At 67.3% G+C, this 56,915-nt stretch carries 48 protein-coding genes (1 of these 48 running past the window's edge); 18 read left to right on the top strand and 30 right to left on the bottom strand.

What is annotated here, in order from left to right; translation table 11 throughout:
• Positions 1-603: the start of a ribonucleoside-diphosphate reductase subunit alpha gene (locus EKL94_RS09730; protein ID WP_126928932.1), read on the bottom strand. It extends 1,800 nt beyond the left edge of the window; only the first 603 of its 2,403 coding nucleotides appear in the window; the start codon lies at positions 601-603; its stop codon lies beyond the left edge, outside the window.
• 530 nt (positions 604-1,133) lie between these two features.
• Here EKL94_RS09730 and EKL94_RS09725 point away from each other — a divergent pair.
• Positions 1,134-1,970 carry a DUF2884 family protein gene (locus tag EKL94_RS09725; protein WP_126928931.1) on the top strand — a complete coding sequence of 279 codons (837 nt, stop codon included), beginning with the start codon at positions 1,134-1,136 and terminating at the stop codon, positions 1,968-1,970.
• 93 nt (positions 1,971-2,063) lie between these two features.
• Here the strand turns inward: EKL94_RS09725 and zapE are convergent, their stop codons facing one another.
• Both zapE and EKL94_RS09715 read right to left on the bottom strand, forming a co-directional pair.
• The gene (zapE, locus tag EKL94_RS09720; RefSeq protein ID WP_126928930.1) at positions 2,064-3,164 is read right to left on the bottom strand and encodes a cell division protein ZapE; all 1,101 of its coding nucleotides are present in this window, start codon (positions 3,162-3,164) and stop codon (positions 2,064-2,066) included.
• Positions 3,161-3,832, bottom strand: a complete 672-nt coding sequence (locus EKL94_RS09715) for an alpha/beta hydrolase (protein ID WP_126928929.1) — start codon at positions 3,830-3,832, stop codon at positions 3,161-3,163. The genes zapE and EKL94_RS09715 overlap by 4 nt, the downstream gene beginning before the upstream one ends.
• Positions 3,833-3,875: 43 nt before the next feature.
• Between EKL94_RS09715 and EKL94_RS09710 the strand changes: the two genes are divergently transcribed.
• Positions 3,876-4,733, top strand: coding sequence for an EamA family transporter (locus tag EKL94_RS09710; protein WP_126928928.1), 858 nt, complete (start codon positions 3,876-3,878; stop codon positions 4,731-4,733).
• 380 nt (positions 4,734-5,113) lie between these two features.
• Here EKL94_RS09710 and EKL94_RS09705 read toward each other — a convergent pair whose 3' ends face one another.
• From EKL94_RS09705 to EKL94_RS09695, 3 genes are all read right to left on the bottom strand, one after another.
• On the bottom strand, positions 5,114-6,559 hold the full coding sequence (locus EKL94_RS09705; protein WP_126928927.1) for an ExeM/NucH family extracellular endonuclease: 1,446 nt from the start codon (positions 6,557-6,559) through the stop codon (positions 5,114-5,116).
• 137 nt (positions 6,560-6,696) lie between these two features.
• Positions 6,697-7,215, bottom strand: coding sequence for a c-type cytochrome (locus EKL94_RS09700; RefSeq protein WP_005407662.1), 519 nt, complete (start codon positions 7,213-7,215; stop codon positions 6,697-6,699).
• A gap of 205 nt (positions 7,216-7,420) precedes the next feature.
• Positions 7,421-8,029: a TetR/AcrR family transcriptional regulator gene (locus EKL94_RS09695; protein WP_126928926.1), complete on the bottom strand. Its 609-nt coding sequence runs from the start codon at positions 8,027-8,029 to the stop codon at positions 7,421-7,423.
• Positions 8,030-8,190: 161 nt separating this feature from the next.
• On the opposite strand from EKL94_RS09695, the gene EKL94_RS09690 reads away from it, so the two are divergent.
• From EKL94_RS09690 to EKL94_RS09680, 3 genes are read left to right on the top strand one after another with little or no spacing between them, the layout of a single operon-like run.
• Positions 8,191-9,354: an isovaleryl-CoA dehydrogenase gene (locus EKL94_RS09690; protein ID WP_126928925.1), complete on the top strand. Its 1,164-nt coding sequence runs from the start codon at positions 8,191-8,193 to the stop codon at positions 9,352-9,354.
• Positions 9,355-9,364: 10 nt separating this feature from the next.
• Complete coding sequence (locus EKL94_RS09685; protein ID WP_126928924.1) at positions 9,365-10,975, top strand: carboxyl transferase domain-containing protein; 1,611 nt, start codon at positions 9,365-9,367, stop codon at positions 10,973-10,975.
• A gap of 26 nt (positions 10,976-11,001) precedes the next feature.
• The gene (locus tag EKL94_RS09680) at positions 11,002-12,984 is read left to right on the top strand and encodes an acetyl-CoA carboxylase biotin carboxylase subunit (protein ID WP_126928923.1); all 1,983 of its coding nucleotides are present in this window, start codon (positions 11,002-11,004) and stop codon (positions 12,982-12,984) included.
• Between the two features lie 39 nt (positions 12,985-13,023).
• On the opposite strand, the gene EKL94_RS09675 is transcribed toward EKL94_RS09680, so the two are convergent.
• Positions 13,024-14,181, bottom strand: a complete 1,158-nt coding sequence (locus tag EKL94_RS09675) for a putative peptide maturation dehydrogenase (RefSeq protein WP_126928922.1) — start codon at positions 14,179-14,181, stop codon at positions 13,024-13,026.
• Between the two features lie 126 nt (positions 14,182-14,307).
• Between EKL94_RS09675 and EKL94_RS09670 the strand changes: the two genes are divergently transcribed.
• Positions 14,308-14,592: an NHLP-related RiPP peptide gene (locus EKL94_RS09670; RefSeq protein ID WP_126928921.1), complete on the top strand. Its 285-nt coding sequence runs from the start codon at positions 14,308-14,310 to the stop codon at positions 14,590-14,592.
• 10 nt (positions 14,593-14,602) lie between these two features.
• On the opposite strand, the gene EKL94_RS09665 is transcribed toward EKL94_RS09670, so the two are convergent.
• The 4 genes from EKL94_RS09665 to aceB all read right to left on the bottom strand — a co-directional run bounded on the left by EKL94_RS09665 (position 14,603) and on the right by aceB (position 21,551).
• On the bottom strand, positions 14,603-17,071 hold the full coding sequence (locus EKL94_RS09665; RefSeq protein WP_126928920.1) for a putative peptide modification system cyclase: 2,469 nt from the start codon (positions 17,069-17,071) through the stop codon (positions 14,603-14,605).
• Between the two features lie 16 nt (positions 17,072-17,087).
• A complete protein-coding gene (locus EKL94_RS09660) occupies positions 17,088-18,128 on the bottom strand; it encodes a GGDEF domain-containing protein (protein WP_126928919.1) in 1,041 nt (346 codons plus the stop codon).
• Positions 18,129-18,546: 418 nt separating this feature from the next.
• A complete protein-coding gene (gene aceA / locus EKL94_RS09655; protein WP_069118153.1) occupies positions 18,547-19,848 on the bottom strand; it encodes an isocitrate lyase in 1,302 nt (433 codons plus the stop codon).
• A gap of 65 nt (positions 19,849-19,913) precedes the next feature.
• On the bottom strand, positions 19,914-21,551 hold the full coding sequence (aceB, locus tag EKL94_RS09650) for a malate synthase A (protein WP_126928918.1): 1,638 nt from the start codon (positions 21,549-21,551) through the stop codon (positions 19,914-19,916).
• 110 nt (positions 21,552-21,661) lie between these two features.
• On the opposite strand from aceB, the gene EKL94_RS09645 reads away from it, so the two are divergent.
• Entirely contained in the window at positions 21,662-22,630 is a 969-nt protein-coding gene (locus tag EKL94_RS09645; protein WP_046427979.1) for a LysR family transcriptional regulator, read from the top strand.
• Between the two features lie 334 nt (positions 22,631-22,964).
• Here the strand turns inward: EKL94_RS09645 and EKL94_RS09640 are convergent, their stop codons facing one another.
• The gene (locus tag EKL94_RS09640; protein ID WP_126928917.1) at positions 22,965-23,360 is read right to left on the bottom strand and encodes an immunity protein TriTu family protein; all 396 of its coding nucleotides are present in this window, start codon (positions 23,358-23,360) and stop codon (positions 22,965-22,967) included.
• Between EKL94_RS09640 and EKL94_RS09635 the strand changes: the two genes are divergently transcribed.
• Positions 23,353-24,261 carry a LysR family transcriptional regulator gene (locus EKL94_RS09635; RefSeq protein ID WP_126928916.1) on the top strand — a complete coding sequence of 303 codons (909 nt, stop codon included), beginning with the start codon at positions 23,353-23,355 and terminating at the stop codon, positions 24,259-24,261. The genes EKL94_RS09640 and EKL94_RS09635 overlap by 8 nt on opposite strands.
• 117 nt (positions 24,262-24,378) lie before the next feature.
• On the opposite strand, the gene EKL94_RS09630 is transcribed toward EKL94_RS09635, so the two are convergent.
• Both EKL94_RS09630 and lepB read right to left on the bottom strand, forming a co-directional pair.
• Positions 24,379-25,635: an MFS transporter gene (locus EKL94_RS09630; RefSeq protein ID WP_126928915.1), complete on the bottom strand. Its 1,257-nt coding sequence runs from the start codon at positions 25,633-25,635 to the stop codon at positions 24,379-24,381.
• A 124-nt stretch (positions 25,636-25,759) separates the two neighbouring features.
• Positions 25,760-26,386 carry a signal peptidase I gene (gene lepB / locus EKL94_RS09625; protein WP_126928914.1) on the bottom strand — a complete coding sequence of 209 codons (627 nt, stop codon included), beginning with the start codon at positions 26,384-26,386 and terminating at the stop codon, positions 25,760-25,762.
• Between the two features lie 304 nt (positions 26,387-26,690).
• Between lepB and EKL94_RS09620 the strand changes: the two genes are divergently transcribed.
• Both EKL94_RS09620 and EKL94_RS09615 read left to right on the top strand, forming a co-directional pair.
• Positions 26,691-27,092 (top strand): hypothetical protein, encoded by a 402-nt coding sequence (locus EKL94_RS09620; RefSeq protein WP_126928913.1) that lies wholly within the window; start codon positions 26,691-26,693, stop codon positions 27,090-27,092.
• 3 nt (positions 27,093-27,095) lie between these two features.
• A complete protein-coding gene (locus EKL94_RS09615) occupies positions 27,096-27,542 on the top strand; it encodes a 3-dehydroquinate dehydratase (RefSeq protein ID WP_004153636.1) in 447 nt (148 codons plus the stop codon).
• A 393-nt stretch (positions 27,543-27,935) separates the two neighbouring features.
• Here the strand turns inward: EKL94_RS09615 and dcp are convergent, their stop codons facing one another.
• The 3 genes from dcp to arfB form a co-directional block, all read right to left on the bottom strand.
• Positions 27,936-30,092 carry a peptidyl-dipeptidase Dcp gene (dcp, locus tag EKL94_RS09605; protein WP_126928912.1) on the bottom strand — a complete coding sequence of 719 codons (2,157 nt, stop codon included), beginning with the start codon at positions 30,090-30,092 and terminating at the stop codon, positions 27,936-27,938.
• A gap of 111 nt (positions 30,093-30,203) precedes the next feature.
• Positions 30,204-30,764: a lysophospholipid acyltransferase family protein gene (locus tag EKL94_RS09600; protein ID WP_223276957.1), complete on the bottom strand. Its 561-nt coding sequence runs from the start codon at positions 30,762-30,764 to the stop codon at positions 30,204-30,206.
• Positions 30,765-30,810: 46 nt separating this feature from the next.
• Positions 30,811-31,242, bottom strand: coding sequence for an alternative ribosome rescue aminoacyl-tRNA hydrolase ArfB (gene arfB, locus EKL94_RS09595; protein WP_032130467.1), 432 nt, complete (start codon positions 31,240-31,242; stop codon positions 30,811-30,813).
• Between the two features lie 134 nt (positions 31,243-31,376).
• Here arfB and EKL94_RS09590 point away from each other — a divergent pair, with 134 nt between their 5' ends.
• A complete protein-coding gene (locus EKL94_RS09590; RefSeq protein ID WP_126928911.1) occupies positions 31,377-31,904 on the top strand; it encodes a DUF2059 domain-containing protein in 528 nt (175 codons plus the stop codon).
• 76 nt (positions 31,905-31,980) lie between these two features.
• Here EKL94_RS09590 and EKL94_RS09585 read toward each other — a convergent pair whose 3' ends face one another.
• The 4 genes from EKL94_RS09585 to EKL94_RS09570 form a co-directional block, all read right to left on the bottom strand.
• Positions 31,981-32,766: a pseudouridine synthase gene (locus EKL94_RS09585; RefSeq protein WP_312023656.1), complete on the bottom strand. Its 786-nt coding sequence runs from the start codon at positions 32,764-32,766 to the stop codon at positions 31,981-31,983.
• A gap of 67 nt (positions 32,767-32,833) precedes the next feature.
• Positions 32,834-33,412, bottom strand: a complete 579-nt coding sequence (locus EKL94_RS09580) for an O-methyltransferase (RefSeq protein WP_126928909.1) — start codon at positions 33,410-33,412, stop codon at positions 32,834-32,836.
• 5 nt (positions 33,413-33,417) lie between these two features.
• Positions 33,418-35,073 carry a ubiquinone biosynthesis regulatory protein kinase UbiB gene (ubiB, locus tag EKL94_RS09575; protein WP_126928908.1) on the bottom strand — a complete coding sequence of 552 codons (1,656 nt, stop codon included), beginning with the start codon at positions 35,071-35,073 and terminating at the stop codon, positions 33,418-33,420.
• Complete coding sequence (locus EKL94_RS09570; protein ID WP_126928907.1) at positions 35,070-35,705, bottom strand: ubiquinone biosynthesis accessory factor UbiJ; 636 nt, start codon at positions 35,703-35,705, stop codon at positions 35,070-35,072. The genes ubiB and EKL94_RS09570 overlap by 4 nt, the downstream gene beginning before the upstream one ends.
• A gap of 412 nt (positions 35,706-36,117) precedes the next feature.
• On the opposite strand from EKL94_RS09570, the gene ddlA reads away from it, so the two are divergent.
• Positions 36,118-37,212: a D-alanine--D-alanine ligase gene (gene ddlA, locus EKL94_RS09560; RefSeq protein WP_126928905.1), complete on the top strand. Its 1,095-nt coding sequence runs from the start codon at positions 36,118-36,120 to the stop codon at positions 37,210-37,212.
• Between the two features lie 118 nt (positions 37,213-37,330).
• On the opposite strand, the gene EKL94_RS09555 is transcribed toward ddlA, so the two are convergent.
• The 3 genes from EKL94_RS09555 to oleC form a co-directional block, all read right to left on the bottom strand.
• A complete protein-coding gene (locus EKL94_RS09555) occupies positions 37,331-37,486 on the bottom strand; it encodes a DUF1328 domain-containing protein (protein ID WP_004153593.1) in 156 nt (51 codons plus the stop codon).
• Between the two features lie 82 nt (positions 37,487-37,568).
• Complete coding sequence (gene oleD, locus EKL94_RS09550; protein WP_126928904.1) at positions 37,569-38,561, bottom strand: 2-alkyl-3-oxoalkanoate reductase; 993 nt, start codon at positions 38,559-38,561, stop codon at positions 37,569-37,571.
• Positions 38,558-40,216 carry an olefin beta-lactone synthetase gene (gene oleC, locus EKL94_RS09545; protein ID WP_126928903.1) on the bottom strand — a complete coding sequence of 553 codons (1,659 nt, stop codon included), beginning with the start codon at positions 40,214-40,216 and terminating at the stop codon, positions 38,558-38,560. Before oleC ends, oleD begins: the two co-directional genes overlap by 4 nt.
• A gap of 104 nt (positions 40,217-40,320) precedes the next feature.
• On the opposite strand from oleC, the gene EKL94_RS09540 reads away from it, so the two are divergent.
• Positions 40,321-40,752 carry a YkgJ family cysteine cluster protein gene (locus EKL94_RS09540; RefSeq protein ID WP_088023282.1) on the top strand — a complete coding sequence of 144 codons (432 nt, stop codon included), beginning with the start codon at positions 40,321-40,323 and terminating at the stop codon, positions 40,750-40,752.
• Positions 40,753-40,867: 115 nt separating this feature from the next.
• On the opposite strand, the gene EKL94_RS09535 is transcribed toward EKL94_RS09540, so the two are convergent.
• The 4 genes from EKL94_RS09535 to EKL94_RS09520 form a co-directional block, all read right to left on the bottom strand.
• Positions 40,868-41,758 (bottom strand): alpha/beta fold hydrolase, encoded by an 891-nt coding sequence (locus EKL94_RS09535; RefSeq protein ID WP_126928902.1) that lies wholly within the window; start codon positions 41,756-41,758, stop codon positions 40,868-40,870.
• A gap of 117 nt (positions 41,759-41,875) precedes the next feature.
• Complete coding sequence (locus tag EKL94_RS09530) at positions 41,876-42,892, bottom strand: 3-oxoacyl-ACP synthase III (protein ID WP_010487115.1); 1,017 nt, start codon at positions 42,890-42,892, stop codon at positions 41,876-41,878.
• A gap of 102 nt (positions 42,893-42,994) precedes the next feature.
• Entirely contained in the window at positions 42,995-43,312 is a 318-nt protein-coding gene (locus EKL94_RS09525; RefSeq protein ID WP_005407628.1) for a DUF4156 domain-containing protein, read from the bottom strand.
• A gap of 179 nt (positions 43,313-43,491) precedes the next feature.
• A complete protein-coding gene (locus tag EKL94_RS09520) occupies positions 43,492-46,341 on the bottom strand; it encodes a M16 family metallopeptidase (RefSeq protein ID WP_126928901.1) in 2,850 nt (949 codons plus the stop codon).
• Positions 46,342-46,756: 415 nt separating this feature from the next.
• On the opposite strand from EKL94_RS09520, the gene EKL94_RS09515 reads away from it, so the two are divergent.
• Together EKL94_RS09515 and EKL94_RS09510 are read left to right on the top strand one after the other, a co-directional pair.
• A complete protein-coding gene (locus EKL94_RS09515) occupies positions 46,757-47,233 on the top strand; it encodes an XAC0231 family protein (protein WP_126928900.1) in 477 nt (158 codons plus the stop codon).
• A gap of 69 nt (positions 47,234-47,302) precedes the next feature.
• Positions 47,303-47,782: a tRNA (cytidine(34)-2'-O)-methyltransferase gene (locus EKL94_RS09510; protein ID WP_126928899.1), complete on the top strand. Its 480-nt coding sequence runs from the start codon at positions 47,303-47,305 to the stop codon at positions 47,780-47,782.
• Positions 47,783-48,381: 599 nt separating this feature from the next.
• Here the strand turns inward: EKL94_RS09510 and EKL94_RS09505 are convergent.
• Complete coding sequence (locus EKL94_RS09505) at positions 48,382-49,545, bottom strand: acyl-CoA dehydrogenase family protein (protein WP_126928898.1); 1,164 nt, start codon at positions 49,543-49,545, stop codon at positions 48,382-48,384.
• 301 nt (positions 49,546-49,846) lie between these two features.
• Here EKL94_RS09505 and EKL94_RS09500 point away from each other — a divergent pair, with 301 nt between their 5' ends.
• Both EKL94_RS09500 and EKL94_RS09495 read left to right on the top strand, forming a co-directional pair.
• The gene (locus EKL94_RS09500) at positions 49,847-51,523 is read left to right on the top strand and encodes an electron transfer flavoprotein-ubiquinone oxidoreductase (RefSeq protein ID WP_126928897.1); all 1,677 of its coding nucleotides are present in this window, start codon (positions 49,847-49,849) and stop codon (positions 51,521-51,523) included.
• A gap of 65 nt (positions 51,524-51,588) precedes the next feature.
• On the top strand, positions 51,589-51,996 hold the full coding sequence (locus EKL94_RS09495) for a c-type cytochrome (RefSeq protein ID WP_126928896.1): 408 nt from the start codon (positions 51,589-51,591) through the stop codon (positions 51,994-51,996).
• Here the strand turns inward: EKL94_RS09495 and EKL94_RS09490 are convergent.
• Entirely contained in the window at positions 51,990-55,589 is a 3,600-nt protein-coding gene (locus tag EKL94_RS09490; protein ID WP_126928895.1) for an ATP-binding protein, read from the bottom strand. The genes EKL94_RS09495 and EKL94_RS09490 overlap by 7 nt on opposite strands.
• A gap of 74 nt (positions 55,590-55,663) precedes the next feature.
• Here EKL94_RS09490 and EKL94_RS09485 point away from each other — a divergent pair, with 74 nt between their 5' ends.
• On the top strand, positions 55,664-56,302 hold the full coding sequence (locus tag EKL94_RS09485) for a response regulator (protein WP_126928894.1): 639 nt from the start codon (positions 55,664-55,666) through the stop codon (positions 56,300-56,302).
• Positions 56,303-56,915 lie beyond the last annotated feature (613 nt).

Raw genomic sequence — 56,915 nt, 5'->3', positions numbered from 1 at the left:
GTCCTCGCTCAGCGCGCTGGCGATGCGCAGGAAGAACTGCTGCGGGGTCTCGATCACCTTGCGGGTGTGCGGGTGGCGCAGCAGGTAACGGTCGTACAGGGTACGCAGGCCGAAGTAATCGAAGTTCAGGTCCAGCGAGATGTCGATGGCATCGTTGAGCTTGCGTGCGTTGGTCTGCACGAAGTTCAGCAGGCGGTCGTTGATCAGGCCGACTTCATGGCCACGGCTGACCGACTGCGAGAAGGCGTAGATTTCCTGGCCCGAGACTTCCTTGGCGATGTAGTTGGCCAGCAGGCGCGCAGCCAGGCGGCCGTACTCGGGCTCTTCACCGATCAGCAGGGCGGCGGTGCGGATGGACAGTTCGTCCAGCTCGCGGGTGGTGGCGCCGTTGTACAGGCCGGAAATGGTGCGGGTGGCCACGCGCATCGGATCGACGGCGTGCAGGCCTTCGGAGGAACGCTGCACCGCGCGCACGATCTTGTTCAGGTCCACCAGTTCGGTCGTGCCATTGCGCTTGGTCACACTCATCGCGTTGGCCGTCGGCGGCGACGTCAACAGGAATTCGCTTTCCTTCTCGATGGTGGCGCTGGATTCGGTGGTCACGGCGTGTGTCCTCTTGGCGTGATTGGTGGGTGCTCGATGCATCGGGTGACGCAGCCCGGGACATGACAGCCCAGGATGGCAGGACGGCGTCGCAGGGGATGAGACCCTGCGCCTGCCACTGCCGTTGACGATCGCGGATGGGTACCCCGGGCACCCCCTGGAATTGGGGTTGCTGCGACCGACGGCCACAAGATAGTGGGGGTAATGGGGTCCGTCAACGCCAAATGTAGTGAAATTCGGCAATCCCTTGCGCCGCAAGGATCGTGCCATCGGCGCCCGGATCAGACGCTTCAGACCTGCCGGAACGGGCTGCGCAGTCAAGCCCGAAAGCCGTCATTGCGGTGGTACAACGCACCGCGAAAACGGAACAATGACAGCTTCACATGACAGTGATGAAACTGGCTAGGGACAACCCTGTGGATAGGTGGTGGGCAGCCGGTGGGAATCCGGTGGACGGGTGACTTCCGGCCGGTGACGCCCGCGCGCTGACGGCGGATGCTGGCCGCTCGCTCCCGGAAAAGGATGCTCCGATGCACCTGCGGTTGCCCGCGCTGGCCCTGCTGCCCGCCCTGTTCGTTGCCCCGGCGCTGGCCGCCGAGGGGCCGGACCTGCGTTCGGACCAGTGCGGCATCCATACCGACTATGACGTGCTGGTGGACAGCGGCGGCATCTGGCTGCGGCATGGCCCGCAGGCGCCGCATGAAGTGGTGTTCCACGACGGCGAGCTGAGCCTGGACGGCAGGATGGTCACGGTCAGCGCCGCCGACGCCGCCCGCCTGCGGCAGATGGAGGCCGGTGCCCGCCAGCTGATGCCGGCGGCCACCGCACTGGCCCACGAAGTCTCCGGGGTCACCTTCGATGCGCTGGACGCCGCCTTCGAGGCCATCACCGGCAAGTCCCGCAACCGCCAGATGCGTGCGATGCGCGGCGAGATGCAGGACTGGATCGACGCCAGCCTGGGCCGCGGCTACTGGGAACAGGAAGCCTTCGGCGACGGCTTCGACGCGCACATCGAGCAGATGGCCGAAACGATGGCCGGGTCGATGACCCGCAGCGTGCTGTGGCAGGTGTTCACCGGCCGCGCCGGGGCCATGGAGCGCCGCGCCGACCGCCTCGATGCGGAAGTCGACCGCCGCATGGAAGCGCGCAGCCATCAGCTGGAGGCCAAGGCAATGGCCCTGTGCCCGCTGGTGCGGTCACTGGCAGAGGCCCACGATGCGCTGGAAGTGCGCTACCAGGGCCAGCCGCTGCGGCTGCTGGAGCGCGGCGAGAGTGTGCGGGTGGAGCACGGGAACGGCTCGGGGCTGCATGTGTCGGCCGGGCCGGATGAGCGGCCGCGTGACGACGCCGTGGCACCTTCCCGATAGCGGCGCGGTGGATGCCGGCCAGCGGCCGGCACTACCGGGACGATAGCGTGGTGGTGCCGGCCGCTGGCCGGCATCGCACGCCCGCAGAACCCCTCACGCCCGGTGCGGGGTACCCAGGTATTCCGCGCTTTGCATCTCGATCAGGCGCGAGGCGGTGCGCTCGAACGCGCCCTGCAGGCGCTGGCCGGTGTACAGCTCGATCGGCGAGGTGCTGGCGGTGCAGACCAGGTTGACGTGGCGGTCGTACAGTTCGTCGATCAGGTTGACGAAGCGGCGCGCGGCATCTTCGTTCAGGCGATCGAACGCCGGAATGCCGCCCAGCAGCACCGTGTTGAACTCGTGCGCGATCTCGATGTAATCCGACGGGCCGCGCGGGCCCTCGCACAGCGCGGCGAAATCGAACCAGGCGATGCTCTTGCCGCGGCCACGGACCGGGATCTTGCGGCCCTCGATCTCGATGTTGCCGGTCTTGGCCGGCTGGCCGCCGCTCAGCTCGTTCCAGCGCGTGGCCAGCCATTCATCGCTGTCGGCAACCAGCGGTGCGCGGTACACCGGCGAGCGGGTGAGCGCGCGCATCCGGTAATCCTCGGTGCCCTCGGCGTACAGCTCGACGCAGAAGCGCTGCAGCAGGCCGATGGCCGGCAGGAAGCTTTCGCGCTGCAGGCCGTTGAGATACAGGTTCTCCACCGCGGTGTTGGAGGTGGTCACCAGGGTCACGCCCTCGGCGAACAGGCGCTCCAGCAGCCGTGCCAGCAGCATCGCATCGCCGATGTCGGTGACGAAGAACTCGTCCAGCACCAGCACGCGCAGGTTGCTGCGCCATTCCTGGGCGATCTTCGCCAGCGGGTCGCTCTGGCCCTGGTGCTCGCGCAGGCGCTCGTGGACGCTGCGCATGAAGCGGTGGAAATGGGTGCGGTACTTCTGCTTGATCGGCAGCCCGTCGTAGAACAGGTCGACCAGGAAGGTCTTGCCGCGGCCGACGCCGCCCCAGAAGTACAGGCCCTTGACCGGCTCGGGCTTCTTCCAGAACGAGGACAGGCGGTCCAACCAACCGTCCTCGGCACTGTCCAGCAGGCCCAGGTGGATGCGGTCCAGCTCGGCCAGCGCCGCATGCTGGGCCGGGTCGTTCTGCCAGTCGCCACGGGCAACCCCTTCCGCGTACCGCTGCGACGGGGTCAGCTCGGTTGCACTCATGCCGCCGCGCCCAGCCAGTGCTTGACGCCGTGGGTCAGCGCGCCGCGCAGGTCGATCAGCTTGCGGTGGAAGAAATGACTGGTCTCGGGCATGCGCACCAGCTCATGCGGGAAATCCAGCGTGTCCAGCCACTGGTAGACGGCCTGCGGGTCGACGATCTCGTCCTGCTCGCCCTGGATCACCAGCCAGCGGGCCGGCGGTGCAATGCCATCGAAATCCCAGCGACCGGCCGGCGGCGCGATCGAGATCAGCGCTTCCGGCTGCAGTTCGCCGGCGGCCTTCAGCGACACGAACGAACCGAAGCTGAAACCGCCCAGCCACAGGCGGTCGTCCGGACGCTGGCTGCGCACCCAGGCGGCGACGGCCTTCAGGTCATCCTGCTCGCCCACGCCGTGGTCGAACTCACCGGCCGAACCACCCACGCTGCGGAAGTTGAAGCGCACCGTGGCGATGCCCAGCTCGCGGAGGGTAGTGGCGGTCATGGTGACCACCTTGTTGTGCAGGGTGCCACCCTCGGTGGACAGCGGATGGCAGACGATGGCCACGATCGGCTGCACCGGCACATCGGCCTTGGGCAGGTCGACGACCACTTCCAGCGGGCCGGCCGGGCCGGCCAGTTCGAGGCAGGCGGTTTCGCCGGGGGCGACGGGGAACGAAGGCTTGTGCATGGCACCATGATACCGTCCCCTGCCCCTGCCCTGTGCCCGCCCCATGCTCTACCTGTCTTTGGCCGTGATCTGCAGCGTGCTGGTTTCGGTGTTGTTGAAGGTGGCCGGACGCCGCCAACTGGATGTTGCGCAGATGGTCACCTGGAACTATCTGGTGGCCGCAACGCTCACCGCCGTGGTACTGCAACCACCACTGGACGCACTGCGCGCGCCGCATGCGCCGTGGCTGTCATTGCTGGCGCTGGCGGTGGTGCTGCCGTCGATCTTCCTGGTGCTGGGCCGCGCGGTGGCGGTGGCCGGCATCGTCCGCAGCGACGTGGCGCAGCGGCTGTCGCTGCTGCTGTCATTGGCCGCCGCCTTCCTGTTCTTCGGCCAGACCGCCACGCCATGGAAGCTGGCCGGGCTTGGCCTGGGCCTGCTGGCGATGGTGGCCATCAGCCTGCGCCCGCGCGGCCCGGCGGTGGCGTCCTCACCCGGTGGCTGGGGCTGGCTGCTGGGCGTCTGGGCAGGGTTTGCCGTGGTCGACGTGCTGCTCAAGCAGGTGGCGCTGTCGGGCACGCCGTCGATGGCGGCAGTGCTGGCCAGCTTCAGCGTGGCCTTCGTGCTGATGCTGGCACTGCAGCTATGGCGGCACGCCAGTGGCCGCAGCCGGCTGGCCTGGCGCAACCTCGGCGCGGGTGCGCTGCTGGGCCTGCTCAATGGCGGCAACATCCTTTTCTATGTGCATGCGCATCAGTCGATGCCGGACAGCCCGGCCACCGTGTTCGCCGGCATGAACATCGGCGTGGTGGTGTTGGGCGCGCTGGTGGGCGTGTTCGCCTTCGGCGAGGCCACCACGAAGTGGAACCGTGCCGGCCTGGCGCTGGCGGTGCTGGCGATCGGATTGATCGCCTGGGGGTGAGGTATCGGTGGCGCCGGGCCATCCCCGGCATATCGTTTCCGCAACTCCGGAGATGAGTCACTTTCTTTGCGCGCACCACTTTGCAGGAGCAGCGTGGAACGGCGTAGCCGACCCGTAGGGTGGCGCACATGGATGTGCGCCATCAAGAAAGTAACCAAAGAAACGCTCCGCCAGCCGCGAGCCGGTGCTGTGCACCGGTACCCTGCGCTTCTCGATGAACCAGGGGACGGCGCCGAACTCGCTGCGCTCAGACATCGGCGCCTCTTCGCCCCTGATTCACCTGCGATGCTTGGCTCGCTTGAAGGCGGACTGGTAGATCAAAAGCAACGGCAGCATCCGTGCCGATCAAGGTCCCTCCCAGAGCAGATCCCCGCCGAACCTTATCTGTCGAAGCCCAGCAACAGCGGGTCGTGGTCGGAGCTGCGCCACGGGCCCTGCACGTTGCGGCCCTGGTAGCCGCTGGCGTCCTGTTCGTCGGCATTGCTGTGCCATTCGGCGGCCCCGCGCAGGCGCTTGGCCATGCCCGGGTTCAGCAGCGCGTGGTCGAGGCGGCCGGTATAGCCGTTGTAGACGTAGCTGTAGGGATGCTCGACCTTGGCGACCTTGAACGCGTCCTGCCAGCCCAGGTCATGCAGGGTGCGGATCGGGTCTTCCATCGCGTAGGCATTGAAATCACCCAGCAGCACGGCGTCCTTGGCACCGGTTCCGGTCGGGTCGGTCTGCAGCCAGGCGTGCAGCTGCTGCGCCGAGGTCACGCGGGTGGCGTTCCAGCAGCCCTGGTTGTCGTTGCGGTCGGCGTCGGCACCGCTCGCATCGCGACAGCCCTTCGACTTGAAATGGTTGGCGACCACCACGAACGGCGCGCCCTGCTTGCCCTGGAAAGCCTGTGCCAACGGCACGCGGCTGTGCTCGACGAACGGGCCGCCGGTCAGCGTGGCCGGCGCGCCCACCGGCTGCAGGCGTGAGCTGCGGTAGATGATGCCGACCCGGATCGGGTTGTCGCCGGGGCCGTTGCCGGCATCGACGAAGCGCCAGTCGCCCTGCGCGCCACGGTCGCGGTTGAGCGCATCGACCAGTTCGGCAATGGCCGACTGCGGACCGTAGCCGTCGTTCTCCAGTTCCATCAGCGCGGCGACGTCGGCGCCCAGCGCGTTGACCGTGGTGACCAGCTTGGCCACCTGCGCCTTGTGCTCGTCCAGCGTCCGCGCGCCGCGCAGGGTCGGGAAGCCACCGCCCTGGCCGTCACCATTGAAGAAGTTCTCCAGGTTGAAGGCCGCCACGTGCAGGCTGCCCGGCACCGTCGGCACCGCCGGACGCTTCAGCTCCGGCAGCTTCAGCGCGCCTTCGACCTGCAGCCGCGGACGACCCTGTGCGTCCACGCGCACGATGCCCTCCACATTGCGCAGCTGCATGCCGGTACGCAGCACCGGGTTGGCCGGCAGGTAGGCCACGCTGGCCGGGTCGCGGGCATCGCTGCCGTCGTCCAGCACCAGGCGGCGGCGCTGGTTGTCGGCCATCACCTGCTCGTAGCCGGCAGTACCCGGCGCGGCCACTTCGGTCGGCTGCCAGAGGCGGCCATCGAAGGCCACGGTGAGCTGGCCGAAGCGCTCCAGGCCGTCGGTACCGGCCAGGGTCAGCGGTGCGGCGATGCGCACGCGCTGGCCATCCAGCGCACGCCAGTCGGTCGGCGCAGCAGCCAGCACCACGGTGGCGCTGCTGCGCGCGGCGGAGGGCGACGCGACCGGTGCGGCCTGCGGCTGGGCCTGGGCAAAGGTGCCGGCCGGCAGCAGCAGGGACAGGGCGAGGGCGAGGGAACGGCGGCGCATCGACGGGCGACTCCATGGAAGAGGCGCACAGACTAACCCTGAAATGCGAAACCCCGCCTGCGCAGCGGGGGCATATGAGCGATCAGGCCTCGGTGGGCAAAGCCTGGGTAGTGCCGGCCGCTGGCCGGCACGACCGTCTACTTCAGGTTGCCCAGCATCCAGTCCACGGTGGCGTGGATCTGTTCCTCGGTCAGCGCCGGGTTGCCGCCCTTGGGCGGCATGATGCCGCCATCCGGGCCGGTATAGCCCTCGATGGCGTGCTTGTAGAGGGTGTCCTTGCCCTGTGCGATGCGCTTGTCCCAGTGCGAATGGTCCAGCGTCGGCGCCATGCCCACACCGGTGGTGTGGCAGGCGGTGCACAGGTTGTCGAAGATGACCTTGCCATCCTTGGTGCCGCCGTAGGCCACCTGCGAGGCGGCCTTGGCCAGCGCGGCGGCCTTGGCCGCAGCCTGCGCGGCGGCACCGGTGCTGCCGGCATAGACCGCGCCGGTGGGCGAAATGCGCTGTTCGGTGCGCTTGGCCGCAGTCGGCGACACCTCGGGTGGAATCCGGGTGTGGATGTAGGCGGCAAGGAGGATGAGGCCGAGGGTGATGGTCGCCAGCAGCGCGATCACCATGGAGAAGCGTTTCAGGAACTCCAGATCGTAATTCCGCACTCTTCGTTACCCCTGGCTGATAGTCGTTGGACCACGGCTGAGCGACTGCGTGATGGACCGAGTATAGAACGCGCTTTGCGTGCGACAACAGGCGTCACTGCTGGTGCGGCGCAACATGCCCACCCGGTAGTGCCGGCCGCTGGCCGGCATCGCCATCCCGCCGGATAGATCGTGCAGAAGCCGGCCAGCGGCCGGCTCTACCACGTTACCGGGCGCCGATCGCGCGCAGGCAGAAGCTGCAGATCGCATCCACCAGTGCGTCTTCGTCGCGGTGTGCTTCGCGGCTGGGCGCGGTGAGGCCGACCATGGCTTCGGTGAAGGCGCCGACCAGGCAGGCGGCGGCCACATGCGCGTCCTGCGCCGGCAGCTCACCGGCCGCCACGCCCTCCTCCACCAGCCGCAGGAACACGTCGCCGAAGGCGCGACGACCACGCATGCGCTCGGCTTCCACATCCGGGTCGACCGGTTCGACGATGAAGGCGTGCGCCAGCCCCGGCCCGGCCAGGGCGCGGCGGACGAAGGCGGTGATCGCCAGCCGCAGGCGCTCGCTGGCCACCTCCGGGCCACTGGCGATGCGCTCCATGATCGCGACCTCGTGGGCCACGGCGGCGTTGAGCACCTCCACGAACAGCTCGGCCTTGGACGGGAAGTGCCGGTAGATCAGGCCGGTGGACACCCCCGCCTGGGTCGCCACGGCGGTCACCGGGGCATTGCGCCAGCCGCCGGTGGCGACCAGCTCACGGGTGGCCAGCAGGATCCGTTCACGGGCCCCGGCCAGGCGTTCTTCCATCAGTGCAGAGCGTTTGTAGGCCATGTTTTGATTCTAGTTTCAATTTTTGAATTTGTATTCACTTCTTACCCGAACCCCGCTACGCTGGGGTCCAATCGCCCGTGCGGGCAGCGGTCCAGCAGACCGCCGCCCGCTCCCCCGCCGGGTGCGTCCATTTCCTGCCATCCCGCCGTGGAGCCACCACAATGCACGTGCCATCCCTGAACTTCGACCTTGGCGAAGACATCGACCTGCTGCGCCAGAGCGTGGCCCATTTTGCCGCCGCCGAGGTCGCACCGCTGGCCGCCGAGGCCGATGCCACCAATCAGTTCCCGCTGGCCCTGTGGCCGAAGCTGGGCGAACAGGGCCTGCTCGGCCTCACCGTGGAAGAAGAATACGGCGGCACCGGCATGGGCTACCTGGCCCACGTGGTGGCGATGGAAGAGATCTCGCGTGCTTCCGGCGGCATCGGCCTGTCCTACGGCGCGCACTCCAACCTGTGCGTGAACCAGCTGCGCAAGAACGGCAACGAAGAACAGAAGCAGCGCTTCCTGCCCGGCCTGTGCAACGGCAGCCTGATCGGCGCGCTGGCGATGAGCGAGCCGGGTGCGGGCTCGGACGTGGTGTCGATGAAGCTGCGCGCCGACAAGCGCGGTGACCGCTACGTGCTCAACGGCAACAAGATGTGGATCACCAACGGCCCGGACGCCGACGTGCTGGTCGTCTATGCCAAGACCGACATGGAGGCCGGCGCCAAGGGCATCACCGCGTTCCTGGTCGAGAAGGGCATGAAGGGCTTTTCCACCGCGCAGAAGCTGGACAAGCTGGGCATGCGTTCCTCGCCCACCTGCGAGCTGGTGTTCCAGGACTGCGAAGTACCGGAAGAAAACGTGCTGGGCCAGATCGGTGGCGGCGTGCGCGTGCTGATGTCCGGCCTGGACTACGAGCGCGTGGTGCTGTCCGGTGGTCCGCTGGGCCTGATGGCCGCGGCCATGGACGTGGTGATGCCCTACGTGCACGAGCGCCACCAGTTCGGTGAAGCGATCGGCAGCTTCCAGCTGATCCAGGGCAAGATCGCCGACATGTACGTGGGCCTGGGCGCCTGCCGCGCGTATGTCTATGCCGTGGCGCGTGCCTGCGACCAGGGCCGCACCACCCGCCAGGACGCCGCCGGTGCCATCCTGTACGCCGCCGAGAAGGCCACCTGGCTGACCGGCCAGGCGATCCAGATCCTGGGCGGCAACGGCTACATCAACGAGTACCCGACCGGCCGTTTGTGGCGCGACGCCAAGCTGTATGAAATCGGCGCCGGCACTTCGGAGATCCGCCGCATGCTGATCGGCCGCGAACTGTTCCAGCGCACCCTGTAAGGCCACCGCGATGACCGTCCTGAACAGCCAGCTGCAACCGGGCAGCGAAACCTTTGAAAGCAACCGCGCGGCCATGCAGGCCGTGGTTGACGACCTGCATGCCACCCTGGCGCGCACCGCGCTGGGTGGCAGCGAAGCCGCACGCGCCAAGCACACCGCACGCGGCAAGCTGCTGGTGCGTGACCGCATCGACGCCCTGCTCGACCCCGGCAGCGCTTTCCTGGAAATCGCGCCGCTGGCCGCGCACGGCATGTACGAAGACGCCGTGCCCGCCGCGGGCGTGGTGGCCGGCATCGGCCGGGTGAGCGGCGTGGAATGCGTGATCGTGGCCAACGATGCCACGGTCAAGGGCGGTACCTACTACCCGATGACGGTGAAGAAGCACCTGCGCGCGCAGGAGATCGCCGAGCAGAACCACCTGCCGTGCATCTACCTGGTCGATTCCGGTGGCGCGTTCCTGCCGCTGCAGGACGAAGTCTTCCCCGACCGCGACCATTTCGGCCGCATCTTCTACAACCAGGCCAACCTCTCGGCGCAGGGCATCCCACAGATCGCCTGCGTGATGGGCAGCTGCACCGCCGGTGGCGCTTATGTGCCGGCGATGAGCGATGAGACGGTGATCGTGCGCGAACAAGGCACCATTTTCCTGGGCGGCCCACCGCTGGTGAAGGCGGCCACCGGTGAAGTGGTCACCGCCGAGGAACTGGGCGGCGCCGATGTGCACACGCGCATCTCCGGCGTGGCCGACCACATGGCCGACAACGATCTGCAGGCACTGGCGCGGGTGCGCGCGATCATCGCCCAGCTCAACTGGCGCAAGCCGGAACCGGCGATGGCGGTGCAGGCAACGGAAGAGCCGCTGCTGCCGGCACACGAACTGTACGGGGTGATCCCGGCCGATACGCGCAAGCCCTACGACGTGCGCGAAGTGATCGCGCGGCTGGTGGACGGTTCGCGTTTCGATGAGTTCAAGCCGCGCTACGGCGCAACGCTGGTGACCGGCTTTGCCCATCTGAACGGCTACCCGATCGGCATCATCGCCAACAACGGCATCCTGTTCTCGGAGTCGGCGCTGAAGGGTGCGCACTTCATCGAGCTGTGCACCCAGCGCAACATCCCGCTGGTGTTCCTGCAGAACATCACCGGCTTCATGGTCGGCCGCAAGTACGAACAGGGCGGCATCGCCAAGGACGGTGCCAAGCTGGTGATGGCGGTGGCCTGCGCCAAGGTACCCAAGTTCACCGTGGTGATCGGCGGCTCGTTCGGTGCCGGCAACTACGGCATGTGCGGCCGCGCGTACTCGCCGAACTTCCTGTGGATGTGGCCGAACGCGCGCATCGGCGTGATGGGCGGCGAGCAGGCCGCCAGCGTGCTGGCCACGGTCAAGCGCGATGGCATCGAAGCCAAGGGCGGCCAGTGGCCGGCAGCGGAGGAAGATGCGTTCAAGGCACCGATCCGCGACCAGTTCGAGCAGCAGGGCCACCCGTACTACGCCAGCGCGCGCCTGTGGGATGACGGCGTGATCGATCCGGCCGATACCCGCCGGGTGCTGGCCCTGGCGCTGTCGGCCAGCCTCAACGCCGCCCCGCAGCAGACGCGCTTCGGCGTGTTCCGCATGTAACCCGTGCCATGACCGAGCCTGTTGCCATGTTCACCAAAGTCCTGATCGCCAACCGCGGCGAAATCGCCTGCCGCGTCATCACCACCTGCCGCCGCCTCGGCATCGCCACCGTGGCGGTGTATTCCGATGCCGACCGCAACGCACGCCACGTGCGGCTGGCCGACGAAGCCATCCACATTGGTCCGGCCGCTGCACGTGAGAGCTACCTGCGCGGCGATGCCCTGCTCGACGCCGCACGCCTGACCGGCGCGCAGGCGATCCACCCCGGTTACGGCTTCCTGTCCGAGAATGCCGACTTCGCCGATGCCTGCGCTGCGGCCGGCATCACCTTCATCGGGCCGCCGGCCAGCGCCATCCGCGCGATGGGCGACAAGAGCGCGGCCAAGGCGCTGATGGCCAAGGCCGGCGTACCCCTGACGCCGGGCTACCACGGCGACCAGCAGGCGCCGGACTTCCTGCGCACGCAGGCCGATGGCATCGGCTACCCGGTGCTGATCAAGGCCAGCGCCGGTGGCGGTGGCAAGGGCATGCGCAAGGTCGAGCGCAGCGAGGACTTCGTCGATGCGCTGGCCAGCTGCCAGCGCGAGGCAGCCTCGGCATTCGGCAATGACCACGTGCTGGTCGAGAAGTACGTCGAGCGCCCGCGCCATATCGAGATCCAGGTATTCGGCGACCGCCACGGTGAGGCGGTCTACCTGTTCGAGCGCGACTGCTCGGTGCAGCGCCGCCACCAGAAGGTGCTGGAAGAAGCACCCGCCCCGGGCATGAGTGCCGAGCGCCGCGCCGCGATGGGCCAGGCCGCTGTGGATGCAGCGCGTGCGGTGGGCTACGTCGGTGCCGGCACGGTGGAGTTCATCGCCGGGCCGGACGGCGATTTCTACTTCATGGAAATGAACACCCGCCTGCAGGTCGAGCACCCGGTGACCGAGTACATCACCGGCACCGACCTGGTGGAGTGGCAGCTGCGCGTAGCCTCGGGCCAGCCGCTGCCACTGCGCCAGGAGCAGCTGGCCATCCACGGCCACGCCATCGAAGCGCGCCTGTACGCCGAAGATGCCGACCGGGGCTTCCTGCCGTCCACCGGCACCCTGCGCCGCCTGCGCCTGCCGACCCCGTCGGCCCATGTGCGCGTGGATACCGGCGTGGAGGAAGGCGACAGCATCACCCCGTACTACGATCCGATGATTGCCAAGCTGATCGTCTGGGACGTGGACCGCGACGCCGCACTGCGCCGCATGAGCCAGGCACTGGCGGACTGCCAGGTGGTGGGCGTGACCACCAATGCCGGCTTCCTGCGTCGGCTGGTGAACACCGATTCGTTCGCGCACGCCAAGCTGGATACCGCGCTGATCGAACGCGAACAGGCGGCATTGAGTGCAGTGGGCGATACCGATGATGCCCTGTGGCAGCTGGCCGCCGTGGCCGCTGTTGCAAGCACTGCCGGTGCCAGCATCGACGCGCGCGACCCGCATTCGCCGTGGCAGGTCCAGGACGGCTGGCGCCTCGGCGCCTCGGCACCACGCGTGCTGCCGCTGCAGCAGGGCGAACGCACACACACGCTGAAAGTGTGGGCGCAGGCCGATGGCTGGCGCGTGCAGCGCGATGACGCCGCACCGGTGCAGCTAATCGGCACGGCCGATGCGCAGCATCTGACCGTGCAGCTGGACGAGCGCCGCTGGTCACTGCAGCTGCTGCGCGACGGCGACCAGCTGTATCTGTTCGGCGCCGATGGCCAGCACCGCTTCACCCTGCATGATCCGGTGGGCGAATCGGACCACGCCGTGGCCGATGCCGGCAGCCTGCTGGCGCCGATGCCGGGCAAGATCGTCGCGACGCTGGTCGCGGCCGGCACCGAGGTCAAGCGTGGCATGCCGCTGGTGGTGCTGGAAGCGATGAAGATGGAGCACACGTTGCAGGCACCGGCCGACGGCACGGTGAAGGGCTACCGCGCCAAGGCCGGCGACCAGGTGGGTGATGGCGCGGTGCTGGTGGACTTCGACGCGGCCTGATGAAATGACAGTGGCGCGCTGGCAACGGCGCGCCACGCCTCAACCCGGCCAGACCCGCTGCAATGGATCAAACTCGCTGGTGGTCTGGTCCGCTGCCCGCCACCCCAATCCACACATCATTACCGGACTGGCGTCGATGCCATCCAGGCCCAGCAGGGCTTCGATATCCACTTCATTGATGGCAGCGGTGACGTAGGCCGCCAGCCCAAGTTCGGTGGCAGACAACATCCACTGTTGTGACAGGTGGCCTGCATCCAGCAGCACTGCCCGATAGGCCTTGGGATGGTTGCGATACTTCCAGAAGCTTCGCGGGAACCGCGCAACCTGGATGATGTGCAGTGGCGCAGCCGCGAACCAGTCCTGTCCAGCCAGCAGCGTCAGCACGCTGCCGCGAAGACCGGTGCCATCCACCGGCAGCGGTCGCAGGGTGTGTTCCAGCGCGTGATAGTGATAGACACCTGCGGCAAGGCCATCGACGTCCACGGCGATGACATAGGTTTCCAGCGGATGCAGGCCTCCACCGGAAGGAACATGCTTCTTCAGAAAGGCCATGTCTTCGCCGGGCTCCACCACGGCGTGCGCCTTCACCGTCCGCTTGAACATCTGGGCGAGCATGCGCAACGGCAATGATCGTGCGGTATCGAAGTTGCGGCAGGTCGCGCGCCTCGCAAGGAGCAGGTCACGCGGCTCGTCTTCTGGCAGGGGCAGTACCAGCGGCTCGGTGGCAGGGGGCATCACGGCTGGTGGTGGAGGGCCGAATCTACGTCGCAGATCCTGCGCCGTGACAAGTTTCTCTTCGCGCATCTGCTGCGCGCTGTCGATACCGCTCCAGCGCCCCAGCCGATGGGCCAGCGCCGACAGCGGCCACCAGCTGGCATCACGTACACGCTGGTCTCGCTGGCGGTGCCCAGCGTGGGCCGCGTCGTCACTGATCAGCAGACCACTGTGCAGCAACCGGTCGAGATCGGCTTCGCCAATGTTGCTGTGCGCCGCGTCGACCCAGGCGTCGGGCACGATACGGCCCAACAGCGCCACGTCGCCAGCCTCCACCCTGAGCGGCGCATCAAGGTGCGCGGCCAGCGCGTACCACTGCATCGTGGTGCCCAGGCCGGCCTCTCCCTTGAGCAGCAGGTCAAGGTCCAGCGCCACTTCCGCACGGGGCTCGAACATCACGATGGAGCAACGTCTGATCTGCATGGAGGCATCGGTGTGGAGCGGGACGCGCAGGATGCCATGCATCGCCCCAGGGCGCGCTGAGGCTAAACTTTCCCTGCAACAGGCCGAAACAAGAGAACCCTACCTGCAACGGCCAGCGCGATCACCATGAGTACTTCCGACAAGACCCTGCTTACGGCTGCACAAGCCGCCCAGGTACTGTCGCTGCTGCAGAGCGATGACGGCTTCCGCAGTGCCTTCGCCGCTTCTCCCAGCCTTGCGCTGCAGGGTCTGGGCATTGCTCCCAATGCCGATGGCTCGATGTGCGCTCCAGTGAACGCGCTGGCCAGCAAGGAAGCCTTTGCCGCTACTGCCGAGGCTCTGAACCAGCACCTGCAGTCCTGTGGCGCCTTCGTCCTGCCGCACTTCTTCGAAGCCGGCGCCGACAGCTGATGCTGCGCCGTCAGTCCGCGCCCAGCCGTGCGCGGCTGTCACGGACATTGAGCGCCTGCAGGATGTAATTGCCGGAATCCTCGGCATAGGCACGACCGCGATGCGCGGCCAGCCAGCCTGCTTCTGCAGCGGCCGCCGCGGAATCTCCCGAGGCATGCCTTGCATCGCGCAGCGCCACGTGCAACTGGTACAACTCCGTGCCGTCGGCCCACGGCAGCAGCCGCTCGACGGCCGCGACCGCCTGCCCGGCATGCAATTCGCGGGTGGCTTCGATGATGTCCAGCAACTGGCGCGAGCGTGGGTCGCTCCTGAGGTCGATCGCGCGACGCGCCAAGCGCAGCTGGGGCGTCACGTCCACGCCTTCGCGCTGAGCCAGGCGAATCAGGCCCAGAACCATGAATTGCCGGGTGTGCAGATTGCCGCTGGGCTGCTGGCGCAGGTCGGCCAACGCCTCTCCAATCCGCTTGCGGCTCGCTGCGGGATCCGACCGCTTTCCTGCCATGCCGGCAATGCTGGCGCGCCAGGCCGACGCCAGCCGGCAAAGGGCCGGCTCATTGCACTGCGCCTGCAGTGATCGGGCAACCTCTTCGGCCTTGTCCAGCTCACCGAGATCGACCAGCACCGCTGCCTGCTGCATGCGGGCGCCGAAATCATCGGCCGTCACGCCCGCCAACTGGGCACGTGCAGCGCTCCAGTCTCCGAGTACGGCCATCGCCGTAGCCAGGTTGGCGCTGGTTCTCCAGCCTCCGACATCACCGGCCATGCGGAAATCCGCAACCGCACCGTTGGTGTTGCCCGCAGCCAGCTTCAACCGCCCTGAAAAATCCAGCGTGTGGCTGCGGGCCCACGCCTGCGGAACCCGCGCCGGCTGCACCACGGTCACCGCTTCGGCGTAGCGTCCCATTCCGGACAACGCCAGCGCCCGATTGACATACCCACCGTGGTAGTCGGGATACAGGTCGGTCAACAGCTTCCAGCGTCGGGCGATGTCAGCCTCCGGCAGATCGCTGGCCTGCCCTGCCCATCCGTCCAGGTACAGTGCATCGCGCGGCGTCAGTCGCGCCCGCAATGCCTGCGCACGCGCATGGGCATCCAGTGCCATGCGGCTTTCACCGCGCATCCAGTGGATGCGCATGATTGCCACATGGGCCATCGCAAATTCCGGGTCGACCTTCACCGCCTGCGCGAGAAAGCCCAGCGCCTCATCGGTCTGGCGCCGGTCCAGCGCCCTGATGCCTGCGGCGTAGGCACGCAGCGCGTCCAGGCTGGACGTCGCCACCTGCGGCAGATTCATTGAATGTCGATCAATCTCCATACCGCCTTCGCCAAGACGCTCACGCAGACGCCCCACCACTTGATCGGTGGATGCCAGAAGTGAGCCCAGGCCTTTGCCATCGACATGCACGGTGTAGACGGTGGCCGCAGTCGCCGGATCAATCACATCGACCGCCACCCGCAGGCGGCCATGCACCTCCAGGACCGAAGGCGCCAGCACCGCGCGTGCACCATCACGCTGGGCCACCTCGCTGGCAACCCCCCGGTCCAGCCCGGCCCCAGGCCTGATCAGCATGCGCTGCATGGTGTCGCGCACCTTCAGGTCACTCAGCACGTTCACATACCGCGACTGCTCCAGGCTGATGCGGAACGCCTGGTTGATCGACTCGCTCAGCAGAGGATCGCCAGTCAGGTTGCGCGCCTCCGCAATCACCACCCAGTCGCGTTCGGCAAAGGCGATGGCCGGTTGTGGACGAGTCAGCAACCACAAGCCCATTGCGCAGGCTGCCACCAGCGTTACCTGCGCCGCCATCGCCATCGGGCGACGCCAGAACGGGACATCCGGCCTGGCCTTGTCACTCGCACGCGGCCGTCGCAGCGCTGCCTTGCCGACCGCCGAGACGCCGATCACCTCCATCGGCTGCGCCACACCACGGAAGCGCCAGCGGCCGAATGACTTCCAGTACAACCGGTCGGCCGGCTCGCCAAGCTGGGAGGCTGCACGCCGGACCAGCGATTCGGCCGCTGCCGACAACAGCAGTTGGCCCGGTCGTGCCAGCTGCATGAGTCGCGCAGCCATCGGCTTGGCCAGACCCTCCACCTCTACGGCCTTGGACCCCAGCGCAACGGACTCCGCGCTGTTGTTCCACAGAATGACCTCACCCACGTGCAACCCGGCCCGCGCCTGCAGCCGGAGATCACGCGACTGCCCCAGCGGCTGCAGGCCGCGCTGGTAATCCAAGGCGAACCCGAGCGCATCAATCGGGCGCTCGAACAGCATGAACAATCCATCGGAACGGTCGATCAACTGGCCGTGCCAGCGCTGCTGCAGCGCCAGCACCAGTCGGTCGTGTTCCTGGAACAGTTCGGCGGCGGCGACATCGCCAATACGTTCAACCAGCAGCAGGGAGTCGCACAGATCCGTGAACAACAGCGCGCGCAGTTGCTGGTTGTGCGGCGTCGACGTTCCGTTGTCGCCATTCATCGCCCGACTCTCCCGATCAAGGTGTATCCGCTGCATCCACCCAGCGCAGGCAGTTGCCGCCATCGCGCTTGGCCTGGTACAGCGCACGATCCGCGCAGGCGTACCACTCGCTCCAGCCAGCCTCCGGCGCCAGCAGGCTGGCACCGATGCTGACCAGGCTGACATGCGGCGTGCCATGACTGCGTTCGAGCAGGCCATGCACCGCGCTGAGGATGAACTCGGCCGCGTGCTGCACGATCTCATGGTTGCCACGGCGCAGGATCAGGCAGAACTCGTCACCGCCGAGGCGGCAAGCCAGGTCCTGCTCACCGGCCATCGAGCGCAGGATGTTGCCCATGCTCTGCAGCACACGGTCGCCGGCCTGGTGGCCGTGACGATCATTGATCTGCTTGAAGCGGTCGCAGTCGATCAGCAGCAGGGCCTGCGGCAACCCGTCACCATCGGCGCGGCACTCCTGCAGGTACAGGGTCAGGCCACGGCGGTTGTGCAGCCCTGTCAGTTCATCGGTACGCACCAGCTCACGGGTGTGGGTCAGCTGATGGGTGGTGATGTACAGATTGTCCAGCGCGGTTTCCAGATCGTGGTTGCGCCGGCGCAGCTGGCTGATCAGGGCCTGTTCGTTGGTCAGCACGCGCATGATCGTGCGGCGCAGGAAGTAGGCGACCAGGCCGGGATCGGATTCCACCAGGCGATGGAAGTCGGCCGGGCCCAGCTCCAGTACTTCACAGTCGGCCAGCGCGCGTGCACTGGCGCTGCGCAGGTGATCGCCGACCAGCAGGCCAAGCTCACCGAAGAACTCATGCTGGCCGAGCGTCTTGATCACCAGGTCCTCGCCGAAGTCCAGTTCGATCTGGCCCTGGAGGATCACATACATCCGTTCGCCGCGATGGCCACGCTGGAACAACCACTGTCCGGCATGAAGCTTGCATGGACGGGCAAATCTGGCGAACAATGCAACCTCGGCAGCGGAAAGCAGCGCGTGCACGATCTCGGCCATCGCCACCCGGGCGATACCTGTCGTCACATCACTGTTCTCGGCCGCACCCCTGCCGGTCATTCCCTGCACCCGCCGCCAGCGTCCCCTGGTGAGCCGCGGAGCATAGCACCGCTTTAAAGTGTGCGCCCTATCTCATTTTGAGCCTTCTGCCGATCTTGATTGATGTGAAGATCGGTGGTGGCCCGTTCTGGTCACGGATGTCCGGGCAAAACCCCTGCTGGATCAATCCGATGCCGGGTTTCACAGGGTTTCGGCCAAGTTCCCGGGACCCGGGGTGCGCCTGATTGACGCTGGCTCCGCGCTGCACCCTTGCATCGATACAACAACGCCGGCAGGTCCCCCGACCGGCCGGCGTTGTCTGGCCCTTCCCTGGCCACCCTGATCGGATTCGCGACCCCGGTAGAGCCGGCCGCTGGCCGGCTTCCCCGTGGTGCCCGAAGGATCACGTGGGTGCCGGCCAGCGGCCGGCACTACCGCATCACGCAGCGCGTTCGCTGCGCCCGCCATGGAACTGTTCTTCCTCGGTCGAGCCGGTCAGCGCGGTGGTCGACGACTGGCCCTGCTGGATCGCCTGGGTCACCGCGTCGAAGTAACCGGTACCGACCTCACGCTGGTGCTTGACCGCAGTGAAGCCGCGCTCGGCCGCTTCGAACTCGGCTTCCTGCAGTTCCACGAACGCGCTCATCTGGCGGCGTGCGTAGCCGTGGGCCAGATTGAACATGCCGTAGTTCAGCGCGTGGAAACCGGCCAGGGTGATGAACTGGAACTTGTAGCCGTAGCTGCCCAGTTCGCGCTGGAACCTGGCGATGGTGGCGTCGTCCAGGTTCTTCTTCCAGTTGAAGCTGGGCGAGCAGTTGTAGGCCAGCAGCTTGCCGGGGAACTTCGCATGGATCGCCTCGGCGAACTTCCGCGCGAACTCCAGGTCCGGCTTGCCGGTCTCGCACCACACCAGGTCGGCGTAGGGTGCATAGGCCAGGCCACGGCTGATCGCCTGGTCCAGGCCATTGCGCGTCTTGTAGAAGCCCTCGACGGTGCGCTCGCCGGTGGCGAACGGCTTGTCGTTGCCGTCGATGTCGCTGGTCAGCAGATCTGCGGCTTCGGCATCGGTACGCGCCACCAGCAGGGTCGGCACGCCCAGCACATCGGCGGCCAGGCGCGCGGCGTTGAGCTTCTCGATCGCCTCGCGGGTCGGCACCAGCACCTTGCCGCCCATGTGGCCGCACTTCTTCACCGACGCCAGCTGGTCTTCGAAATGCACGCCGGCGGCGCCGGCCTCGATCATCGCCTTCATCAGTTCGAAGGCGTTGAGCACGCCGCCGAAACCGGCTTCTGCATCGGCCACGATCGGCTGCAGGAAGTCGATGTCGTCCTTGCCTTCGGCATGGTGCAGCTGATCGGCGCGCAGCAGCGTGTTGTTGATGCGCTTGACCACCGCCGGCACCGAATCGGCCGGGTACAGCGACTGGTCCGGATACATCTGGCCAGCCAGGTTGGCGTCGGCCGCCACCTGCCAACCGGACAGGTAGATCGCCTTCAGGCCGGCCTTGACCTGTTGCATGGCCTGGTTGCCAGTCAGTGCACCCAGCGCGTTGACGAACTCGCGCTCATGCAGCGACGCCCACAGCTTCTCTGCACCCAGGCGGGCCAGCGAGTGCTCGATGTGGACGGTGCCGCGCAGGCGCACCACGTCGGCGGCGCTGTAGTTGCGCTGGATGCCTTCCCAACGCGGGTTGGTATCCCAGTCGTGCTGGATCTGTTCGGCAGTGGGCAGCTTGCTCATGTCTTTCTCCAGTTCGGTTCGTGCGTGCAGCGGGGAGGGGAAACGGCGGGTTTGCGGGCAGTCGGTCAATCGATGCGCGCGTAGGCCGGCAGGGTCAGGAAATCGGTCAGTTCGTCGCTGCGGCTCAGTTCGCCGAGCAGGGAGATGGCCTCGCCGATGCGTGCGCCACCGGGCAGCGCGGCGGTATCGCCCAGCCGTGCCGGCAGTTGCGTCAGCGTGGCATCGAGCAGGGCAAGGTCGATCGCGGTGCCATCGTCCAGCTGCTGGCCCGGCGTATGCAGCCACTGCCACAGCTGGCTGCGGCTGATCTCGGCGGTGGCCGCATCCTCCATCAGGTGGTGGATCGGCACGCAGCCGTTGCCATCCAGCCAGGCCGCCAGATAGCGCACGCAGACCTCCACGTTGCCCTCAAAGCCGGCGCGGGTGATGGTGCCCGGCGGCCGAGCGATCAGTTCATCGCGGCCGACGCGCACATCCTGGCGCAGCACACTGTGCTGGTTGGCACCGGGCATGTGCTCGTCGAAGATCGCCATCGCCACCGGAATCAGCGCCGGGTGCGCGACCCAGGTGCCGTCATGGCCGGCGGTGACTTCGCGCAGCTTGTCGGCGCGCACGCGGGCCATCGCCTGTTCGTTGGCGGCGGCATCGTTGTTGATCGGAATCTGCGCGGCCATGCCGCCCATCGCATGCGCACCGCGGCGGTGGCAGGTCTGGATCAGCAGCTCCGAATAGGCCTTCAGGAACGGCTGGGTCATGGTCACCTGGCCGCGCTCGGGCAGCACGCGGTCGGCGTGGCGGCGGAAGGTCTTCAGGTACGAGAAGATGTAATCCCAGCGCCCGCAGTTCAGGCCGACGATGCGGTCACGCAGCGCGTGCAGGATCTCGTCCATCTCGAACACTGCCGGCAGCGTTTCGATCAGCACGGTCACCTTGATCTGGCCGTGCGGCAGGCCGAGCATGCCCTCGATGTGCGACAGCGCGGTCTCCCACAACGCCGCCTCTTCCATGCTCTGCAGCTTGGGCAGGTAGAAGTACGGGCCGCGGTCCTTCGCCTGCAGGGTGCGCGCGTTGTGGAAGGCGAACACCGCCGCATCGAACAGGCCGCCGGCAATGAACTGGCCATCAATGCGCACGTGCTTCTCGTCCAGGTGCCAGCCGCGCGGGCGCACGATCAGCACCGCCTGCTCGTCGAACGGGCGCAGGGTGTAGTGCTTGCCGGCCTTCCCGTTGGATGCCAGCGCGGTGTACTCGAGGTCGCCACGCACCGCGGCGGCCAGCGACTGCTGGCCGGCCAGCAGGTTGCGCCAGGTCGGCGAGGTCGAATCCTCGAAGTCGGCCATGAACACCTTGGCGCCGGAGTTCAGCGCGTTGATGACCATCTTCGGGTCGGTCGGGCCGGTGATCTCGACGCGGCGGTCCTGCAGCGCGGCCGGCAGCGGCGCAACGCGCCAGTCGCCGCTGCGGATCGCGGTGGTGTCTTCGCGGAAGTCCGGCAGGCCGCCCTGGTCGAAGAACGCCTGGCGCTCGCGACGGGCCTGCAGCCGTGCCTGCCGGCCCGGTTCCACCGCGCGGTGCAGCGACACCAGCAGAGCCAGCAGCGGCGCCGGCAGCAGGGGGTCCTGGCCAGCCACGCGGGTCGCCAGAGCGATACCGGGGGTAGCCTTGGCGGCGGGGGTGGGAACAGCGGAAGCGACGGCGGACATGGGGCGACTCCAGCGGTGGGGGAACAACTCCACGGTGCCGCTGGGCCTGAGTATTTGGCAAAACAGTTTTTGCAATGTTCTACATAAGTTGTGCTAATACTCGTGACACGATGAGTACACGCACCCCGCCAAGTCCGCGTTTTTCCTACAAATCCGACCGGCTGAAGCCGCTGCGCGCGTTCTGTCAGACCGTGCGCCTGGGTTCGGTCTCACGGGCGGCTGAGGCACTTTTCGTCAGCCAGCCGGCCATCAGCCTGCAGCTGCAGGCGCTGGAACGGGAGCTGGGGGTGCCGCTGTTCGAGCGCAGCGGGCGCCGCCTGGTGCCCAGCCGCGAGGGCCAGCTGCTGTACGAGATGGCACAGCCGCTGGTGGAGAACCTGGACGGGCTGGAGGCGCGCTTCCGCGACAAGGTGCGTGGCCTGGACGCGGGCGAGCTGAACATCGCCGCCAACAGTTCGACCATCCTGTACCTGCTGCCGAAGATCGTCGAACGCTTCCGCCTGCATCACCCGGACGTGCGCCTGACCCTGCACAACGCGATCAGCGCCGATGGCACCGACCTGCTGCGCGAGGACGCCGCCGACCTGGCGATTGGCTCGATGACCGATGTGCCGGCCGACCTGACCTATGCGCCAGCCTACCGCTTCGAGCAGGTACTGATCGCGCCGCACGACCATCCGCTGGCCAGCGGTGGCGAGCTGGAGCTGGCGGATATCGCGCGCTATCCGCTGGTGCTGCCACCGAAGCGGCAGATCACCTATCGGCTGGTGGACCAGGTGTTCCAGCGCCACCGCATCGCCTACACCGTGGCGCTGGAAGTGGGCGGCTGGGAAGTGATCAAGCAGTACGTGGCGATGGGCATGGGCATTTCCATCGTGCCGGCGCTGTGCCTGAACGAGGCCGACCGCGAGCGGCTGGCGGCGCGGTCGATGAAGCGCTGGTTCCCGGAGCGCAGTTACGGGGTGATCGTGCGCCGGGGCAAGGCGCTGTCGGCGCAGGCGCGGGCGTTCATCGAGCTGATCCAGCCGGAGTTGTTCAGCCCGCGCGATTACGATCAGAGCGGGCATTCCGAGCGGTAAGGGGTGTTCGGCAGGGCTGCGCCCTGCACCTGCCGAATCAACGTCAACGGCAACTGCAACGTCAAAAGCCGGGCTTCCGTGAGATGGCGGGGTGGGTCCGGTTGCGGGGGACGCTGCAAGTACGTCCCTGTAAGCTCGGTCGCCGCATCCATGCGGCTCACGCCCCCGCAACCGGACCCACCCCGCCTTCGACAGACTGCTGCTATTGGTAGGTGTCGACCTTGGTCGACACGATCGGTCCACGCCATGCGTGGATGACGTACAAATGATCGAACTGTTGGATCCGCGACTCGGATCCCGTTGCCTTGCAACGGGCTCTGACCCTACGTGCAGCTCACGGCGGGGGCGATTGCCCCGTGGGGCCGTGCACGAGGGCGAGCCATTGCGCGAACGCGGTGTCGAAATGTCCGGGCTGCAGGTTGGTCCAGCTGCACTGGTAGATCCGCTGCTCTGATTCAACATCAAGAATCTCGGCATCGCATTCGCCGGAACTCCAGTAGGTGATGCGGGCGATGACCTGCGCGGTGTCGATGTCGAGCCTGCCAGCCGGGTTGGCGGTGGGGGGACAGCGCGTGGCGATGCCATGGGGTGCAGCCCAGGCCAGGAAGGTGTTCAACCATTCGCGATGGATTGGCGGATCGAAGGGCATGGGGTTCCGGCCACGGTGGATTCCTGACCGTAAGATAGGCAGGCCGACCGGGCGCGTCATCTGCCGCTGCTGCATGTCCATCGAACTCCGCCACCTGCGTTACTTCCTCGCTGTCGCCGATACGCTGCACTTCGGCCAGGCGGCGGAGCGGTTGGGCATGTCGCAGCCGCCGCTCAGCCAGCAGATCCGCCAGCTGGAGGAACTGATCGGGGCGCGCCTGTTCGTGCGCAGCCATCGTCGTGTGCAGCTGACGCCAGCGGGCGAGCTGCTGCTGGAACGTGCACGCGCCATCGTGCAGCAGGTGGAAGCAGCGGTGGACGAGGTGCAGCGCGCGCAGCGCGGTGAGCAGGGTGAGCTGCGTATCGGCCTGACCCGCGCCACGCCGTTGTCACCGCAGATTCCGCGTTCGATCCTGCGCTACCGCCAGCAGTATCCGCAGGTGCGACTGCAGCTGAGCGAGATGAACACCCTGCAGCAGATCGATGCGCTGCTCGATGGCAGCCTGGACGTGGGCATCATCCGCAAGCGTGCATTGCCGCCGGAACTGGTGGCGCACAGCCTGTTCGTCGATCCGCTGGCGTTGATCGTGCATGCCGACCACCCTGCCCTGCGCAAACTGTCGAAACAAGGAACGCTGTCGCTGCGCGACTTCGCGCAGGAACCGTTCGTGGCGTTCCGGCGCAGTGCCGGTGCCGGCATCCACGACCACATGATCGCGCTGTGCGCGGCGGCGGGCTTCACCCCGCGCATCGTGCAGGAAGCCGGTGAGGCGTCGACGTTGATCAGTCTGGCCGCAGCGGGCCTGGGTGCGGCGATCCTGCCGTCGTCGTGCGATCACATCCGGGTGGAGGGCGCGCGCTTCGTGGCGCTGGCCGATGCCGGTGCGCATTCGGAAGTGCAGCTGGCGTGGCGCCGCGAGGGGGTGACGCCGCTGATCCGCAATTTCGCCGGGCTGCTGCGTGAGGCGTTCGCGGGCGGGTAATGCGCCCGACCAGGCAGCTTTGGTAGACGCCAACCTTGGTTGGCCGCCCTGCCAGAGCGCCGACCAAGGTCGGCATCTACCAGAGCAACGCCGTGCCCGTGCGGAACGCGCGTCGGGTCACGCCGTGACCGGCTGCGGCGCGCGCTGCTGCAGCGCCCAGACGATGCCACCACCGATCAGGGTCAGCACGGCGGCGAACAGGCACACACCCAGCCAGTCCCAGGCCGCATAGGCCAGGCCGCCGACCCCGCCCAGCACACTGGAACCGAGGTAGTAGGCAAACAGGTACAGCGCCGACGCTTCCGCGCGCATCGTGCCGGCACGGCTGCCGACCCAGCTGCTGGCCACCGAATGACCGCCGAAGAAGCCGAAGGTCACCAGCGCGATGCCCAGTGCCATCGTGCTCAGCCAGGGCATCGCCAGCAACGCGATGCCGGCGCCCATCAGCGCGAACGAGATCGACAGGATGCGACCGCGTCCGTAACGCGTCGCCTGCTGGCCCATCCACGCCGAACTGAAGGTGCCCACCAAGTAGACGCTGAAGATCAGGCCGACCACGGTCTGGCTGAGGTGGTACGGTGGCGCCAGCAGGTGGTAGCCCAGGTAGTTGTAGAGGGTGACGAACACGCCCATCAGCACGAACGAGGTGGCAAACAGCCACGGCAGGCCCGGGTCGGCGAACAGCATGCGCCAGCGTGACGGCAGCTGGCGCAGGCCGTCACGGCGGGGATGGAAATGGCGCGACGGCGGCAGCTGCAGCCACAGCAGCACGGTGCTGGCCACCGCAATGATCGAGACCACGCCGATGCCCCAGCGCCAACCCCAGTGATCGGCGATGATGCCGGCCAGCAGGCGCCCGCTCATGCCACCGATGGCGTTGCCGCCGATGTACAGGCCCATCGCCAGGCCCAGCGCGCGGCTGTCCATTTCCTCGACCAGGTAGGTCATCGCCACTGCCGGCACGCCACTCAGCGCCAGGCCGAGCAGGGTGCGCAGCACCAGCAGCGTGGTCCAGTCGTCCACCAGCGCCGTGCTCAGCGACAGCATGGCCGAGGCCAGCAGCGCAGCAATCATCAACGGGCGGCGGCCGACCGCGTCGGACAGCAGGCCGGCCAGCAGCATGGCCACCGCCAGCGTGCCGGTGGTCAGCGACAGCGACATCGCGCTGCCGGCGGCGGACACGCCGAAGTGGCGGCTGAATTCGGGCAGCAGCGGCTGCACCGTGTACAGCAGGCCGAAGGTGGAGAAGCCGGCCAGGAACAGCGCCAGCGCGGTGCGGCGGAAGGCCGGCGTGCCCTGCTGGATGCGGGTCTCAGCGTCGCAGTCGACGGTGTGGGGGCGGCGCTCGACGGCCACCGTGGTTTCGCCAGTCATGGAATCGAAGGGCCGGTGGGGACGGCCGGGCGTGGGAGGGAACGGGCCTCAGACTAGGCCCGTCCATCCAGTCGATCCATAACCCGATAGGTCAGGATTGATACACAGGAAGTATCAATTCAGCTTACAGGCGCTGCCATTCGAAGCCGGCGCCCCGGCGGTAGTACACCGCCACGGCGCGGCCGTAGACCTTGTCGGCGTCGACGAAGCCGAAGAAGCGGCCATCGAAGCTGTTGCCACGGTGGTCACCCAGCACCAGCACCTTGCCGTCGGGCACGACCAGGTCTGCGATGTCCGGGCCGCCGCCCATGTCCAGATCGAGGCTGGCACGGCGTTCACCGAAGGCTTCCACGTCCTGCAGGTCGGCGGTCTGCAGCGGCTGGCCGTTGATGCTCAGGTGCCCTTCGTGCAGCTGCACATGGTCACCGGCCACTGCGGCCACCCGCTTGATCAGGCGGGTGCCGTCGGCCGGCGAATCGAATACCGCCACTTCGCCGCGCTGCGGCGTGCCGGTGGACATCAGTTCCTTGCTGGTGAATGGCAGGCGCAGGCCGTAGGCACGCATGTCCACCACCACCCGGTCGCCGGGCTGCAGGGTCGGCTGCATCGAGCCGCTGGGCACCACGTAGTGGTTGGCCAGGGTATCGCGGGCGGCGGCGAGCAGGCCGAGCATCACCAGCAACGGCAGCGCCTCCTTCTTCAGCCAGGCCAGCGCGCGTTCGGAAAAGGGAGGGCGGGCAACAGCATCCATGGCAGGCTCCGGGTGAGTGGTAGCTGTATCAGACCACATGCAGGCGCAGGAGGTTCCCGCGCCTGGAACCTGTAGAGCCGAGCCCATGCTCGGCTTGCTCTTGTAGCGTCGAGCTTGCTCGACTGAGGCGCAGAGCAGTCGAGCAAGCTCGACTCTACGGAACGGCAGCCGAGCATGGGCTCGGCTCTACAAAACGGGTTACGCAGGTTTTACGCCCTGGCCCGGCCGCGGGCATCGCACCTTTACGGGCAGCACGCGCATCGTGTGCCCACCGCGCCACAGAGCGCATTCCGCAAGGTGTTGTATGACCCTCCTGGTGATCCGCCACGCGTCTCCGTCGGCGCCGCACCCGCAGCTGCCGGCGCAGCTGGCCGGCCATCGCGTGCTGTGCAGCGACTGCGCCAGCCTGTCCGAAGTCCGCCAGTGCCTGTGCCAGCCGCAGGCACGTTCGGCCGACTGGGTACTGCTGGATGTCGGCGTGGCCGACGATGCGCAATGGCAGGCCGAGGGCGGTGCACTGCAGGCGGCGTTGGAACGACTGCCGGCGCAGTACATCGAACTGCAGGCACCCAGCGAGCCCGGCCTGGAGGCACGCCTGCGCCTGCAGCATGGCCCCGCCGCGGTGGTGGTGGACCAGCGCAGCCAGCAGGCCGGCTACCCGTTGTCGCTGGCCATCGTTGGCCGCCGCCTGGCGCAGGAGGGCTGAGCCATGTCGATCTTCATCATCCGCGGCCCGGAAGCGGCCGGCGCCTTGATCCGCACGGCGATGCCGCTGCCGGCGCCGGTACTGAAGTCGCTGGTGCATCGTGCGATTGATGCCGGCACCAGCGTGGCGATCCGTGCCTGCGGTTCGGAACAGGAACTGCTGGATGCGCTGCGCGTGGCCGATCACAGCCGTGGCGAGGTGACGCTGCTTGACCCGGGTGCGTGTGCCAACAGCCTGCGCCTGCAGCGGCTGCTGCCGTACCTGCACAACGCGTACGTGGAAGTGCATGACGATGGCGCGGTGGCTGAGCCGTGCCTGCCGGCCGGTGTTGGCCAGCGCCTGGGCATCGCCGCCGGGTATGGCGCACAGAGCTATGTGCTGGCGCTGGACATCGCGCTGGACCACCTCGGGTTGGCCGAGCAGGCGAACCGGGTGCATGTGGGGACGTGATGGCCGGGCAGTGCCCGGCACCCGGTAGTGCCGGCCGCTGGCCGGCAACCTCAACAGCAACCTCAACAGCGACAGCAACAGCCAAAGCCGGTTTCCTGGGGGATGGCGGGGTGGGTCCGGTTGCGGGGGACGCTGCAAGTACGTCCCTGTAAGCTTGGCCGCGGCATCCATGCCGCGGACACCCCCGCAACCGGACCCACCCCGCCTTCGACAGATCTCCGCGAACTGTCGGAATGGCATGGCCTGCTTTTGGTGGGTGTCGACCTTGGTCGATACATGGATCCACGCCATGCGTGGATGAGCGGCAAACTGCGGAATCTGTCGATGGCATCGATACAACGAAAAACGGCGGGGTTTCCCCCGCCGCTATTTCTTTCGTACTTCAGGTCGCGCTTACTTCAGCCCGCGGAACTTCAGCAGCGGTTCCACCGACGGGTCCTTGCCGCGGAAGTCGCGGTACAGGGTCGACAGTTCCACGCTGTTGCCGCGCGAGAGGATCTTGTCGCGGAACTCCTGGCCGTTGGCCGCGGTCAGGCCACCGTGTTCGGTGAACCACTGGTAGGCATCATGGTCCAGCACTTCCGCCCAGAAGTAGGCGTAGTAGCCGGCCGAGTAACCGCCACCCCAGATGTGGTCGAAGTAGGTGGTGCGGTAACGCGGCGGCACCTGCGGCAGGTCGACCTTGAACTTCTTCAGCGCGCTGGCTTCAAAGGCGCCGACATCCTGCAGCGGCGCATCGGCCTTCTGCGTGTGCCAGGCCAGGTCGAGCAGTGCGGCCGACAGGTATTCGGTGGTCGCATAACCCTGGTTGAAGCTGCGTGCCTTGAGGATCTTGTCGACCAGCTCCTGCGGCATCGCTTCGCCGGTCTTGTAGTGCTTGGCGTAGTTGGCGAACACCTTCGGATCCAGTGCCCAGTGCTCGTTGAACTGCGACGGGAACTCGACGAAATCACGCGAGGTGGCGGTGCCGGCGATCGACGGGTACTTCACGTTCGAGAACATGCCGTGCAGCGCATGGCCGAACTCATGGAACATGGTGGTGACGTCGTCGAAGCTGATCAGCGCAGGCTGACCGGCGGCCGGCTTGGTGAAGTTGCAGACGTTGTAGACCACCGGCTTGGCACCGGTCAGGCCATCCTGTTCGACGAACACGTCCATCCAGGCGCCACCGGACTTGCTGTCACGCTTGAAGTAGTCGGTGTAGAACAGCGCCAGCGAGGTGCCGTCCTTGTCGAACACTTCGTACACCTTCATGTCCGGGTTGTAGGTCGGAATGTCGGTGCGCGGCTTGAAGGTGATGCCGTACAGCTGGGTGGCGGCGTAGAAGACGCCGTTCTGCAGCACGTTGTCCAGTTCGAAGTACGGCTTGATCTGCGATTCGTCCAGATCGTACTTGGCCTTGCGCACCTGCTCGGCGTAGAAGTCCCAGTCCGAGGCAGCGACCTGGAAACCACCCTTCTGCGCGTCGATCACCTTCTGGATCTCGCCGGCTTCGGCGCGCGCCTTGGCAGTGGCGGCCGGCACGGTGTCGGTCAGCAGCTTGAGCGCGGCGGCCGGGGTCTTGGCCATCTGGTCGCCCAGCTGGTAGTCGGCAAAGGTGTCGAAGCCGAGCAGCTTGGCCTTCTGAGCGCGCAGCTGGGCCAGGCGCTGCACGGTCTGCCGGGTGTCGTTGGCATCGCCGCGCTCGGCGCGGGTTTCCGAGGCCTTCAGCACGGCGGCGCGCTGGTCGCGGTCACTCAGCGAACCGAGCACCGGCTGCTGGGTGGTGTTCTGCAGCGGCAGCAGGAACTTGCCATCCAGCTTGCGCTCCTTGGCGGCATCGGCGGCGTTGTTGATCGCGTTGTCGTCCAGGCCGGCCAGCTTGGCCTTGTCGTCGACAACGACGGCCGCAGCGGCAGTGGCGGCCACCAGGCGGGTATGGAACTGGGTGGAAAGGGTGGTTTCTTCCACGTTGAGCTTGCGCAGGCTCGCCTTGTCGGCGTCGGACAGCTGCGCGCCGGCGCGCACCAGGCCGTCGTAGTAATGCTCGACCAGGCGCTTCTGCACCGGGTCCAGTTCCAGCGTGTCACGCTGGTCGTACAGCGACTTCACGCGCGCGAACAGCTTCGGATCGAGATTGATCTCGTCCTGGTGCGCGGCCAGCTTCGGCGCCACTTCTTCCTGGATCTTCTGGCGTGCATCGTTGGTATCGGCCTGGACCAGGCCGAAGAAGATGCGCGACACGCGGTTCAGGGTCTCGCCGCTGCGCTCCATCGCCACGATGGTGTTGTCGAAGGTGGCCGGTTCGCTGCTGTCGGCGATCTTGCGCACGTCGGCCAGGTGCTGGCGCATGCCTTCCTCGAACGCCGGCAGGTAGTCGCTGTCCTTGATCTTGTCGAACTGCGGCGCCTGGAACGGCAGCGTGCTGGCGCTCAGCAGCGGATTGGTGGAGGCTTCGGCCGGCTGCTGGGCCGGGGCTTTCTGGGCATCGGACACGGGGGTGGACTCCTTGCCGGAACAGGCCGCCAGCGCCAGGCTGATGGCGGCGGCCAGGACTACGGTACGCGACATGTAAAACACTCCTTGGGCAGACGGTACGGGATACCAGCTCTCCACCCTACTCCTGTCGCGCTCGCCCGGCATGTGCCGGACGTGGCGTCTATGCGGCGGCCTGCGGCAGGCTCAGACCGTACCGCGGGTCTTGCCGATCCAGGGCCGGTAGAACTCGCGGATGGCGGCCATGTCGGCGGCATCATCGCCGGTCGGCGTGAACAGCGGGCCGATGCCGATGGTCTTCTCCGGGTAGTGGAAATACGCGGCCAGGATCGGCACGTCGGCCATCCGGGCGATCTTCAGGAAGCCGGCCTTCCAGTCCTTCACGGCCTTGCGGGTGCCCTCGGGGGTGATGGCGAACCACATCTTCTCGTTGTTGCGCAGCAAGTCCACGGCCTGCCCCACCGTGCCCTGCGGCGAGCTGCGATCGAGCGGGATCACGCCCAGCTTGTGCAGCAGCGGGCCCAGCGGCCACCAGAACAGCGATGCCTTGCCCAGCACCTTCACCTTCATGCCCAGTGCGATCTTGGCCGCCATGCCCCACAGGCCATCCCAGTTGGACGAATGCGGGGCGATGATGAAGACCAGCCTGGGGATGTCAGGCAGGGTACCGGTCACCTTCCAGCCGCCCATGCGCAGGGTGCAGCGCGCCAGCCAGCGCAGGAAGGCGTTGGGTTTGACCTGCGGCATCTGCGGCGGCACGGCCGGCAGCAACGAAGTCGGGTTGTTCAAGCAATCACTCCCAGTCACGTGATGAGCGCCCGCGCTTGATCTGCGCGCGCCCGCGTTTGGCGTCCAGACGACGCAGTTTCGACCCGAGGGTCGGCTTGGTGGCCTTGCGCGGTTTGGGCACGCTCAGCCCGGCCTGGATGAAGGCCGCCAGCCGATCGCGCGCATCCTCGCGATTGCGATCCTGGGTCCGGAAACGTTGCGCGTCGATGACCAGCACGCCTTCGCCGGTCATGCGCCGGTCACGCCGCGCCAGCAGGCGCGCGCGCAACGGTTCGGGCAACGAGGGCGAGTTGGCCACGTCGAAACGTAGTTCCACCGCGGTGGAGACCTTGTTGACGTTCTGGCCACCGGCACCACTGGCACGCACGAACCGCTCGACGATCTCGCCGTCGGGGATTTCAAGCTGCGCGCTGATGGTGACCGGTCCACTGCCCATCCGCGCATTGTAGCGGCAGCCACGTGCCGGAGTGCGGCATCGCGCACCGTATGCCGCCGATCAGGTACCGAACACGCCGCCTTCGCCTTGGCTGCGGGTATGCTGGCCGTCCCATGTACTGCAGGAAGCCCCGCATGACCCGCTTCGTACCCGCCCTGCCGTCCCTGCTGCGCCGCGCCGCCCTGCTGCTGGCGCTGGCCGTGGCCAGCGTTCCGGCCCTGGCCGCGCCGCCGACCGATGGCGACATCAACCGCCTGCTGTCCGCGTCACGTGCGCAGAGCATGATCGACACCATGCTGCCGCAGATCGAGGCGATGCAGCAGCAGCAGTTCCAGCAGGTAGCCGCGCAGCGCCAGCTCAATGCCCAGCAGCAGGAGCAGCTGAAGCGGATCCAGGCGCGGACCAGCCAGACCCTGCGCCAGGCCCTGTCGTGGCAGCAGCTGCGGCCGATGTACGTGGACCTGTACAAGAAGACCTTCAGCAAGGAAGACGTGCTGGCGATGGCCGAGTTCTACGAGAGCGCGGCCGGCCAGAGCCTGCTGGACAAGACCCCGGCCCTGATGCAGAACGTGATGGTGGCCATCCAGGCGCGCATGCAGCCGCTGTTCGCGGACCTGCAGAAGGACCTGGAAGCAATCGTCAACGAGCCGGAAAAAAAGTGAGGTAGTGCCGGCCGCTGGCCGGCAATCCCAGGACAACGGGAATCAGTCAGCTGCCGGCCAACGGCCGGCACTACCGTCAGGCGGTATCCACCTGCCAGCCGAACAGGTCCAGCGCCTTCTGGAACCCGCCGTCCAGCGGCGCGCGCACATCCACCGTGCCACCGTCCGGATGCGGGAAGCGCAAGCGCTCGGCATGCAGCAGCATGCGGTGCACGCCCTGCATGCGGAAGATGCGGTTGTGGCGGCCATCACCGTGACTGGTGTCGCCGATCATGTGATGCGAGAGATGCTTCAGGTGCCGGCGGATCTGCCGGAAGCGCCCGGTCTGCGGCTGGCAGCGCAGCAGCGCGTAACGCGAGCTGGTGAATTCACCGACCGGCACCGACAGCTCGCCGGTGGCCAGGCGCTGGAAGTCGGTGACCGCCGGCTTCTTCACCGGCTTGCCCGGGCCGCCGTCCAGATCATGGTCGACCTGCCAGGAAAGTTCGGCCGGCCAGCCCCGGCAGACCGTCAGGTAGTCCTTCAGCACTTCGCCGCCCATCAGCGCCTTGCCCAGCGCGCTGGCGGTCTCGCGGTCGAAGGCCAGCAGCAGGCAGCCGCTGGTCGCCCGGTCCAGGCGATGCACGAGGAAGATCGGGCGGCCCAGCTGCTCGCGCAGGCGGTCGGCCAGGAAGTCATCTTCGCCACGGGCCAGCTTGCTGTCGTGGACCATCAGCCCGGCAGGCTTGTTGACCACGGCCAGGCGCTCATCCAGGTGCAGCAGCTGCAGGGGCGCGGTGTCGGTCTCGACCGCGGCGAGGGTATCGGGTTCGGTGCTCACGGCGGGATTATAAGGGCCTGCTTCCTGTAGAGCCGAGCCCATGCTCGGCTGCTCTGCGCGACCGGCAACAGCGTGCCAACCAAGGTTGGCACCCACCTCTGTAGAGCAGTCAGGCGTTGCGTACGGCCAGCAGCTCGCCGTTGCCCACCGGCACCAGGCTGGTGCTGAAGTCCGGATCAGCGTCCAGCAGCACGCGCAGCGGTTCCATCTCTTCCGCATGCGAGGTGGCGTTGTCCACCACCAGCAGGCCACCCGGACGCAGCACGCGGCGCAGCTGCGGCCACCAGCCGGCGTATTGCCCGCGGTCCGAATCGAGGAACAGCAGGTCAATGCTGGCATCGGCGGCCTGTACCAGCCACGGCCCGGCATCGTCGTGGACCAGCGTGATGCGATCGGCCAGGCCACTGCGCGCGAAGGTGTCACGCGCCATCGCCGCCTTGTCCTCGGCGTACTCCAGCGTGGTCACGTGGCCGTCGATGGCGGCGGCAGCCTCGGCCAGCCACAGCGTCGAATAGCCGTTGGAGGTGCCGATCTCCAGCACCCGGCGCGCAGCGCCGAAGCGGACCAGCACGGACAGGAATTCACCCGTCTCCGGCGTGATGTTGAGCATGCGGCGGCCACGCGCGCTTTCGCGGGCGTCGTTGTCGGCGCCGAAGCGGGTCAGTTCGTCCTTGAGTGCCTGCAGCATGGGGCCTACTTCCACCACGCGCGCAGCAGCGCCACCGCGCCGACGGCGCCGGACAGCCAGCTCCACGCCGGCACGTCGCCCCAGTACCAGCCCGGTGGCTGCAGCACGTACATCAGCGCGGCGATGGCCAGCAGACCGACACCGGTGATCGCACCGACCGCATGCTTCTGCAGGCGCTGCACGCTGGCATCCAGTGCGGCCAGGTCGCGCGAACGCATCGACAGTTCGTGGCGACCTTCCACCTGCTGGGTCAGCCAGGCGTGCACCAGGCGCGGCATGTCCGGTGCATGGGTCATGATTTCCGGCAGGCGCTTGCCGATCTCGCGTACCACCCGGCGCGGGCTGTAACGTTCGCGCAGGATCTTCGCCAGCACCGGCTTGGCCACCGCCCAGATGTCGATCTGCGGATCGAGCTGGCGGCCGACGCCTTCGATGTTCAGCAGGGTCTTTTGCAGCAGGATCAGCTGCGGCTGCAGGGTCAGCTGGTAACGCTGGGCCACGCGGAACAGCTTCATCAGCACTTCGGCCAGCGAGATCTGCGACAGCGGCCGGGTGAAGTACGGTTCGCACACCGAACGCACGGCGGCCTCGAGGTCATCGATGCGCACGTTGTCCGGCATCCAGCGCGCCTGCACGTGCAGTTCGGCGATGCGGCGGTAATCGCGGTTGAAGATGGCCATGAAGTTCTCGGCCAGGTAGTACTGATCTTCCTGCGAGAGCTGGCCCATGATGCCGAAATCCAGCGCGATGAAGCGCGGATTGGCGCGGCGCGCCGGATCGGTGTCGACCCAGATGTTGCCGGCGTGCGCATCGGCGTGGAAGAAGTTGTCGCGGAACACCTGGGTGTAGAACACCCGCACGCCCTTGGCGGCCAGCGCCTTGCGGTCGATGCCGGCCTTGTCCAGTGCGGCGATGTCATCGGACGGGATGCCCCACACACGCTCCAGGGTCAGCGCGCGCTCGGCGGTGTGGCTCCAGATCACTTCCGGCACGTACAGATCGTCGCTGTTTTCCCAGAAGCGGCGCAGCACGCTGGCATTGGCGCCTTCGCGCTGCAGGTCCAGCTCGGCGGACAGGGTGTTTTCGACTTCGGCCACCACTTCGCGCGGACGGATCTTGTCGGCGCGCGGATGGGTGCGCTCGACCAGGGCGGCCAGCGAATTGAGCAGGGCGATATCCGCGTCGATCTGCTTCTCGATGCCCGGGCGCAGCACCTTGACCACGACCTGGCGGCCATCGGCCAGCGTGGCCGCGTGCACCTGTGCGATCGAGGCCGAGGCCAGCGGTTCGGTGTCGAAGCTGGCGAAGGCCTCGCTGACCGGAAGGCCGAGCGCTTCCTCGACGATGCGGCGCGCGGTCTCGCCATCGAACGGCTTGACCCGGTCCTGCAGCAGGGTCAGCTCATTGGCCACATCCGGCGGCACCAGGTCGCGGCGGGTGGACAGGATCTGGCCGAACTTGACGAAGATCGGGCCCAGATCCTGCAGCGCCAGGCGCAGGCGCGCACCGCGCGACTGTGCGGCGATGTCGGCCGAGGCGCGTGGCACGAACGGCTTGGCCAGGCGCAGCCAGCGCTCGGCCGGCGTGCCCTGCAGCAGGTCGTCGAGGCGGTAACGCAGGATCACCCGGCCGATGCGGCTTGCCCGCAGCACGGCCTTCATGCGGCACCCCGCAGGCGCTGCACGCGTGCACCGAGGCGTTCGACGTCATCGCGCAGCACGTCCACATCGTCGTGGAAAGCATCCAGCTCGGCGCGCGGCACCACGTCGCGCGATTCCTCGGTGATGAATTCGGCGGCGCTGTGGGCCAGGTCGATCGCGCCCTGGCGCGCGTGCTGCAGGGCGCTGCGCAGGGTGTTGGCCACCTGCACGCCCAGCACTTCGCCGAACACGCTGACGAAGGGCTGCTGCCAGTCCGGGTCGAAGCCCTTGGCCAGCTGCTGCAGGCGGCGCGCCAGTTCGGCGTCGCCGGCCACGCGCACGCGGCCCTTGCCGTTGTTGTCGGCGCGCCGTGCGTTGGCCAGCAGCGGCAGCTGCGCCAGCACGCCGGTCAGGCTGCTGCGCACGGCCAGGTCGGCTTCCTGCGCATCCACCGGGCCGACCCGCAGCTGGTCGCCGTCGACGCTGATGCGCATGGCCAGCGACGGCGCTTCCAGGGTCAGGTCGATATGCCGGCCGTCGAGGCTGGCCAGTGCCTGGCGGGTATCCGGATCCAGCGCCAGCGCGCGGTTCAGGGCGATCTGCAGGGCGCGGCCAGCGACCGGCTTGAGAGACTTGAGCAGGGAGAGAGCCATGTGTGCATTCTACCTGCGTGGGTGGGGGGCTTGGGCCGGGCTGCCGCCCGGCACCCGCAGAGGCACCGGCCGCTGGCCGGCAAGATCAACATCAAAAGCTGGCTATCCGTGGGATGGCGGGGTGGGTCCGGTTGCGGGGGACGCTGCAAGTACGTCCATGTAAGCTCGGTCGCCGCATCCATGCGGCTCACGCCCCCGCAACCGGACCCACCCCGCCTTCGACAGTTTCCCGCTGCTGTTGGTGGGTGCTGACCGTTGGTCGGCACGCTGCTCTTGGTAGGTGTCGACCTTGGTCGACACGGTAGATCCACGCCGTGCGTGGATGGATTTCTGGTTCATCTGTGCCTCACGCGGAGGGCCGATGAAGGTTCATGCTATGAGGCCACGCAACGCACAGGACATCGCATTCCCCATGGCACGGACCCGGGTCGGCATCATCTTCGGGGGCAAGTCTTCCGAGCACGAAGTTTCGCTGCAGTCGGCGAAGAACATCCTCGATGCGCTTGATCGCGAGCGCTTCGAGCCGGTGCTGGTCGGTATCGACAAGCAGGGCCAGTGGCATCTGAGCCAGCCGGATACCTTCCTGATCAATGCCGATGATCCGTCGCGCATCGCGCTGCATCGGTCCGGCACGTCGCTGGCGGTGCGTCCGGGTGCGGAGCAGGCGCAGCTGCAGCCGTCCGATGCGGCCAGTGCGCTGGGCCAGATCGATGTGGTACTGCCGATCGTGCACGGGCCGCTGGGCGAGGACGGTGCGCTGCAGGGGCTGCTGCGCATGGCCAACCTGCCCTTCGTCGGTTCGCCGGTACTGGGCTCGGCGGTGGCGATGGACAAGGACGTGACCAAGCGCCTGTTGCGCGATGCCGGGCTGCAGGTGGCACCGTGGCTGTGCATCCGCCGCCATCAGGCGGCCGCAGTCGATGTCGATGCGGTGATCGCGCAGCTCGGCCTGCCGTTGTTCGTGAAGCCGGCCAACCAGGGTTCGTCGGTGGGTGTGAGCAAGGTCAAGGATGCGGCGGGCTTCGCCGAGGCACTGGCATTGGCGCTGCGCTACGACCACAAGGTGCTGGTGGAATCGGCGGTGGTCGGCCGCGAGATCGAGTGCGCGGTGCTGGGCAACGAACATCCGCAGGCCAGCCTGTGCGGCGAGGTGGTGGTGCACGACGAGTTCTACGCCTACGACACCAAGTATATCAACGAAGATGGCGCCGAGGTGGTGGTGCCGGCGGATATCGATGCTGCAACCCAGGCACGCATCCAGCAGATCGCGCTGCAGGCCTACCAGACGCTGGAGTGTGCGGGCATGGCGCGCGTGGATGTGTTCCTCACCGCAGCCGGCGAGATCGTCATCAACGAGGTCAACACGCTGCCGGGCTTCACCCGCATCAGCATGTACCCGAAGCTGTGGGGCGCCAGCGGTGTGGACTACACCACGCTGATCACGCGCCTGGTCGAACTGGCGCTGGAGCGCCATGAAGCCGATCGCGGATTGCACAGCGCCGTGTAGAGGCGCTCCCAGTGGCGTCGGGCATGGCTCGACGCTACAGAAGTAGCGTGCCGACCAACGGTCGGCACCTACCGGGAAGAACGGTGCCGGCCAGCGGCCGGCACTACCCTGCGGTCTTCTAGCCGCGCTTGCGGAACATCGAGATCACGGCCAGGACCAGGAACACAACGAACAGGATCCAGGCGATGTTGCTGGCAGCACCGGCAATACCGGAGAAGCCGAGCACAGCGGCGATGATGGCGATGACGAAAAAGATGACGGCGTAATGCAGCATGGCGCTCCTCGCAGATGTCCGGGCCGTTGGATGGCGTGGGTCCATCCTCCCGATCTGGCGGTGTGCAGCCAGTGATGGCGATCTATGCAGCAGATGAAGCCTTCAGCCTGCGCAGCCCTTCTTCGATGCTGACCTGCGGCACGTAACCGAAGTCACGACGTGCCGGCTCCATGCTGTACCAGTGCGGCGTGCACAGCTGCTCGGCCAGGAAGCGGGTCAACGGCGGTTCGCCGCGCAGGCGCAGCAACGGCCACAGCCGCTCACAGATGGCGCCAATGCGATAAGCGGTCTTGAAGCTGATCGCCTTGTCCACCGTCGGCGCACCCACCGCCTGCAGCAGCTTGTTGACCAGCTCGCGCATCGGCAGCGGTTCGCCGTTGGAAATGAAGTAGGCCTTGCCCGCACACGCGGCACCCGGCGCCAATGCCTCGAAAGCGAGGAAGTGCGCGAGCGCAGCGTTGTCGATGTAGGTGGTATCCACCTTGTTGTTGCCATCGCCCACCAGGCGCAGGCGGCCCTGCCGTGCACGTTCGGCCAGGCGCGGCACCAGCTGCTGGTCGCCCGGGCCCCAGATCAGGCGCGGACGCAGCGCCACCGTCGCCAACGAGGCGTCGTTGGCCGCCAGCACACGCTGTTCGGCAATCGCCTTGGTCGCCGCATACGGCGCCTGGAAGTCTTCGCCGTACGGCACTTCATCGGCACCGAGTCCTTCCACTGGATGCGTGGCGCGGTGGGTCACGCTGGGCGTGGAGGTGTAGACCAAGCGGCTGATGCCATGGGCACGGCAGGCGGCAATGACGTTGTCGGTGCCGACCACGTTGGCCTGGTGGTAGCTGTCATAGCTGCCCCAGGCGCCTGCCTTCGCACCGTTGTGGAACACGGCATCGACACCGGCGACCGCATGCAGCACCGCCTGCGCATCGGCCAGGTCGCCGCGGATCTGGCCCACGCCCATCGCCTGCAGCTCCGGGTAGTGACTGCGGTTGAACGCCAGCACCTGGTGTCCACGCTCGACCAGCCCGCGGCACAGCGCCTGGCCAAGGAAACCACCACCACCGGTGACCAGGATCTTCATGCGCGCTTCTCCAGTTCGGCGCTGGCCCAGACGGCGAGCTTCTCGCGGCCGATCTTGGCGTTGTGACGGATATCGACGGGGAACGCCGGATGCACCAGGAAGTGCTGCAGGCCAGCCTCTGCCACGCGGGCTGCGGCATGCGCACGCAGCGCTTCCTGCAGCGCCGGGCTGTCTGCCTGGCCACGCTGCAGTTCCACGCACAACACCGGCACCTGCTTACCCGGGGCGCCAACGCCGACCAGCGCAGTACGCGCCACGCCGGCCACGGTGTTGAACACCGGCTCGACCTGTTCGGTGTACAGCGGCCCGCGCGCGGTTTCCACGCGCTGGGTCTTGCGCCCGCAGAACCACAGGCGACCCTGCGCATCGAAGTAGCCCACATCGCCCATGCGATGGACCACGCGCGTGCTGCCATCGGCCAGCGTCTCGCTGATCTTCGCCGCCGCTGTGGCCTGCGGGCGGTTGAAGTAGCTGTCGGTGGCGGTTGGTCCGGCCACGGTGATCTCGCCCACCTCGCCGGTGGCCAGCACACGCGCTTGCGACCAGTCCGGCAGCGGTGCGTCATCGATGGCGATGATGCGCACGTCATTCGGTTCAACCACATTGCCCACGCAGGTCCCGGCGCCGGCCTCGGTGGCCGCGCGGGTGCGCTCCAGCTCGCGGCCTTCCACCACCGCCACCGGCAGGCACTCGGTGGCGCCGTACGGCGTCCAGAACTGCGCATCGGCCGGCAGCAGGCTGCGGATGGTGGCGACCACGTCCGGCGGCACCGGCGCACCCGCCGAAGTCACCCGGGTCACCGTCGGCAGCGGCCGGCCGTGCCGGGCCAGCACCCGCATCAGCGCGGGTGAGCCGAACAGCTGGGTCACGCCAAAACGCTGGATGGCGTCATGCAGGCGCGCCGGGTCGGCCTGCGCCGGCCGGGTCGGGTCCATGTCCGGGATGACCGAGGTCAGGCCCAGCGCAGGATCGAACAGGGCGAACGGCGGGAAGGTCGGCAGGTCCACCCCGCCCGCTTCCATGCCGAAGGCGCTGCCCAGCAGCTGGATCTGGCCGACGAAGTGGCGATGGCGGTAGACCACGCCCTTGGGCACGCCGGTGGAGCCACTGGTGAACAGGATCGCGGCCATGTCCTCGCCGTCGGTGGCGGCCAGCATCGCCCCCCCTTTGGCGCCGGCGCGCTCCAGCGCGGCCAGGGTGGTTCCGCCCCAGCCGAGGCGGCGGCCGACGGTCACCAGGCGGGTCGCCGAGGGCGCCCAGCGCAGCACCAGCCGCGCCACATGGGCCAGCGGAATGCCGATGAAGGCCTCCGGCTGCGCCTCGTCCAGGCACTGCTTCAGCGCGCGCTTGTCGATGCCCGGGTCGACCAGCACCGGCACCGCGCCCAGCTTGAACAGCGCGAACATCAACAGGAAGAACTCCGGCGAGGGCCGCACCATCACTACCGTGCGCACCCCGCGGCCGATCCCGTAGCCGGCCAGGCCGGCGGCCATGGCATCACTGCGGGCGTCCAGCTGGCGGTAATCCAGGGTGACGTCGTAGGCGGCCATGCCGTTGCCGGCGCCCCGACGGCCCGGGCAGCGGATGGCGATCTGGTCGGGGCGTTCACGCGCCAGTTCAGGCAAACGGGCCGCAATGTTGCAGGATCGGTTCATCCGTTCATTGTCGCCGCTTACGGAATTTCTTGCGCGGCGGCCCACTTCGTGGAAAATCCGCACCCTCGTTCCTGATTCCGACTGCCGCCCGAGGCGGCTTGCCCATGCAACATCCCTGCATGACCTGCGGCGCCTGCTGCACTCAATACCGCGTGGCCTTCCACTGGATGGAATCAGACGAGGTCACCCCCGGCGGCGTGCCGCACCAGCTGACCGAGGTGCTGGACCCGCACCGCCTGTGCATGCGCGGCACCCATTCCAAGCCGGTGCGCTGCGTGGCGCTGGACGCGCAGATCGGCGTGTATTCACGCTGCACCATCCACCCCAACCGGCCCAGCGTGTGCCGCGAGGTGGATGCGTCGTGGGAATACGGCAAGGCCAGCCCGCAGTGCGACAAGGCCCGCATCGCCTATGGCCTGGATCCGCTGACGCTGGCCGACTGGCGCTGGCGCGACGCGGCCGACAACGACGACGACCATCCGGACGACAACGGCAACAGCCCGTCCTCGCCACCACAGGCTCCGGTCGCCGCGTAGTGGTAGTGCCGGCCGCTGGCCGGCAACCTCATGAACCCTTCGGGTGTGCCGACCAACGGTCGGCACCCACCGGAAGAGGAAGGGGTGGGTGCCGACCGTTGGTCGGCACGCCCCCTCAGATCGGGTTCTTGTCCAGGAACGCGCGGATCTCCGGCACCAGCACTTCGTGCTTGTCTTCCAGCACGTAATGCCCGGCGTCCTCGAAGGCATGCACCTGGGCCTGCGGCAGCGCGACCTGGAAACCCTTCAGGAAGTGGTGGTCGAACACGAAGTCGCGCAGGCCCCAGCCGAGGAAGGCGGGGCGGTCGGCGAACGACGGCAGCGCCTTGCCGGCGCGTTCCAGCAGCGACCAGGCCTTATCGGCCGGCGACAGCGGGATGTCCTGCATGAAGCGGATGGTGCTGATGCGGTTGGCGTAGCTGTTGTACGGCGACACGTAGGCGCGGCGCACGTCGGCCGGCATCTTCCGCTCCACGCCCAGCCACGAGGCACCGGACGAGAACGCATTGAAGGTGCGGATGATCCACTCGCCGATCTTCCAGTGGCGGCCCAGCGCGATCTGCCACGGCATCTTCTTCGCTGCCGGCATCGGGAACGCGGCGGTGTTGAGCACCACCAGGCGCTTCACCTGGTCGTGATGCGACAGCGCCCAGCCGAAACCGATCATGCCGCCCCAGTCGTGCACGGCCAGGGTCACCGGGCCGGTGATGCCCAGGTGCTTCAGCAGCGCATCGAGATCGTCCACGCGCGACTGCAGGGTGTACTCGTAGCGGCTATCGTCCGGCTTGTCCGACAGGCCCATGCCGATGTGGTCCGGCACGATGCAGCGGTACGTGTCCGACAGGCCGGCCACCAGCGTGCGCCAGTAATAGCTCCACGACGGGTTGCCGTGCACCATCACCACCACCTCGCCGTCGCGCGGGCCTTCGTCGAGATAGTTCATCGACAGGCCGGGGCGCACTTCGAAGCGCTGCGGGTGGGCGGGATAACCGGGAAGCTGGGACATCGAATCGCACCTGTAGAAAGGGCCGGTAGAACCGGCCCTTGGACACTTGGAAAAATCATCGCTGTCCGTCGCGAGCGATTGGCCAGGCAATCGCGCAGCAGGTCAGCGGTGACTTTTTTACCAGACCACTTCAGCCATCGAACAGTTCAGGCCCGAGCCGATGCCCAGAAGCGCGATGCGATCGCCCTTCTTCAGCTTGCCCAGCTGCTTGAGCTTGCTCAGCACGATCGGCACCGAGGCCGGGCCGATGTTGCCGTGCTCGCCGAAGATGGTCATGACCTTCTTCGGGTCGATGCCGAAGTTCTTGATGAACGCGGCGGTGTGCGGCTGGCTGACCTGGTGGATCACGAACTGGTCCAGCTCTTCCACGGCCCAGCCGAGTGCGATCTTGGCGGCGCTGAAGGTCTTCTGCGCCAGCTTGATGCCTTCGATCAGCAGCAGTCGGGTGTCGGTGACCATGCGGTCCAGGTTGCCCAGGCACAGCTGGTTCCACTCGGTGGCCGAGCGGGTCACGCCACCCTTGTAGCGCGGGGCGTCCGGCACCAGTTCCGAGCGCGCCATCACCATGGCCGCAGCACCCGAACCGGTGGTCAGCGCCGCCAGCTCGTTGCGGAAATCGTCGGCGGTGACATCCGGGGCGGTCATCCGCTCCAGGGTCTTCTCGTACACCAGGTTGGCGGTTTCCCCATCCACCACCAGCGCGTAGTCGATATCACCGCGCTCGATCATGCGCGCCGCGATATCCATGCCGTTGATGAAGGCCAGGCAGGCATTGGCGACGTCGAAGGTCATGCATTCGTCGCTGACGCCGAGGTTGCCCGACACGATGGAGGCGGTGGACGGCTCCAGGTAGTCACGGCTGACCGAGGTATTGACCAGCAGGCCGACCTGGGTCGCGGTGATGCCCGCGTCTTCCAGTGCCTTGCGGCCGGCCATGGTGGCGGCGTCCGACGCCAGCACGCCGTTGTCCCACAGGCGGCGGGCATGGATGCCGGCGATATCGCCCAGCACATCGGTGCGGATACCGAGGCGATCCAACGTCGGCTGCAGGCGTTCGTTGATTTCCTTGGTCGTCAGCGTATGCGGCGCGTCGACGTGTGCCAGGCCGGCGATCGAGACATTCTTGAAGAGCATCGAGGTTAGCGCCAAGGCTCAGGCAAAAGGGGGCGCTATTCTATAACCCCCGGGCTTTCACCGCATCTTTACGAATTCAGCCTTGCCCGTATGGTGAAGCGTTCAGCGCGGCGGGCACTGGAAGGCGGCGAATCGCTGGCTGCCATCGGCCGGGGCCGCGGCGGCCTGCACGGCATTGGCGCCGGCGCTTGGGGCCTCGTTGCGGGCCAGGGTTTCCAGCTCTTCCTGCACCCGCAGCGGGTTGCGGTTGTAGAAGCCGACCTTGCTCTTCACGGTGACCACCACCTCGCCCTTGGCGATGCAGCCCGCGGGAACCGGGCCTGCCGGCAGCACGCGGGTCGCCTTGCCGGCCGGTTCGATCGGCACCCAGGTACAGGCGGTGACGGTGAGCAGCAGGGAGGAAAGCAGCAGAACGCGCATGGGCAGATCCTGGAAGGGTATGGAGGGGATTCTGCCTGAACAGCCTGAATCGGGGGTAGCCGGTGGGGGGACGGATCCCTCGCAGGGGGCTGTGACCCCGCCTTCGGGTCACGGAGTTGCCGGCCAGCGGCCGGCACTACCCGGGTTGGCCTGCCCGCCGGGGCGGGCAGGCACATCCCTTATTTCTTGACCGGGTTGCCTTCTGCGTCGATCACCGTCACCTCGCCCAGGTTCAGCGCGCGCACGGCCGCTTCGGTCTGCTTGAGGTCACCCACCACCACCCAGGTCAGCGCCTGCGGCTTGATCTCGGCGGCGGCCTGCTGCACCTGCGCCGGGGTCATCGCTTCGATCTCGGCCTTGCGACGCAGCACGTAGTCGTCCGGACGCTTGAACTGGACGATCGAGCCGATGGTCGATGCCACCGCGCTGGCGGTCTCGTAGGCACCGGGCAGGCTCAGGGTCTGGATGTTGCGGATGCGGTTGACCTCGGCGGCGGTGGCCGGCTTGCTACCGTCGGCGAACGCGGCGATCTCCTTGCGCATTTCCGCCAGCGCCGGGCCGGTCTTGTCGATCTGCACCGGCGCGCTGGCCATCCACGGGCGCTGACCCACCGAATTGCTCGCGCTGCTGCGCGCACCGTACGACCAGTGCTTGTCCTCGCGCAGGTTCATGTTCAGGCGCGAGGTGAAGTCACCGCCGATCACGCCGTTGGCGATATCGAAGCGGGTCGAGCTGGTGGCGCTGGACGGCGGCACCACCTGGCCGGCGAACAGGTTGGCCTGCACCGCGCCCGGCTGGTCGATCAGGAACACGCGCGGGCCCTTCGGCAATGCGACGTCGGTGGCGGCCTTCACCTGCGGCGCATCTCCGGCAGCCTTCCAGTCGCCCAGCTGCTTGTCCAGCAACGGCACGATCTCGGCCAGGGTGGTGTCACCGACCACGATCAGCGTGCCGTTCTGCGGGCGCAGCCAGTCGTGGTGGAAATCGACCAGGTCCTCGCGGGTCAGGCCGTTGATCGCCGCCTCGTCACCACTACCGGTGAACGGAATGGCATACGGGTGGCCCTTGCCGTACAGCAGCGGCGGCAGCACGCGCATCGCCACCGCACCCGGGTTGACCTTCTCCTGCTGGATGCCGGCGATCCAGGTCGCCTTGACCCGGTCGATCTCGCCCTGCTCGAAGCGCGGTTCGCGCAGGAGGTCGCGGTACAGCGCCAGCGACGGTGCCAGGTTCTCCTTCAGTGCCGACAGGTCCACGCTCATCGAATCCAGGCCGGCCGAAGCATCCAGGCTGGCGCCCAGTGCGTCGGCAGCATCGGCAAAGGCCAGCGAGCCGAGCTTGCCGGCGCCTTCGGTCATCAGGCTCATGGTGAAGTTGGCGGTGCCCGGCTTGCGGCCCTGGTCGGCGCTGAAGCCGCCCGGGAACTGGTAGCTGAACTGCACCACCGGAATCTCGTGGCGCTCGGCCAGGATCACCTGGGTGCCGTTCTTCAGCGTGGCGCGTTGCAGCGCCGGGAACTTCAGCTGCGGGAACTCGCGGGTCTGCGGCACGCCGGCCTTGCGGTCAACCTGCTCCGGCAGGGTGCTGTACTTCGGGTCCACCGCCGGCACGTTGAACGGCTTCGGTGCCTGGCTGGGATCTTCCTTCAGCGCCACGCGCTCACCCGGTGCGATCACCAGGGTGTGGCTGCCCTTGTCCAGCCACTGCGCGCCCAGCCGGCTCAGATCAGCAGCACTGGCCTTCTCGATGTTGGCCAGCGAGGTGCGGAAGCAGCCCGGGTCGCCGGTGAACACCGCGCACTCGGCCAGTGCGTCGGCCTTGCCGCCGAAGCCACCGATGCGCTCGATGCCGCGGATGAAACCGGCGCGGGCACCGGTCTTGGCGCGCTCCAGCTCGGCCGCGGTCGGGCCCTGCTTGATCAGCCGGTCCAGTTCCTCGTCGATGATCTTCTCGACCTTGGCCGGGTCCTGGCCCTGCTTGACCGTCGCCATGATCACGAAGTTCGAACCCAGCTGCGACGTCGACAGGCCCGACGCGATGCTGTCCACCAGCTTGTCCTGGTGCTGCAGGCGCTGACTCAGGCGCGAGGACTTGGCACCGCCCAGGACCTGCGCGAACAACTGCAGCTGATCGACATCGGTGGCGCCGACCTGCGGCACGTTCCAGGCGCGGTAGATGCGCGCCTGCGGCACCTTGTCGGTCATCGTCTCGCGCGTGTCGGCACTGCGCTTGGCCACGTTCACTGCCGGCTGCGCCATGGTCGGGCCGGCCGGAATGCTGCCGAAGTACTTGCCGACCTTTTCCTTGGCGGTGGCCAGGTCGATGTCGCCGGCCAGCACCAGCACCGCATTGTTCGGGCCGTACCAGGTGCGGAACCAGGTCTTCACGTCATCCAGCGACGCCGCGTTCAGATCGTTCATCGAACCGATCACGCCGTGGTGGTACGGGTGGCCTGCCGGGTACAGCGCCTTGTTGAGCTGGTCCCAGGCCTGGCCGTAGGGCTGGTTCTCGCCCTGGCGCTTCTCGTTCTGCACCACGCCACGCTGCTCGTCCAGCGCCGCCTGGTCGATCGCACCGACCAGATGGCCCATGCGGTCCGATTCCATCCACAGCGCCATGTCCAGTGCGGTGGTGGGCACGTTCTCGAAATAGTTGGTGCGATCGGTGTTGGTGGTGCCGTTCTGGTTGGTGGCACCCACCTGCTTGAACGGTTCGAAGAATTCGCCGTCGTGGTTTTCGCTGCCCTGGAACATCAGGTGTTCAAACAGGTGCGCGAAGCCGGTACGGCCAGCCGGCTCGTCCTTGCTGCCCACGTGGTACCAGACGTTGACCGCCACGATCGGCGCCTTGCGATCGGTATGCACGATCACGCGCAGGCCGTTGGGCAGGGTGAACTGCTCATACGGGATATCGACCTTGGCCGGTGCCGCCGGCTTGGCCGCCAGCGCATGGGAAGGCACAAGCGTGCCCAGGGCGGTGCTGAGGGCGACGGCCAGCAGTGCAGCGCGCGGGCGAAGGGCGAGAGACATATCCGGATCCTTGGTCACATAGGTGAACCCCGATCCTAGCCTGCGCACGCAGCGGCAGGAATCAGCCAGCAGTCACTGGGGGTGTTTGCCCCTGTGCGCCATCTGCGGTGCCGATCGGCCCTGCCCGAGCTGTCACAAGCGCCCGCCAGGACCGTCCGGACAGTGTCCGCAGCACATCGAATGGACAGGTGTCCGCCCACCGGACACTTTTCGTTGGCCAGAAAATCTTTGCAAATCAACGACTAAAAGTTGGCACGGGGATTGCTTGGTACTTCCTGCGCCAGGAAGGGCTTCAGACGAAAGATGACTGAAGACTGAACAAATGCAAGAAACCGAAAATTTTCCTTGCATGCCCAGAATCGGTGTACTACCTTACTACCACACCACTGATCACCAACACTAAACAGGCCCCGTCATGAACGCCAAGACCATTGCCATCGCCATCGCCCTGATTGCCGGCACCGCGGTTGTTTCGTCGGTGCAGGCCTCCGAATCCATCAAGACCCTGTCCACCGTGCAGGTCCGCCCGGCCGCCGACCAGCTGGCCCAGCAGGCCTGGGAACAGGCCAGCGGCATCCCGACCCTGGCCACCGTGGAAGTGCGCCCGAGCGCCGACCAGCTGGCCGAGCGCAACGGCTACGTTGCCGCCCCGGTTGCTGCCGCGATGCCGATCACCACCCTGGCCTCGGTGGAAGTGCGCCCGAGCCTGGAACAGCGCGTCGCCCTGGCCGCCGAACTGGAAGCCCAGCGCTACGCCGCGACCCTGGCTGCCGCCGCCACCAACGTCGCCCACTCGGTCATCGTCAACCTGCCGGCCCTGCAGGTGCGCCCGAGCGCCGCCGACCTGCAGGCCCTGGCCACCGAAACCGCCCAGGTCCTGCTGCGCCCGTAACCGGTGCCGCCCTGCCCCGTGCAGGGCGTGCGCCGTAAAGGCGGCGGTCGTCGCAGGTACACTGCGCCGATGAATGCCGCGCCCCAGTTCCACGTGATCCTGTTCCAACCGGAAATCCCGCCCAACACGGGCAATGTGATCCGGCTCTGCGCCAACACCGGCGCGCAGCTGCACCTGGTCGAGCCGCTCGGCTTCGCACTGGAAGACAAGCAGCTCAAGCGCGCCGGCCTGGACTACCACGAGTATTCGCGCCTGCAGGCGCACCCCGACCTGGACACCGCGCTGGCGCGGATCGCGCCGAAGCGGTTGTTCGCCCTCAGTACGCGTGCCAGCGTCCGCTATGACAGCGTGGCGTTCGAAGACGGTGATGCCTTCCTGTTCGGCCCGGAAAGCCGCGGCCTGCCGCAGGACGTGCTCGATGCCTTGCCCGATGGCCGCCGCCTGCGCCTGCCGATGCGGCCGGACAACCGCAGCCTCAACCTTTCCAACACCGTTGCCGTGGTGATGTACGAAGCCTGGCGGCAGCATGGGTTTGCCGGCGGGGCGTAAACCGCTCCGGGGTGGGTGTGAACCGCTGCTGGTGGGAGTGACCTGCTTCTGGTGGGTGCGGACCGCTCCTGGTGGGTGCGGACCTTGGTCCGCACCGATGCCCGGTCGCGCGCCGAAGGAATATGCCAACCAAGGTTGGCACCCACCAAAGGCAGGTTCAGGGGACTGCTGAGAACTTCTGGTGGCTCTGGATCGCTTCTGGTGGGTGCGGACCTCGGTCCGCACCGATTCCCGATCGCGCGCTGAAGGAATGTGCCGACCAAAGGCAGGTTCAGGGGACTGCTGAGAACTTCTGGTGGCTGTGGATCGCTCCTGGTGGGTGCGGACCTTGGTCCGCACCGATTCCCGGTCGCGCGCTGAAGGAATGTGCCGACCAAGGTCGGCACCCACCAAGGGCAGGTTCAGGGGACTGCTGAGAACTTCTGGTGGCTCTGGATCACTTCTGGTGGGTGCGGACCTCGGTCCGCACCGATGCCCGGTCGCGCGCCGAAGGAATGTGCCGACCAAGGTCGGCACCTACCAAAGGCAGCTCCAGGGGGGGCTGCAGAAACTTCTGGAGAGAAGTGCCAACCAAGGTTGGCACCCACCGGAACCAGGTTTCAGAACGCGTTGATGCCGGTCAGCTCACGGCCGATCACCAGCTGGTGCACGGTCTCGGTGCCTTCATAGGTGATCACCGATTCCAGGTTCAGTGCATGCCGGATCGCTACGTGTTCGGTGGTGATGCCGGCCCCACCCAGCAGATCGCGACACTCGCGGGCGATGTCGATGGCCATGCGGCAGTTGTTCCACTTGGCCAGGCTGACCTGCTGTGGCTGCAACTGGCCGGCTTCCTTCAGGCGGCCCAGCTGCAGGGCCAGCAGCTGCGCGGTGGTGATGCGGCGGGCCATCTCGGCCAGCTTGATCTGCGCGCTCTGCGTGGCCGCCAGCGGACGACCAAACAGCACGCGCTCCTTGGCATAACACAGCGCCTCATCCAGGCAGGCAATCGCCGCACCGATCGGCCCCCAGCTGATGCCGAAACGGGCCTGGGTCAGGCAGCCCAGCGGGCCCTTCAGCCCCTTCACGTTCGGCAGGCGGTGGCTGTCGGGCACGCGCACGTCGTCGAAGAACAGCGCGCCGGTCAATGACGCGCGCAGGCTCATCTTGTGCTTGATTTCCTGCGTGGTGAAGCCGGCCATGCCCTTTTCCAGCACGAAGCCCTGGATGCCGTCCTCGGTCTGTGCCCAGACGATGGCCAGATCGGCCACCGGGCCGCTGGTGATCCACATCTTGCTGCCGCTGATGCGCCAGTCGCTGCCGTCGCGCACTGCGCGGGTCTTCATGCTGGCCGGATCGGAACCGCCGTGCGCCTCGGTCAGGCCGAAGCAGCCGATCAGTTCGCCGCGTGCCATCGCCGGCAGCCACTGCTGGCGCTGTTCTTCGCTGCCGTAAGCGTAGATCGGGTACATGCACAGCGAGCTCTGCACCGAGACGAAGCTGCGCAGGCCGGAATCGCCGCGCTCCAGCTCCTGGCAGATCAGGCCGTAGCTGACCGCACCGAGGTCACCGCCGCCGTATTCGGCCGGCAGGGTGGCACCGAGCAGGCCCAGCGCGGCGATCTCCGGCACCAGTTCATCGGGGAAGCGGGCCTGGTCGAAGGCATCGCCGATGATCGGCAGCACGCGCTCGTTGGTGAAGCGGGCGACGCTCTCCTGCACCGCGCGCTCTTCCTCGTTGAGCAGGGAACGGACATCGAACAGATCGTACGGATGCAAAGCCATGGCACTCACACGCAGTCAGGACCCGGCCATTGTCGGTCATCCGGGCGGGTTTGGTGTGCCGGTAGAGGCCGACCTTGGTCGGCGCTGACGCTTCTGCGGACGCCAACCAAGGTTGGCGGCTACCGACGCTGCGTACGCTGCAATGCAGCAATCGCGGCGTGAACGGCGGCGATCTAGCTCGATCACGCGCAGCCCGGTACCCTGACACATTCAAACAACCGTTTCGCTCGTGGCCGCACGCGCGATTCCCAGGCACCGCCGGTGGCCCCGATGCCGGCCCTACCCACGAGTCATGCAATCGATGAGCGCTGAAGCCAACGCCCTGCCCCCGCGTGAAGTAATGGAGTTCGACGTGGTGATCGTCGGCGCCGGCCCCGCCGGCCTGGCCACCGCGATCCGCCTGCGCCAGCGCGCGATCGAAGCCGGCCGCGAGCTGTCGGTGTGCGTGCTGGAAAAGGGCTCCGAGCCGGGCGCGCACGTACTGTCCGGCGCGGTGATGGATCCGCGCGCACTGACCGAACTGTTCCCGGACTGGGCCGAGCGCGGCGCACCGCTGAAGCAGAAGGTCACCCGCGACGAATTCCTGTTCCTCAGCGAAACCGGCGCACGCAGCACGCCCAACGCGCTGCTGCCGGAGTGCTTCCACAACGAAGGCAACTACATCATCAGCCTGGGGGAAGTGACCCGCTGGCTGGCGCAGCAGGCCGAGGCGCTGGAAGTGGCGATCTTCCCCGGCTTCGCCGCTGCCGAAGTGCTGTTCGGCGACAACGGTGAAGTGATCGGCGTGGCCACCGGCGACATGGGCATCGAGAAGGACGGCAGCATCGGCCCGGCCTTCGAGCGCGGCATGGCGCTGCAGGCCAGGTACACGATCTTCGCCGAAGGCGCGCGCGGCCACCTCGGTCGCCAGCTGATCGCCCGCTACAAGCTGGACGAAGGCAAGGACCCGCAGGCCTATGGCATCGGCATCAAGGAACTGTGGCAGATCGACCCGGCCAAGCATGAGCCGGGCCTGGTGGTGCATGCGGCCGGCTGGCCGCTGGACAGCGACACCTACGGTGGTGCGTTCCTCTACCACGCCGACGGCGGCAAGGTCGCCATCGGCTACGTGGTCGGCCTGGACTACAGGAACCCGTGGCTGAGCCCGTTCGAAGAGTTCCAGCGCTTCAAGACCCACCCGTCCATCCGCAAGCACCTGGAAGGCGGCACCCGCATCGGCTACGGCGCGCGTGCGATCACCGCCGGCGGCCTGCTGTCGCTGCCGAAGACCGTGTTCCCCGGTGGCGCGCTGGTCGGCTGCGAGGCCGGCTACCTCAACGCCAGCCGCATCAAGGGCAGCCATGCCGCGATCAAGACCGGCATGCTGTGCGCCGACGCCGCGTTCGATGCGCTCGCCGCCGACCGCCAGCACGATGAACTGAGTGCCTACCCGAAGGCCTTCGAAGCCAGCTGGCTGTTCACCGAACTGCAGCAGGCCAAGAACTTCAAGCAGTGGTTCAAGAAGGGCCAGACCGTGGCCACCCTGATGACCGGCGTGGAGCAGTGGCTGCTGCCGAAACTGGGCGTGCGCAACCCGCCGTGGACCCTGCACCGCACGCAGCCGGATCATGTCTGCCTGGAACCGGCCGCCAAGCACACCCGCATCACCTACCCGAAGCCGGATGGCGTGCTGACCTTCGACCGTCTCAGCTCGGTGTTCCTGAGCAGCACCAACCACGACGAGAACCAGCCCAGCCACCTGACGCTGAAGGACGCCAGCATCCCGGTGAAGGTGAACCTGGCCGAGTACGCCGGTCCCGAAGCACGCTACTGCCCGGCCGGCGTGTACGAGTTCGTCGGCGAAGCCGACAACGCGCGCCTGCAGATCAACGCGCAGAACTGCGTGCACTGCAAGACCTGCGACATCAAGGACCCGACCCAGAACATCGTCTGGGTGACCCCGCAGGGCGGTGGCGGCCCGAACTATTCGGGCATGTGATTGCTCCGGGCTGCGACCGCGTGTCGCAGCCCACCTGCCCCGCTGCGTCGTTATCCTGCCCGCCCATGCGTGCTTTCCGCCTGCTCATCACCGTTGCCGTGGCCGTTGCCCTGGCGGCCACGGCCTGCCAGCGCCCGCCTGCGGCACCGGCCACGCCGGAACAGGCGCGCCAGCAGGCCATGCAGCGCGCGTTTGAACTGTGTGCCGGCTGCCACACTGTGCAGCCCGGTGGCATCCACCGCTTCGGGCCGAACCTGCACGGCGTGATCGGTCGTCGCGCCGGCAGCCTGCCCGACTATGGCTACTCTGATGGCATGCGCCGTGCCGACATCACCTGGACCGCGCAGACCCTGGATGCGTTCCTGCAATCGCCCACCCACGTGGTGCCCGGCACGCGCATGTACAACGCTTTCCCCAGCGCCGAACGCCGCGCGCTGGTGATCGCCTACCTGCAGCAGCAGCCGGCTCAGTGAGCCAGGCGCTGCAGTTGCTGCTGCAGCCGCAGGACGAATACCCCCACTGCCTCGAACAACGGCGCCGGATCGGTCTCGGCCGCGTCCTGCAGGCGCTCGACCAGGGCATTGGCCTGCGCGGCCAGCACCGTCGCTCCCACCGCGCCCAAGCCACCGGCCTGGCGATGCAGGTGCAGCGCCGCGGCCTCACGGTCACCGGCCTGCACGGCGCGCTGTACGCCCGCCAGATCGCTTTCGCTGGCCTGCAACAGGCTGTCACGCAGCTGCTCGGCCACCGCACGCGAGCCGAAGCGCTGCTGCAGGCTGTCCAGATCGGGCAGCGTCCCGCCATCGTCGGCAGCGGACTCGGCCAGCGGCTCCTCGAACGACTGTCCCTGCGCCTGCGGCAACCAGCGCAGCAGCGCGGTACGCAGCGTGGCCAGTGACAGCGGCTTGGCCAGCACTTCGTCCATGCCGGCCTCGCGGCAGCGCCGTGCATCGTCGTCCAGCACGCTGGCGGTCAGCGCCAGTACGGTCAGCCGCGGCTGACCGTTGCGGCCCTCGCGTTCGCGCAGCAGGCGGGTGAACGCGAAACCATCCAGTACCGGCATCCGGCAATCGGTGATGACCAGATCGAACGGCTCCGACGCCAACCGATCCAGCCCCTGCTGGCCATCACCGACCAGCACGTGCGGCACACCCAGTTGCTGCAGGCGCCAGGCCATCATCGCCTGGTTGGTCGGATGATCTTCGATCACCAGCACGCGCGCCTCGCGCAGCGCCGGCGGCAGCAGCGCCGCCTGTTCCTGCTCGGCGACCAGCGCTTCAACATCACCACTGCCGGCTTCCACCAGCGACAGCCGCACCTCGGCGCGGGTGCCCTCGCCCAGCGTGCTGTGCAGTTCCAGCTCGCCGTCCATCATCTGCACCAGGCGCTGGCAGATGCTCAGGCCCAGGCCGGTCCCACCATGGTCGCGCTGGATGTACGCACCGGCCTGGGTGAATGGCGCAAACAGGTGCTGCAGCTGTTCCGGTGCGATGCCGATGCCGGTGTCGGTGACGCTCAGGCACAGCGGCTGGCTACCGTCTTCGGCGGTCGGCCCCAGCACTTCCAGCTGCAGCCGCACTTCGCCGCGCACGGTGAACTTGATGGCGTTGCTGAGCAGGTTGAACACGATCTGGCGCAGGCGCACGCCATCCACTTCGTGCGCGGCTGCCAGCTGCGGATCGATCTGCACGTGCAGGTCCAGCCCACGTGCACTGGCCTGCGCCGACAACAACCGGCACACGCTTTCCAGCAATGGCCGCAGCGGCTGCGGCACTGGTTCCAGGCGCAGCGCGCCGGCCTCCAGCCGCGAGTAATCGAGGATATCGTCGAGAATCTGCCGCAGCATCTGCGCCGAATCCTCGATCACCCCCAGGATGCGCTGCTGCTCGGCATCCAGCGGCGAATGCGCCAGCACTTCCAGCATGCCCAGTACGCCACTCATCGGCGTGCGGATCTCATGGCTCATGGTTGCCAGGAAACGCGACTTCGCCTCCGCGGCCTGTTCGGCGTCGGCCTTGGCCGCAGTCAGGGCCTCGGCCTGCGCACGTGCCTCGCTGACATCCACCCAGTAACCACTCCAGGTCACCGCGCCCGCCTCCGCTGCATAGGGATGGGCCTGGCTGCGTACCCAGCGCGCGCCGCTGCCTTCAGGTCGCAGCCGGAACTCGAGAATGAGCGGTGCGAACTGGCGCGCCGCCTGCTCGACCGCATGCAGGATGTGCTCGCGGTCGTCTTCCTCGATGCGCTCCAGCAGGCACGTTGCATCCTGTTCGGCCTGCTGCCGGCTGATCCCGAACAACGCCTGCAGGTCACCGGCAATGAACGGGAAGCTGAGGGTTCCGTCTGCCCCACGACGCGCCTGATAGACCACGGCGGGCAGGTTGTCGGTGACTTCAGCCAGGCGCTGTTCCAGATGACGTCGTCCGGCCACCTCGCGGCGCAGCCGCCAATGCCCGACGGCGTGCACCAGCAGCGCGGTGAGCAGCACCAGCAGCAGCGGCACGCCCCAGTGCGCCACGCTGCTCCAGTCGAGGCCGTTGCGGTATTCGACGGCCAGCCAGTCGCCGCGCAGGGCCTCGCGCTTGCGTGGGGTCATCTGCAGCAGCAGGCGGTCAAAGGTGGTGGCCAGGGCGGCATGGCGGCGCTCGACAGCCAGCACCAGCTGATCGTTGAAGCCGGCCGGTGCGGCCACCTGCAGGCGCCCCGGGAAGCGGCTGCGCAGCAGATGGTCAACCAGTGCCAGGTTGCCTACATAGGCATCGGCGTCGCCATCGATCAGGCGCTGCAGGGCCTGTTCCGCGCTGCGCGCCGCGATGATCCGGGCCTGCGGTGCCTGCTGCAGCACGTAGCCACGCACGCGCTCCGGATCGGACAGCAGCACCCGCTTGCCCTGCAGGTCGGACAGGCCCAGCAGCGCCGGGCTGTCCCGCCGGCTGACGATCACGTTCGGCACGCTGATGAAGGGCTGGCTGAACACCCAGTCCGGGCCCAGGTAGCGCGAATCGGCAGGAATGCCCATTACCGCCTGCAGCTCGCCGCGGCGCGCCTTCTCGCGCACCTCGTACCAGTCATGGCTGTTTTCCACCTGCAGGTTGGCGCCGGCCTGCAGCAGGCGCCGCAGGTATTCGCTGGCCAGTCCACTGGGTTTGCCATCCTCGTCGGCGAACGACAGCGGCGCCGCGTTCGGCGCGAAGCCGATCTTCAACGGCTGCTCCAGTACCCGCTTCTCGGCCTGGCTCAGCGCCAGCTGTGCCGATGCCGACCAGCGCGGAGGTGGCAGCCAGCGCTGCACCAGGGCATCGCGCTGGGCCTGGCTGGTCGCGGCCAGCGCCAGGTCCAACGCTTCGGCCAGCGGCTGCTTGCTGTTGGGAATGCCGAAGTGCAGCCGTTCGGGCGGCAGATCGCTGGGGCGCAGCAGCACGACCCCCTGCAGGTCCTCGCGGGCGATCAGTTCGGTGGCCACGTAAGCATTGCCGATGTAAACGTCGGCCTTGTCGTCTCTGACCATCTCCAGCGCCGCCAACGAGTTGTTTGCGACAAGCTGTCGCGCCCGGGGGAAGCGCGCCCGCACCTGCGGGCCGGTCAGGAAGTCCTGCTCGATCACCACCCGCAGTCCATCCAGGTCGGGGATGTCGGAGGCGCGCAGATCATCCGGGCGTCCCACCAGGGCCAGCGGTGCCTCGCCATAGGCAGCGGTGTAGACCATGCAGCGGGTGCGGTCAGCACTGAGACCGACATTCATCACCACGTCGATCTCGCCACGACACGCCGCATCCAGCACGGATGTCCAGTCGGAATAACGCCTCGCCTCGACCTTCACGCCCAGCTGACGGGCGAGAAGCGACAGATAGTCCGGCCCCAGGCCGACCTGCTGGCCATCACGGAGGGACTCGAACGGCGGCCAGCCACTGTCATACTGGCCCACGACGATGCTCGGATGCGCGGCGAGGTACTCGCGCTGCAGCGGGCTGAGCGGCAACAGCCCAGGCACCGCCTGTGCCAGCGCCGCAGGCAGCACCAGCACGGCCAGCAGCAGGACCAGCCCGCGAACAGCCCAGCTACGCATCGGCGTCGATCTCCTAGAATCTGCCAGGAACCGCGATGGTCGCGGTCCGGCGTGCCCGGTGGCCATACTAGAGCATGAGCTTGCGCATCATCATCGCAGACGACCACCCGGTGGTCCGTATCGGTACCCGTGCCGTCATCGAATCGAGCGGGGTTGGCCGCGTGGTCGGCGAAGCCGACAGCGCACAGGCGCTGATGGCCCTGCTCGGCAGCCAGCCCTGCGACCTGCTGGTGACCGACTACTCCATGCCGGGCAGCCCACAGGCCGACGGCTTCGCCATGATCGGCATGATCCGCCGTCGCCATCCCGACCTGCCGGTGCTGATGCTCAGTGTCTCCAACAACCTGGCGATCCTGCGCATGGTGCTCGACAGCGGCGTGCTCGGCCTGGTCGACAAGAGTTCGTCGATGGACGAACTGCCGCAGGCCATCCAGTCGGTCTACCGGGGCCAGCCCTACATCAGCCGCAGCCTGCGCGAGCGGGTCGAGGCCGCTGGCAGCTGGCGCATGCGCGAGGGCGACGGCAAGCCACTGTCGCCACGCGAGGTGGAGGTGCTGCGGCTGCTGGGCACCGGCATGACCGTGAAGGAAATCTCGCTGCAGCTGCACAAGAGCGTCAGCACCATCAGCCGGCAGAAAGGTGACGCCATGCTCAAGCTGGGCCTGAAGGGCGACGCCGAGCTGTTCGATTACCTGCGCGACGGCAAGATCTGAGAGCCAGATCACACAAGAAGGGCATCTGCCACCGCCCTCTTTGACCGGCCGCCGATCTGTGCCAAGATGGCCCGGCATGAGTTCTCAATGCGAGGTCGAAGGAATCGACCGGCTCATGTCCTCGCTCCCGTCCCTGGTGGATGGGGTGCGGTTTCCTGCCGGCCGTCTGGCCCGGCAACGCTGACCATGGAGAGGCGCATGCATCATCCCCCTGAGCTACGTTGGACCCTGCCGTTGCGGCCCCTGCGCGCATTCGCGGCGTGCCTGCTCGTCTCTCTTTCCGCTGCCGCCTGCAGCGCCGCCGATCCGGCCCCCTCGTCCTCCCAGCCCGGCGCCCCTGCGCAGGCTGCCAATGCGCCCCGACAGGATGTTGCCCCGATGCAGACCCCCACCCCCGATGCCCGGCTCTTATATAAATCTTACGCTGCCGACGATCCTCACGCGTGAAGTAGCCGTAGTCCACTTGCAACTGCGGTTCAAAGTCATGTGATTCACAATAGCTTTTGCCACAGTAACACACTAGACTGTGTCCTGTGCGCCAACTTCAATATTTATACCCACAACTCTTTCTCTCCTGTTTAACGATCATTTTGTCAGCGGGCGTAGATACAAG

The organism is Stenotrophomonas maltophilia (assembly GCF_003970865.1).
GTDB lineage: Bacteria > Pseudomonadota > Gammaproteobacteria > Xanthomonadales > Xanthomonadaceae > Stenotrophomonas > Stenotrophomonas maltophilia_AR.
Note: the sequence above shows the minus strand (reverse complement) of the source record. Positions and strands in the feature narration are given on the sequence as shown.

Coding starts and splice junctions, on each gene's coding strand:
- EKL94_RS09725 (WP_126928931.1), top strand. CDS start 1,134: ATGCACCTGCGGTTGCCCGCGCTGGCCCTGCTGCCCGCCCTGTTCGTT.
- zapE (WP_126928930.1), bottom strand. CDS start 3,164: ATGAGTGCAACCGAGCTGACCCCGTCGCAGCGGTACGCGGAAGGGGTT.
- EKL94_RS09715 (WP_126928929.1), bottom strand. CDS start 3,832: ATGCACAAGCCTTCGTTCCCCGTCGCCCCCGGCGAAACCGCCTGCCTC.
- EKL94_RS09710 (WP_126928928.1), top strand. CDS start 3,876: ATGCTCTACCTGTCTTTGGCCGTGATCTGCAGCGTGCTGGTTTCGGTG.
- EKL94_RS09705 (WP_126928927.1), bottom strand. CDS start 6,559: ATGCGCCGCCGTTCCCTCGCCCTCGCCCTGTCCCTGCTGCTGCCGGCC.
- EKL94_RS09695 (WP_126928926.1), bottom strand. CDS start 8,029: ATGGCCTACAAACGCTCTGCACTGATGGAAGAACGCCTGGCCGGGGCC.
- EKL94_RS09690 (WP_126928925.1), top strand. CDS start 8,191: ATGCACGTGCCATCCCTGAACTTCGACCTTGGCGAAGACATCGACCTG.
- EKL94_RS09685 (WP_126928924.1), top strand. CDS start 9,365: ATGACCGTCCTGAACAGCCAGCTGCAACCGGGCAGCGAAACCTTTGAA.
- EKL94_RS09680 (WP_126928923.1), top strand. CDS start 11,002: ATGTTCACCAAAGTCCTGATCGCCAACCGCGGCGAAATCGCCTGCCGC.
- EKL94_RS09675 (WP_126928922.1), bottom strand. CDS start 14,181: ATGCAGATCAGACGTTGCTCCATCGTGATGTTCGAGCCCCGTGCGGAA.
- EKL94_RS09670 (WP_126928921.1), top strand. CDS start 14,308: ATGAGTACTTCCGACAAGACCCTGCTTACGGCTGCACAAGCCGCCCAG.
- EKL94_RS09665 (WP_126928920.1), bottom strand. CDS start 17,071: ATGAATGGCGACAACGGAACGTCGACGCCGCACAACCAGCAACTGCGC.
- EKL94_RS09660 (WP_126928919.1), bottom strand. CDS start 18,128: ATGACCGGCAGGGGTGCGGCCGAGAACAGTGATGTGACGACAGGTATC.
- aceA (WP_069118153.1), bottom strand. CDS start 19,848: ATGAGCAAGCTGCCCACTGCCGAACAGATCCAGCACGACTGGGATACC.
- aceB (WP_126928918.1), bottom strand. CDS start 21,551: ATGTCCGCCGTCGCTTCCGCTGTTCCCACCCCCGCCGCCAAGGCTACC.
- EKL94_RS09645 (WP_046427979.1), top strand. CDS start 21,662: ATGAGTACACGCACCCCGCCAAGTCCGCGTTTTTCCTACAAATCCGAC.
- EKL94_RS09635 (WP_126928916.1), top strand. CDS start 23,353: ATGTCCATCGAACTCCGCCACCTGCGTTACTTCCTCGCTGTCGCCGAT.
- EKL94_RS09640 (WP_126928917.1), bottom strand. CDS start 23,360: ATGGACATGCAGCAGCGGCAGATGACGCGCCCGGTCGGCCTGCCTATC.
- EKL94_RS09630 (WP_126928915.1), bottom strand. CDS start 25,635: ATGACTGGCGAAACCACGGTGGCCGTCGAGCGCCGCCCCCACACCGTC.
- lepB (WP_126928914.1), bottom strand. CDS start 26,386: ATGGATGCTGTTGCCCGCCCTCCCTTTTCCGAACGCGCGCTGGCCTGG.
- EKL94_RS09620 (WP_126928913.1), top strand. CDS start 26,691: ATGACCCTCCTGGTGATCCGCCACGCGTCTCCGTCGGCGCCGCACCCG.
- EKL94_RS09615 (WP_004153636.1), top strand. CDS start 27,096: ATGTCGATCTTCATCATCCGCGGCCCGGAAGCGGCCGGCGCCTTGATC.
- dcp (WP_126928912.1), bottom strand. CDS start 30,092: ATGTCGCGTACCGTAGTCCTGGCCGCCGCCATCAGCCTGGCGCTGGCG.
- EKL94_RS09600 (WP_223276957.1), bottom strand. CDS start 30,764: ATGCCGCAGGTCAAACCCAACGCCTTCCTGCGCTGGCTGGCGCGCTGC.
- arfB (WP_032130467.1), bottom strand. CDS start 31,242: ATGGGCAGTGGACCGGTCACCATCAGCGCGCAGCTTGAAATCCCCGAC.
- EKL94_RS09590 (WP_126928911.1), top strand. CDS start 31,377: ATGACCCGCTTCGTACCCGCCCTGCCGTCCCTGCTGCGCCGCGCCGCC.
- EKL94_RS09585 (WP_312023656.1), bottom strand. CDS start 32,766: ATGGGCTCGGCTCTACAGGAAGCAGGCCCTTATAATCCCGCCGTGAGC.
- EKL94_RS09580 (WP_126928909.1), bottom strand. CDS start 33,412: ATGCTGCAGGCACTCAAGGACGAACTGACCCGCTTCGGCGCCGACAAC.
- ubiB (WP_126928908.1), bottom strand. CDS start 35,073: ATGAAGGCCGTGCTGCGGGCAAGCCGCATCGGCCGGGTGATCCTGCGT.
- EKL94_RS09570 (WP_126928907.1), bottom strand. CDS start 35,705: ATGGCTCTCTCCCTGCTCAAGTCTCTCAAGCCGGTCGCTGGCCGCGCC.
- ddlA (WP_126928905.1), top strand. CDS start 36,118: ATGGCACGGACCCGGGTCGGCATCATCTTCGGGGGCAAGTCTTCCGAG.
- EKL94_RS09555 (WP_004153593.1), bottom strand. CDS start 37,486: ATGCTGCATTACGCCGTCATCTTTTTCGTCATCGCCATCATCGCCGCT.
- oleD (WP_126928904.1), bottom strand. CDS start 38,561: ATGAAGATCCTGGTCACCGGTGGTGGTGGTTTCCTTGGCCAGGCGCTG.
- oleC (WP_126928903.1), bottom strand. CDS start 40,216: ATGAACCGATCCTGCAACATTGCGGCCCGTTTGCCTGAACTGGCGCGT.
- EKL94_RS09540 (WP_088023282.1), top strand. CDS start 40,321: ATGCAACATCCCTGCATGACCTGCGGCGCCTGCTGCACTCAATACCGC.
- EKL94_RS09535 (WP_126928902.1), bottom strand. CDS start 41,758: ATGTCCCAGCTTCCCGGTTATCCCGCCCACCCGCAGCGCTTCGAAGTG.
- EKL94_RS09530 (WP_010487115.1), bottom strand. CDS start 42,892: ATGCTCTTCAAGAATGTCTCGATCGCCGGCCTGGCACACGTCGACGCG.
- EKL94_RS09525 (WP_005407628.1), bottom strand. CDS start 43,312: ATGCGCGTTCTGCTGCTTTCCTCCCTGCTGCTCACCGTCACCGCCTGT.
- EKL94_RS09520 (WP_126928901.1), bottom strand. CDS start 46,341: ATGTCTCTCGCCCTTCGCCCGCGCGCTGCACTGCTGGCCGTCGCCCTC.
- EKL94_RS09515 (WP_126928900.1), top strand. CDS start 46,757: ATGAACGCCAAGACCATTGCCATCGCCATCGCCCTGATTGCCGGCACC.
- EKL94_RS09510 (WP_126928899.1), top strand. CDS start 47,303: ATGAATGCCGCGCCCCAGTTCCACGTGATCCTGTTCCAACCGGAAATC.
- EKL94_RS09505 (WP_126928898.1), bottom strand. CDS start 49,545: ATGGCTTTGCATCCGTACGATCTGTTCGATGTCCGTTCCCTGCTCAAC.
- EKL94_RS09500 (WP_126928897.1), top strand. CDS start 49,847: ATGAGCGCTGAAGCCAACGCCCTGCCCCCGCGTGAAGTAATGGAGTTC.
- EKL94_RS09495 (WP_126928896.1), top strand. CDS start 51,589: ATGCGTGCTTTCCGCCTGCTCATCACCGTTGCCGTGGCCGTTGCCCTG.
- EKL94_RS09490 (WP_126928895.1), bottom strand. CDS start 55,589: ATGCGTAGCTGGGCTGTTCGCGGGCTGGTCCTGCTGCTGGCCGTGCTG.
- EKL94_RS09485 (WP_126928894.1), top strand. CDS start 55,664: ATGAGCTTGCGCATCATCATCGCAGACGACCACCCGGTGGTCCGTATC.